Consider the following 57671-nt stretch of genomic DNA (forward strand, 5'->3'; position numbering starts at 1 on the left):
ATGGAGAATCAGCCTCTTTTTTTTTTAAAAGATTATAAACTCTTCTGGGGGCTACAAAAAGAAATATTTGATATAAAAATTCAATCTTTTAATAAAAAATATAATTTTATTATTTGTGCTGAACATAATCATGTTTATACTATTGGTAGAAATAGTAAATTTCCTAATTTCTTAATGTTTTATAACACATATAAAAAAATACCAATCTTAAAAGTAGATAGAGGCGGAGATGTTACTTATCATGGACCTGGACAACTCGTCGTTTATTTTATTTTAGATCTGTTTTTATTTAATTATGATATTAATTTTTTATTACGTTTTATTGAAAATGTTATTATTTATATTTTATTAAAATATAAAATCATTGGCTTTAGAATCATCAATCAAGCTGGCATTTGGGTTATTTGTCATAATGATTTAAAAAAAATAGGTTCTATTGGTCTTAAAATAAGACATTATATTACTATGCATGGATTTTCTTTAAATATTAAGAATAATTTAAATTATTATAATTATATTAGACCATGTGGTCTTAAGAAATATGGAATAACATCTCTTTATACAGAAAATAATTTTTATTTTTATATAAACATTAAATCTTTATTAAAGAATATACTTTCTTATTTTTTTAATTTATTAATTTGAATAGAAAAATGTTTCTAAGTTTAAGTTTATGACTTCAATAAAAATAGAAAAAGAATATAATTTTCTTAAAAATGATAAAATCATATACAATTACTGGGAAAAAAATAAATACTTTAATTCTCTTCCTGATAATCGTTTATCTTATGTAGTTATAATGCCACCACCTAATATTACGGGTGTACTTCATATGGGACATATATTAAACAATACAATACAAGACGTATTAACCAGAAAAGCCAGATTAGAAGGCTTTAATACCTGTTGGGTACCAGGATTAGATCATGCTTCAATAGCTACAGAACATAAACTAATAACTGAATTAGGAATATCTAAAGAAAAAATAGGTCTTAAAAGATTTTTAAAAATAGCAACTAAATGGAAAATAAAATATAGTAAAACTATTATTAAACAATTAAAACAAATTGGATGTTCTTGTGATTGGCACAGATTAAAATTTTCTCTAGATGAGAATTTCTCTCAATCAGTCCAGAAAATTTTTCTAACCTTATATAAGGATGGATACTTATATAAAAAGTATGGAATAGTTAATTGGGATACTAAAACTCAAACCGCTCTTTCAAATGAAGAAATTCAGTATAAAATGTGTCGAGTAAAATTGTATTATATAAAATATCAGCTCAAAAATGAGAATAATTATATTATAGTTGCTACAAAAAGACCTGAAACTATATTCGCTGATACTGCTTTATGTGTTAATCCAACTGATAAAAGATATCTAAAATATAGAAATAAAAAAGTAATAGTACCAATTTCTTATAAAGAAATTCCTATTATAGCAGATAATTATGTAGATACAAACTTTGGTTCTGGATGTGTAAAAATAACTCCTGCTCATGATTACAATGATAAATTAATTGCTGAAAGGCATAACTTAGAAATTATTAATTTGATTGATAAAAATGGAAAACTTAATAAGTCTGGATTAGATTTTGCTGGTCAAAGTGTAAAAACTGCTCGAATAAAAATTCGAGAGTGTTTAAAAACAAATAATTATTTGTTTAAATTTAAAGAATATAATTCACAAATTGGTTATTCAGAAAGATCTAAGACTGAAGTAGAACAATTATTATCTGCTCAATGGTTTTTAAAAATGAATTTATTAGTTAAAAAAGCTTTACACAATATTCATCCAAAAGATATAATCAAATTATATCCTAAAAAAATTAAAAATAAAATAAAAGATTGGTTTCTCAATCTTAAAGATTGGAATATTTCTAGACAATTATGGTGGGGACATAGAATTCCTGAATGTTGTCAAACAGAGAAAAAAGTTGAGGTATTAGACACTTGGTTTTCTGCTTGGATTTGGCCAATAGTAATTTTTAATGGCATAATGAATAATAAGAATAATAATTCTGAGTTACAATATTATTATCCTATTACAGAATTAGTTACTGGTGATGATATTTTATTTTTTTGGGTTATAAGAATGATCATTGCTGGTTTTTTTTTTCTTAAAAAAAAACCTTTTAAGAATATTTCTTTTAATGGAATAATCAAAGATAGTAATAGATTAAAAATGTCTAAATCTTTAGGTAATTCTCCTAATATCAATCAAATTTTTAAGAAATATGGAGCCGATTCGGTTAGATGTGGAATTTTGATTATGGCACCTATTGGGAAAGATATGGTATTTAATCCTGAGACTTTTTTTATAGGGAACAAGATTAAAAATAAAATTTGGAATGCTTTTAAGTTAATACTTACATTTAAGATAACTCCCCAAAAACAGAATATAGAAATTAATAATGCTATTTTTTCCTGGATAAAAAATAAATTCTATCTATTAGTAAAACTAATAAATAAATTATTTAAAAAATATAAACTTAGCAAAGTATTAATTATAATTTCTTCTTTTTTTAAGAAAGATTTTTGTTCACTGTTTTTAGAAAGTACCAAAAGAATTAATGCCTATAAATTAACATATTCTGTTTTAAAAAAAATATCTCAATTATTTAGAAATATACTAATTATCTTCCATCCTTTTCTTCCCTTTATAACAGAATATATTTGGAGTATATTAAAACTTAAAAATAATATTTTCCATAATAAAAACCCTTTATTAATTCAAAAATGGCCTACTGAAAAAAAGTTAAATAGAAATATACTTAATGAATTTAAAATAATTAATAAAATAATTTTACAAATAAGAAAATTTAGAGAGATATATAAAATATACAAAAAAATAACACTTTTAGTTTTTTGTAATAATAAAAACTACAAGCACATTAAAAAAAATATGTTAATTTTCTTAGGTAATCTAAAAAGTATTAAATGTTTAAATACACCTAAGAATTATAATAAATATTATACTTTCATATTAGCTGATGAAATATATTTTATTAAAATCCCTCAAAAAATATTTGATAGAAAAAAAATAAAACATGAATTATCATATTATAAAAATTACTTAGATAAGATTATTTTCAAGTTAAAAACTTCAAGCTTTTTGAAAAAAGCCCCCCAAAAGATCATAAATTTAGAAAAAGAAAAAAAAAGGTATTGTCTTAATCAGATAAATTTATTAAAATTTAAACTGACTAAGTATTAAGTATTAAGTATTAAGTTATCAAATAATTAAGTTATAACTAATAATGCATAATAAAAACTTTTTATTAAAATCTATATTGGAAATAATCGAAACAAATAATGGAGAAGAAATTACTTTATTAAATTTTTACAAAAAAAAAAACAGAATATATGATTATTTTATAATTTGTAATGGTAGATCGAATCAACATGTTTTTTCACTTTATGAAAAAATAAAAGAAAATACATCTCCCAATCATGCAGAAGGGATAAGAAAAAGTAAATGGATATTAATGGATTATATCAATATAATAGTACATATTTTTTTAAAAGAAATAAGAAATTATTATCAACTTGAAAAAATATATCAAGGTATTAAGATTTTATCTTATGAATAAAAAAATATTTGTATTATGCTGTGTACTATTTATAATTATATTATTTTTTGTATTAAAAATTAATAATAATAAGATTGATTAATCCATGAATTTTTCAATAAATTGTCATTCTTTATTTCAAACTTTAAAGTCAATTTATAGTGTTATTAATCCAAATCATCAGATCTCTATATTTACTTGTTTTATTTTAAAGGTTAAAAATAAGATGTTAAAAATTAAAGCATCCGATTCAGAAATTTCTATTAAAACTACGTTAAAAGTATTGAGTAAACAAAAAGGTAAAGCTGCAGTTCCGGCTAAATTATTAATGGATATATTAAAACATATACCTGAACAGCAATTAAAAATAAAAACCAGAAATTTTAATCAAATAAGAATTATTTCCTTTAAAGGAAATTACGATATATCTCTTTTAAATCACGAACTGTTTCCAAAATATAAGAAAATAAAAAGAACACAAGTTTGTGTTCTTAATAAAAAAACAATAAGAAATATTATTGACAACACTTTATTTGCTGTAGGTAATGATGATCTTAGACCAGTAATTAATGGGGTTTGTTTTGAAATAAAGAAAACAACCGGGAGTTTTGTTGCAACAAATAATAATATATTAGCAAAATATTCTATTAATAGTATTAATACTAAAGCAGAAATGAAGTTTATAATTCCTAAAAAAACTTTATTAGTCTTAAAACAAAGCTTTAATAAGACAACCAATATAATAAAAATTAAATATAATAAATATAATACCTTTTTTATATTTACTAATAAAGTAATTATTACTTCCTTAATTAAGGGGTCTTTTCCAAATTATAAGAAAATACTTCCACTATATAATAAAAATAACAAAATACGAATTGCTATTAAAGAATTGAAAACTTCAATTAAAAGAATTATTTTATTTTCTAACCAAATAGATAAGAAAATAAATTTTAGTTTATCTAAAAACAAATCTATAATATATGCAGAAAATAAAGATTCAAGTAATAAGGGGTATGAAGAATTAGTTTGTAAATATTTTGGAGAAAATTTAGAAATTAGTTTCAAATATAATGATTTAATAGAAGTATTATATAATTTAAAATGCGAAGAAATTGAAATTAAACTTCAAGAGAGATATAGTCCAGCCTTAATAAGGCCAATCTCTTCATTGGAAACAGAAAAGATTTTTCGCTTAATTGTTCCTTTAAGTTAAAAGATATAGTTGCTAATAAAAAATATAATTCATTCAATGAATTTTGAAAGAGGTGAAAGTATAATGAATAAAGAAGATTTAAACAATCAAATTAAATCAAAAGAAAAAATAAAAATTATAAAATTATATAGTTATACTATACCTAAATTAGAAAAATATGATCTTAAAAAAGGCAGAATTTTAAAAATAAAAGATAAGATAATACTAATTGATATCGGGTTTAAATATGATTGTATCTTATCAAAAAAGGAATTACAAATACTAAAAATTCAGCCTAGAATTAACGATTTAATCGATGTAATTGTAGAAAAATTAGATTATAAAGGGAAATGTTTTTTATCATATATAAAAGCCAATAAAATTAAATCATGGCATCGTCTAAATGAAGCATATAGAAGAAATGAACTAGTCTCCTTTTTAGTATTATCTAGAACAAAAGGAGGATTGATTGTATCATTATATAATATAGAATGTTTTTTACCTGGTTCCCAAATAGAATATAAAAAAGTTCCCAATTTTGATTATTATGTAGGTAAAATTTTGATAGGGAAAATAGTAAATATTAATAAAACCACTAAAAATATTGTAGTTTCTCATAAGATAATTATAGAAAAACAAAAGATAAAAATAAAAGCTTTAATTATTAGTAATTTAAATAAAGGAATAATAGTTGAAGGAGTAGTAAAAAATATAACCAATTATGGCTGTTTCGTTGATTTAGGCTGTAGTTTAGATGGATTATGTCATATATCAGATATAAGTTGGCAGCGTATTAAACATCCAGTAGAAAAAATAAATTTGGGAGAAAGAAGAAATTTTTTAATCTTATCAGTAGATAGACATAGAAACAGAGTACAATTAGGTATTAAACAAATGATAATTGATAATTGGAAAAGTGTGATAAAACAGATTTTGGTTTCTGGAAAAATAATAAAAGGAAAAATTAAAGTTTTAATAAAGTTTGGTATTTTAGTAGAAATATACCCATTTTTTGAAGGTTTATTACACAAAAAAGAGGAATTTAAATTCCATTATAAAATCTCCCAGAAACAAATGTTTAAAATTGGGAATGCAATAAATATCTTAATATTAGGTTCAAAATTAAAACATAAAAAAATTTATTTTAGTTTTAAGATTATTTAAATTAGACCTAGCCTTTGCAGTCTAGATAAATTCTAAGTTTTTATTTTTTTAGACATCAATTTTATAAAATCATCATTATTAGATGTCTGGAGAAGATTTTCTCTAATACTCTTAATAGCTTCAGCAGGAGACCGAGACGTTAAAAACAGGTTTCTTTTTATAATCCAAACTTCTTCTAAAGTCTTTAAATCAATTAACAAATTATCTTTCCTAGTACTAGATTTTAATAAATTAATCGCTGGAAATATTCTTTTATTAGCAATTTTTCTATCTAATTGTAATTCTAGATTACCTGTTCCCTTAAATTCTTCAAAAATTATTTCATCCATTTTTGAACCAGTTTCTATTATTGCAGTAGCTAAGATCGATAATGATCCACCACCTTCAATATTTCTAGCAGCTCCAAAAAATTTTTTGGGTTTATGTAGAGCTTTAGCTTCTACTCCTCCTGATAAGACCTTTCCAGAAGATGGTGTTAGGGTATTATATGCCCTAGCTAATCTTGTAATGGAATCTAATAATAAAACCACATCATGTCCACATTCAACTAATCTTTTAGATTTATTTAAAACTAAATTAGCAATTTTAACATGTTTTTGGTAAGGTTCATCGAAAGTGGAAGAAATAACTTCACAATTAACATTTCTTTTAATATCAGTTACTTCTTCTGGTCTTTCATCTATTAAAAGAATTATTAAATATACTTCAGGATGATTAAATGAGATAGTATTAGCTATCTCTTTTAATAAAGTAGTCTTACCTGTTTTAGGTGGAGCAACAATCATTCCTCTTTGTCCTTTCCCAATTGGGACAAACAGATCAATTATTCTAGTTGAATAAGTACTTAATCTCCCAGAAATTTTCAATTTTTCATTAGGGTACAAAGGGGTTAAAAATTTAAAAGATACTCTATTAATTAATAAGACAGGCTTCCTTCCATTTATTCTAAAAATTCTTTTAATAGAAAAATATCTTTCCCATTTTTTGGGAAATCTGATTAATCCTTTTATTGTATCGCCATTTTTTAAATAAAAAGACTTAATTTGTGTATAAGTTATGTATACATCTTCATTAGAAGATAAATAATTAAATTTAGCAGATCTCAAAAACCCAAAGTTTTGATTTACTATTTCTAATACTCCTTCACAAACTATCAAATTTCTTTTGAGTTTTATTTTATTTGGGTATTTTAACAAGTTCAATCTATTTATAGAAACTTTTGGAAGATTATATACATAATATAATTATTATTGTTTAAAAAATAAATCTCATAATATGAATATCAAAACTTTAAAAAAACTAAAAAAAATAAAACTCGAAATTAAAAAAAATAATGAATATTTTTTATTGAACAATAATTCTAAAAAAAAGAATAAATATCTCTTTCTTTTAAAAAGATATAAATTATATAATAATATAATTGATATATATAAACAATATAAAACTCAGAAAAAGGATATATTAGATTTAATAGAATTAGCTAGCGAATCTCAAGATGAACAATTATTAAAATCAATTAATTTAGAAATTAGTCTTTTAATTGAAAAAATAAAGAAGTCTTTAAAAAAAATAAAGAAGTCTTTAAAAGAAAAAGAAATAAATAAGAATAGTGCAATTATAGAGTTAAGAGCTGGAACAGGTGGAAATGAAGCCTGTATATTTGTTGAAGAAATTTTGAGGATGTATACTATGTATTTTAAAGAAGTTTCATGGAAATTTAAACTATTAAGTTATACCACTAATAGTTATAAAGGTTATAAAGAAGTTATAATTAAAATATATGGGAAAAATGTATATAATATTTTAAAATACGAATCTGGAGTACATCGTGTACAAAGAATACCGGAAACGGAAGCCCAAGGTAGACTACATACTTCTGCTATTACTGTTGCCGTTTTACCAGAAATAAATAAAAAACTTAAGATTTATCTTAATCCAGAAGAAATAAAAAGAGAGTCTTTTAGATCAAGAGGTGCTGGCGGACAAAATGTCAATAAAACTGAAACCGCAATTAGATTAACTCATTTACCAACTGGTCTAATTGCCGAATGTCAAGAAGAACGTTCACAACATAAAAATTTAGAAAAAGCTATGAAAGTGTTAAAAGATAGAATATTAAACTTAAAAATAAGTAAACAAATAAAACAAATTTCTACTAAAAGAAAACTTTTAATTTCTACTGGAGATAGATCGTTAAAAATTAGGACTTATAATTTTCATAAAGGGAGGGTAACAGATCACAGACTTAAAAAATCTTTTTATAATTTAGAAGAATTTCTGAATGGAAAAATAGAAAATTTAATAAATGAGTTTAAATACTTCAAACAAACAGATTAAAGTATGAAATATGCTAAAAACTTAGGACAGATTTTTTTGAGAGATAATAATATAGCCAAAAAAATAGTAAATGCTCTCTATTATAAAAAGACTAAAAACTCCATCAATGTGATTGAGATAGGACCAGGAAAAGGAATATTGACACAATATTTATTAGACTCAAATTTATTAATAATCGAAATAGATAGTCTATATGTTAATTTATTAAGGCATAAATTTCCAAATTTAAAAAACAGAATACTAAATGTAGATTTTATAAAATTTAATCCCTTGCATTTTAATTTTACAAATTTTATAATAATAGGAAATTTTCCATATAGTATATCTTCTCAAATATTATTTTATATACTTAAATATAAAGATTTTATATCAGAATGCATAGGAATGTTCCCTAAACGAGTAGGGGAGAGAATAGTCAATAAAAAAAATCTAAGTGGATTAACAATTTTAATAAACAGCTTTTTTAAAACGAAATATCTATTTACAGTAAATAACTCAGTTTTTAGTCCTAAACCAAAAATAAAATCAGCTGTTATTAAACTAATAAAAATAGAAAATAAAAAAAATATAAATTATTCTATTCTTCACAAAGTCGTAAAAACAGCCTTTAACCAAAGAAGAAAAAAATTAAAAAATTCTTTGAAATATCTCTTATTTAAAAAAAACTTTAGGAATAATCCCATTTTTAAGAAAAGAGTCGAACAATTGTCCGTAAAAGATTTTACTTATATTAGTAGAAAAGTAATTAGAAACTGATAGATTCTTTCAAGAGATAATATTAAGTTTTTGCGAGGTAGAGCAGATGGTAGCTCGTCGGGCTCATAACCCGAAGGTCATAGGTTCAAGTCCTGTCCCCGCAAGTCAAGTCCTGTCCCCGCAAGTCAAGTCCTGTCCCCCAACATTTAAGAATCAAAACTAAAAAATGAACTAATAATAATATATAAATCAAAATAAAAAATGGCCAAAATATTCAGAGAATACAATAAGTTAAAAATGTCTGAAATTTCAAACGAAATAAAAACATTTTGGGAAGAAAAAAAAATATTTAAAAAATGTTTCTCCAAAAATTATAAAAATAAGATTGTATTTTATGAGGGACCCCCATCAATAAATGGGAAACCAGGTTTACATCATTTATTTTCTAGAACTATTAAAGATATATTCTGTAGATATTTTACATTAAACAATAATAAAGTAAGTAGAATAGCAGGTTGGGATACTCATGGCTTACCAGTAGAATTAGTAGTAGAAAAGAAAATGGGGATATCAAAACACGATATTAAAAAAAAAATTGGAATAAAAACATTTAATAAAAACTGTAAAAGTCTGGTAAACAAAAATGTTAAAACCTGGAATGAAATTAGTAATAAAATTGGGTATTGGTTAGACTTTAAAAATGCATATTTTACTTATGATACCAAATATATAGAAACAGTATGGTGGTTATTAAAACAAATATATAATCAAAATAATCTTTATAAAGCTTTTAAAATTCAACCTTATTCCCCAATTGCAGGCACTGGTTTAAGTACACATGAATTAAATTATCCAGGCTGTTATAAAAACAGAACAGATACTGCAGTAATAGCTCAATTCAAAATTAAGAAAACCTTTGAGGATATTAAAGAGGAGATATATATCTTATCATGGACGACTACACCTTGGACACTACCCGCTAATACAGCCTTAGCAATAGGCAGAAATATAGAATATGTTTTAATAAATACTTATAATCCTTATACCTTAAAAAAAATAAATATAATTCTTTCTAAGAAAACGATATCTAAAACTTTAGATAGTCGCTTGTTTTTTAAAAGAAATAATAAAATTACTTTATTTAAAAACAAGCAGAATAAAATTCCATATAGAATTATTAAAACCTTTAAAGGGAAAGTACTTTTGGATACCAAGTATGAGCAACTTATTACTTGGAAAAAACCTTATGAAGGTTGTGAAAAAGCTTTTAAAATCATAGCTGGAGATTTCGTAAGGCAATCAGAAGGAACAGGGGTTGTGCATATCGCACCTAGTTTTGGAGAAACAGATTTTGAATTGGCTAAAAACAAAAAAATTCCTATGATGATGATAAGGGGTAAAAACAATAATTTAATACCTTTAGTAGATAATAAAGGTAAATTTATAAAAAATTTACATCCACTATTTAGTGGAAAATTTATTAAAACAGAATATGAAAATAAGAAAGAAAAATCATTCTCAAAATCAAAATCAACCGATTTTAAAATAGCTTTATATTTAAAAAAAAAAGAGAAAATTTTTCTAATTGGCAAGCATATCCATTCTTATCCACATTGTTGGAGAACTAAAGCCCCAATATTATATTATCCAATAAGTTCTTGGTTTATTAAAACCAGCAAATATAAAAACAAATTACTTAAATTAAATAAATTAATTAATTGGATACCAAGAAGTACAGGTATTAAACGATTCGAAAATTGGTTAAAAAATTTAAAAGATTGGAATATCTCTAGAAGTAGATATTGGGGAATTCCATTACCAATTTGGCGCTCAACTGCAAAGAAAGAAGAAAAAATAATAGGCTCAATTGAAGAATTAATTAAGGAAATAGATAAATCAATTGTTGCTGGATATATGAAAACAAATCCATTTGAAGATTTTATAATTGGGAATATGAAAAGAAAAAATTATTCCAAAATAGATCTTCATAAACAGACTTTAGATAAAGTTATCTTAGTCTCTAAAAACAAAATACCTCTTAAAAGAGAATCCGAAATTGTTGATGTTTGGTTTGATTCGGGGGCAATGCCTTATGCACAACTACATTACCCTTTTGAGAATAGAAAATTAATAGAAAATAAAATAAATTTTCCAGCTGACTTTATTTGTGAAGGTGTAGATCAGACTAGAGGTTGGTTTTTTACTTTGCATATTCTTTCTACTCTAATTTCAAATTCTATTGCGTTTAAAACGGCCATTTCCAATGGTTTAATTTTAGATAAATTAGGGAAAAAAATGTCGAAAACTCAGGGCAATACAATTAATCCAATAAAACTATTAAAAAAATATGGTGCTGATCCGATCAGATGGTATCTAATCTCTAATTCTAACTCATGGGAAAATATTAAATTTGATGAAAAAGGAATAAAACAGGTAACAAAAAAGTTTTTTGGTACTTTATTTAATTCATACTCTTTCTTTGCTTTATATGCAAATATAGATCAGTTTTTACCCAACGAAATGGAAATTAAAATAGAAAATCTAAATTTATTAGAAAAATGGATAATTTCTAAATTAAATACTTTAATAAAAGATATATCAAGCTATTATAAAAAATATAACATTTTTAAAGTAGCAAAAACAATAGAACAATTTGTAATTTTTGATTTAAGTAATTGGTATATTAGGCTTTCTAGAAGAAAATTCTGGAAAAATGATTATAATGAAGAGAAGATTAACGCTTATAAAACACTTTATACTTGTTTAATTACTATATTTAAAATATCTTCACCTATTGCACCATTTTTTATGGAAAAATTTTATAATAATCTCAATATAAAAAAAACAGAACCTTATGAAAGTGTACATCTAGTTAAATTTCCTCTTTCTAAAACCAAATTAGTAGATAAATCTCTAGAAAAGAGCATGAAATTAGCACAAAATATTACTTCCAAAATATTATTTCTTAGAAAAAAAAATAATATTAAAGTTCGACAAAAATTAACCAAAGCAATTATTCTACTTAAAAAAGAGTCTAATAAGATATTATTATATAAAGATATCTTAAATTTAATTAAAAATGAAGTTAATGTCAAACAAATAAAAATAAACCCAACTCTTAATAAGATAGCCACTCTGGATATAAAACCTAATTATAATTTCTTAGGACAAAGATATAAAAAAGATATTAATTTGCTTAAATCTTATATAAAAAAAAATAAGTTAGAAATAAAAGAAAACATAAATATAAATATAAAGAATAAAAAATTTAATATAACTATAAAAGACTTGATAATAGATTATCAACCCAAACACTTCTGGAAATTAAGTATTAATCAAGATTTCATTGTTGGAATAGACTCACAACTCACGAAGAAATTAATTTTAGAAGGCTTATTAAGAGATTTAATCAAAGTAATTCAAAATTTGAGAAAGAAAAAAGGCTTTACTGTTACTCAGAGAATAGTCGTGTATCTTAACAGTGATGAGGATATGTTTTTAATAACTATAAAAACATATTCTAAATATATAAGCACTGAGGCTTTAGTTAAAAAACTAATCTTAAATAAAAGAAAGATAAATTTCTATTGTTATGTAAATAACAAAACAGTTTCAATAGCAATTGAAAGGTAGGCTCCTCAAGCTGGATTTGAACCAACGACACCCTGATTAACAGTCAGGTGCTCTAACCAAACTGAGCTACTGAGGAAATCTTTAATTTAAAGATTAAATCTTAATTTTTTTTACTTTCCTTTTTTTAAAATAGAAATATAAGTAGATTTAGGTAAAGAAAGATTTCTCAGTTGACGTAGTGTATTCCTCTTCTATTTATCTCAATCTTTTTTCTCGATATAGTATTAGTATACTCTAATAATATATCCGTTAGTGTAGTTTTTCCATGATCAATATGAGCGAGAATACAAAAATTTAGAAGAAATCTCATAGTTTATTAAATAATATTTTCTTCATATTATTTATTAAATAATATTTTCTTCATATTAAAAGACAAATCTAAAAAATTAAATAAGAATAAATAATATCTGTCAATACCTTTAATTACATCACTTATTAAGTGATTTATTATCCTGACTTTTTTAGTATTTATGTATCTACAAAATTGTTTCCAATTAAAATTTTTATAATAAAAAAATGGATTGATGTAATTTTTATCATATTTATATCGATGTGCAATTCTAAAAATCTCTAAGGAAAACAAAAGAAAACTTTTTTTTTTGTCCCTATTCCAGGAATTAATTTGGGACCCCCATCTCAAGAAGGAATCTATTTTATGTTTTAAATTGAATAACATTCTCATCCAAAATATAAAATTAAGATTTAAATTATTGTTTTTATTCTTTAAAATTTTAAAGATAGTATTAAGATTACCTGCTGAAATAGCAACTATAGTTTGTGCTTGTTTTTTATATAAATGAAACTTTCTAATTAAATATTTTTCAATAATTTTATTAGAAATTAGTTTTAATTTTATTATAAGTAACCTAGATTTTAGAGTTGGTAAAATTAAGTTTTCATTTTCTCCAATAAATAAAAAAAACACTCGCTTTGGTGGAGAATCTAAAACATTTAATAATTTATTCCCTGCTTGAATAGTTAAGTGTTCTAACATCCAAAATATTACAACCTTATGAGAAAGTTCATAAGATTTTAAATTTATCATTTTTAAAGCAGCTTCAACTTGCTCTAAGGAAATTTTGCAATCTTTATTTTCATAATGTATTTTTTTTTTCCAATCTAATAAACTACCATAAGGTTGATTAACTAAAAAATTATGCCATTTATTATAAAAATAATTACTTTTCTGTTTAGGTAAATTCGGTAAAGGAAAAAGAAACTGTATATCTGGATGTGCTAACATATCAATTTTTAAAAGCTTTTTTAGAAATTTTATTCCTAATTTAAACTTTCCACAGCCTTCCGGGCCAAGAAGTAAAATACCCGTTGGCAATATATTAAATTTACAAAAATTATATAATTCAGCTTTTATTTTTTCGTGTTCAATCAAAGATTCAAGCTTCATATTATTTAATATTAATTCTTAAGCTTAAGATTAAACTCAAAGTAGGCTATAAGCTATAGAAAATTATAAAAATCTAATAGTTTTTTTGGAACGAAACTATTTGATTAAATATTAAATTTTTACTACTACTTTCTTTATCAAGACAAAAATAACCACTTCGTATAAATTGATATTTATTTTCAGGTTTAGCATTTTTTAAATAAGGTTCAGCATAAGCTTTTGCTTTTATTTTTGAATTTTCATTAACATAATTCCTAAAATTTTTTACTTTGTTAGGAAATTTAATGTTAAATAATTTTCCATAGAAATTTATGTTAATAGGGAAAGAATATATTTTAGATACCCAATGTAAAGTGGCCTGCTTCTTTTTTTTCTTTTTGTATAATTGACACAATATATATTTGATATTCCCATTATTATTTTTTATTATAGATTTAGCTGTTATTAGAAACGCAGATTTTAATCTTACTTTTTGACCAATCGATAAACGAAAAAAGTTATCTGTTTTAGTTTCTAAAAAGTCTTTGCTTTCTATATAGATTTCTCTAGAAAATGGAATTTTACGATATATATCAGAATTATGGTTGTTTTTTTCTATTAACCATTTAGTTTTCTTAAAATTTTCTATTATTAAAGTGAGAGGATTAAATACGACCATTACCCTCTCAGCAATTTTATTTAAATGTTTCTTTAGATGAAATTCTAATAAAGAAATATCAATATTATTTTCTCTTTTGGAAATTCCTATTTCTTTTATAAAGTTACAAATAGATTTAGGAGTAAAACCTCTTCTTCGAAGCCCAGAAATGGTTGGTAATCTTGGGTCATCCCAATTATCCACCAGTTTGTTTTTAATTAAACTTTGTATTTTTTTTTTACTCATTAAAGAGTAATTTAAATTTAATCTAGAATACTCATATTGTTTTGGCAAAATTACATTATTTTTATTTTTAATTTGAAGAATAAACCAGTTATATAATGGATTATTATGTTTAAATTCTAACGTACATAAAGAATGTGAGATTTTTTCTAAATAATCATTTTGCCCATGTGCCCAATCATAAGTGGGATATATTACCCACTTATTTTTAGTTTTGTAGTGCTTTTTTTTTAGTATTCTATACATAATAGGATCTCTAAGTTTTAGATTAGGGGAGTTCATATCTATTTTAGCTCGTAAGACACATTCACCTTCGTTAAAAAAACCAGATTTCATTTTTTTAAATAATTTTATATTTTCCTTTTTTGACCTATTTCTAAAAGGACTTTTTATCCCAACTTCATAAGAAGTTTTTCTTTGTTCTTTAATTTCCTGTTTGTTTTGGCTATCTACATAAGCTTTGCCTTTTAAGATTAATTTCTTAGCTAGTTTATAAAGCTTCAAAAAATAATCGGATGCATAAGTTTCTTTAACCCACTTAAACCCTAGCCATTTTATATCTTTTTTAATTGCTTGAATGAATTTTGATTCTTCCTTAAGAGGATTAGTATCATCAAAACGCAAGATAAAAGGACCTTTATATTTTTCAGCAAGGTAAAAATTTAGATATATTGATTTCACATGCCCTAAGTGTAAATACCCATTAGGTTCTGGAGGGAATCTAAATGATAAATTTTCCTTCGGGAACCCTTTTTTAATATCTTTCTCAATAATTTTTTCTAAAAAATTTTTTGGATGCATAGATCACGATCTTATATAGAATAATAAATTATTTAAATCTGAGTGAGAAATTCCACTAATTTTTAAAGCTTCACCAAGATTTTTAGGTTTAAAATTAAATAATTTTTCCCTTGCTTCTAGAGATAAAGATTTAATCTTATCGTAATTAAAATTTTTAGGAATTATTAAATTTTCTAATTTTAAAATTCTTTTAACATTTTCTTCTTCTTTTTTTAAATAGACTTTATATTTGAGCAGAATAGAAAGTTTCTTTAAAATCTTATTAGATATTTTATTCTCTTTTATAAAGTTTTTAATTAATGAAATTTTTATTATATCTTTAATTGTAAATTTTGTTGAAGATAAAAACTTAATAATTTTTATAGCCTTATTTTTAAAATAATTTGTTTTTATTTTTCTAGAATTAATTCGATTATTAAAAAATTGAATACAGAGATTAATTTTTTTGTTTTGATTTCTTAATTTATATATAATATTATTATAAATTAATCCTAATTTATAAGCTATAGGCATTAATCTTTGATCGGCGTTATCTTGTCTTAATAAAATTCTATATTCTGCTAGTGAGGTAAACATTCTGTATGGTTCCTGAGTACCTTTATTTATTAAATCATCTATTAAAACGCCAATATAGGCTTCATTTCTTTTTAAGATTAAAGGTTTTTTTTGAGTAATTTTTAAATGAGCATTTATGCCTGCAATTAAACCTTGTGCTGCGGCTTCTTCATATCCAGTAGTCCCATTAATTTGCCCTGCAAAAAAAAGGTTTTCAACTATTTTAGTTTCTAAATTTTGTTTTAATTGATTTGGATTGAAATAATCATACTCGATTGCATATCCTGGTTTTAAAATTATTGCTTTTTCGAAACCAGGTATTTTTAATAAGGCTTTCTTTTGTATTTCGATTGGTAAAGATGTTGAGAATCCATTTATATACATTTCTATAGAATGGTTACCATCAGGTTCGACAAATATTTGATGCCTAGTTTTATTTGGAAATCTATATATTTTTTCCTCAATAGAAGGACAATATCTTGGACCTTTGCTTTTCACATTTCCATTATACAATGGAGAAAGGTGAATATTATTTCTAATTAATTCATGAAGTTTCTCATCGGTATAAGTAATATAACATTTATTTTGTTTTTTTGTTTTCTTCAAAAAAGAAAAAGCTTCAATTGGAAGATCTCCATTCTGAATTATCATTTTATTATAATTTAATGATCTAGCATCTACTCTTGGGGAGGTACCAGTTTTAAGACGGCCAGAAACAAATCCAAGGTTTGTAAGCTTTTTAGTTAAGCCTAAAACTGCGGTTTCTGATAATCGCCCACCGTCTGTTTTTTTGTTTCCAATATGAATTCTACCATTTAGAAAGGTTCCAGCAGCTAAAATTACGGCCTTTCCAAATATATTTTTACCTACTAAAGATTTAACACCGAGTATTTTCTTATTACGAATTATCAAGTCAATTATAGTATCTTGAATAATAGATAAATTCCTAATTTTTTTTAAAGCAGATTTCCAATTTTTTAGAAATTTTCTTCTATCACATTGTGCTCTTGGACTCCACATTGCCGGACCTTTAGATTGGTTTAACATTCTAAATTGTATCATACTTCTGTCAGTTATAAGTCCTGATAGGCCACCTAACGCATTAATTTCCTTTATTATTTGCCCTTTTGCTATCCCACCAATAGCTGGATTGCAAGACATTTTAGCTATGTTATCTATCTCAGAAGTAATTAACAAGGTTTTAGAGCCTAATTTGGCCGATACAGCCGCAGCTTCGGATCCAGCATGTCCGGCTCCTACTACAATTACATCAAAGCTGTTTGAGGACATATTTTTCTTTTTCAGTAATTTGCTTATTATTATCTTCGTACCCAATTAAATGTAAGACTCCATGTATCATTACTCTTTTTAATTCATCATAAAATTTTTTTTTAAAGACAATAGAGTTAAATTTTATCATCTCAATATTTATATAAATTTCTCCTACTTGTTTGCGATCAGTCTGTTTTAATGTGATAACATCAGTCCATTTGGTGTTTTTAAAAACAAAAAAATTTAGAGTAGAAATATATTTATTATTGCAAAAAATATAAATAATTTTTTTAAAATTACTTTTTTCATATCGTAATATTTTTTCTATTTTTTTTTTAAATGAAAAATTATAGTAAAAATAAAAAGATATCATCTCTCCCGTTTAAATAAAAGGTACTGAGCGGAATCGAACCACTGTTAAAGATTTTGCAGACCTTTACCTAACCACTCGGCCACAGTACCAATAACAATAATATAATATTTCTTTTCTTGTTTCTAGATAGTAAATATTAGTAAATCTTGTAGTTAAATCTTGGAAATGAAAAGAATAATTTTAAAAGTAGAAAAAAGAGTAATTGGAAATAAAAAACATATAAAAAGTTTCAGAGAATCTGGTTACACACCTTGCATAGTGTATGGGAAGAATAAAAACATTAAATTTGTTTTGGATTCTTATTTAGTAGAAAAAATAATTAAAAATAACACATTAAGCAAATTTATAGTATCTATAAACAATGAAATCAATATTACTACTATATTAAAAGAAATCCAATATAACCCAATTACAGAAAAAATATTGCATTTAGATTTTTTTGAATTAAACCCTATAAAGTATATTACTTATGAAGTGCCTATTAAACCCATAGGAAAAGCAAAAGGAGTTTATAAAGGTGGGGAGTATATATCTAAAATACGAAACTTAAAAATTAAGGCTTTACCTAAGAATATGGTAGATCATATAGAGATTAATATTGAAAATTTAGATATAGGAGAAAATTATTATGTAAAAAATATACCTCAAAAAAAAATAGTAATATTACATGACTCTAATACAGTTATTTCTGCAATTAAACCGATTATTGAAACCTCTCAATAAATCAAGCCAAAATAATTGTACCTATATCTTCTTGTTTCAGAGTTTTAAAGTTAAAACAATTAAGTATTAATTTAATAAAAACATTAGCTTTAGTATTCTTTTCATCAGCTCCTTTTTTTTTAATATTTTAATTATAAAATAAATATCTAATCCAATTAATTTTCCAACCAAACTAATCCGTAAGATTTTAAATAAATAAGAGATCTTAATATTTTTGTTAAGAGCTAATTTATAAAAGAAAATTTTTAGTAATTTTAAATTATTTTTATCATTATTTTTTAACCATTCTATTATTAGAAATAAAATGTTTTTATTTATATTTTTATTTAATAAAACTTTACTTATGTAAGTTTTCTTTAAACTTGGGGTTTTAAAGAAATAAATTGACTTTTCTATGATTTGATAGACAAAAGTACATTGGGATCTAATTCGTAAAATAATTTGTTGTAGTTTTTGATCATTATTAAAAGAAATTTTTTTCTCTTTCAAACTTATTTTAACTAACCGAGTCAAATCAGAAACCGATTGGCATTGTAGGTGTCTATGATTAATCCATTTCATTTTTTCTTTATCAAATCTAGCCGAAGTAAAATTAATATCTTTTAATGAAAAGGTAGATATTAATTCTTTTAATGAAAAAATTTCTTTATTTCCACCTGGATTCCAACCAAAAAAGGCTAACATATTAAGCAAAGCCTCTGGTAAATATCCTAATTCACGATACCCAAGAATAGTCGTTAATTTGATAGGATCTTTCCACTTTAATGGAAAGATAGGAAAATTGAATTGGTTCGAATTTCTTTTACTTAATTTACCTTTTCCTAAGGGATTTAAGATCAAAGGAAGATGTAAAAAATTAGGCATTTTCCAATTAAAAAAATTATACAACAATTGTAGTATAGGAAAAGAAGAAATCCATTCTTCTCCTTTAATGACATGTGAAATTTTCATAAGATGATCATCAATTACATTGGCTAAATGATAGGTAACATTGCCATCAGATTTTACTAATACCTTATCATCTAGTGAATTGGAATTTATGGAAATATTTCCACGTAATATATCATTAACTTTAATCGTCGTTGATGCTGGGACTTTTAATCTTATTGTAGCCTGTTTTGTTTTTACATGCTTAAAAGCAAACTCATTCAATGAATTTTTTAGTTGACTTCTAGTTAAAGAATTATATAGAAATAATTTCCCTTTTTCTTTATACTCATTTCTTATTTGTTTTAAATCAGCTTTGGTTTCAAAAGCATAATAAGCATATTCATTTTTCAATAAATATTTTATATATTTTTTGTATATATGTTTTCTTTTAGATTGACGATAAGGCCCATATTTTCCGGTGTCTGGTCCCTCATCAGGAATAATCCCGCACCATTTAAGAGAATTTAAAATATGTTTTTCAGATTTTTTAAGAAATCTTTCTTTATCTGTATCCTCAAATCTTAGGATAAAAGATCCTTTATTCTTCTTTGCAAATAAATAATTAAATAATGCAGTTCTTAAATTCCCTATATGGAATGGGCCAGTTGGACTGGGAGCAAAACGAACTCTTATCATTTCTTTGGTTTAGTAATAATTATTATATTAATTGTCTTAAATATTTTTTTACTAAATTTAACTTCAAATTTATATTGACCTATTTTATTAATTAGAGTTGTGTTAACATGGATTTGATCAATATTAATATTAATTTTTTTTTCTAAAAAAATATTAAAAATATCTGTTTTAGATAAAGTCTTATCCAAAACACCCGATTTACTTGCTGTTTTATAAAACACCCAATTTAATTTTTTAATTTTAATAATTTCTTTATTAAATTTATTAATAAGTTTTTTTTCATTATTTATATTTTTATTTAAAATATTAAAATATTTTTTTTTAAGTGAATCAGTAAATAAAATTGCTAGTTTTTTAGGAAATAAAAAATTTTTAGCATACCCTGGTTTAACATCAACTATATCATATTTAATTCCTAATTCTTTAACCTCTTTAATTAAAAGAATTTTCATATATTTATTTAAAATTATCAGTAGTAAAAGGCAATAAACCAATATGTCGACATCTTTTTATAGCAATTTTAAGTCTTCTCTGTTTTTTAGTGGTAGTACCAGTTACTCTGCGAGGTAAAATCTCCCCTCTTTCATTTAAAAATTTTTTTAAAAGGTAAAAGTTTTTATAATCTATAAAATTAATTTGTTTATTTTGGAAATAACAGGTTTTATTCTTAGGTTTAGTTTCTATATTTAATGGCGTTAAATATTTAAGTGCCGCTTTTTTATTCATCTAATTTCTTATTTAAAGTTATATTAACTTTTGACTCGAAATAATTTAGAGCTTTCTTCTTAATTTTAAGAATTAAAAAACGAATTACATTTTCATCTTGATTTAATTTTTTTTCTAAGTTTTTTACTGAGCTTTTTAGGATTTTACAATAAAATATATGATATATGCCAAATCTCTTTTTATTTATAATATATGCTAATTTTTTTTTACCCCATTTAATTTGATAAATTATTCTTCCTTCTCTTCTTAAGAAGTTTTCATAGGAAGAAATAATTTGTTTTTTTTCTTCTTCTGAAACAGTCGGAGAAATCACTATTAACGTTTCATAAAAGGCTGATTTTAAATCCATCTTGGGACATCTTTATGGAGCTGACGGGAATCGAACCCGTGTCCAAACAAGCAATATAATAAGATTTATACATATTTAGTAAGTTCTAATGTTAGCAGCCCTAAAATTATAACCAATCAATTTTGTAATATTTTAGCTTAAAAAAAGCTTAAGCTGCAAGAGAGTAATTTTTGCCATTTAGTTTTTTGTAATGAATTTTTTACGTGATTTCATTACATTTCACGATATGCTATCTTATTATATTTACTTGATGTCAAAACCAAATCAGCCCCTTCAGTTATCTAACGATAAAACTGATATAAATTTTTTTATTCCTTTGTTTTTAAAACACACCTTTCCATAAATATAAGAATGTATAGAATAATCTTTACTCATGTAAACATTTTGTAGAGGTAAAAATTTCGAACCACGTTGTTTTACAATTATATTTCCTGGTTTAACTATGTGGCCACCATATGTTTTTACCCCTAAGCGTTTACTTCGAGAATCACGACCATTTCTAGAACTTCCAACTCCCTTTTTATGTGCCATGTCTTATTTTTTTTACTATTGATATAATTTTTATTTTAGTCATCTTTTGGCGATGACCTTTTTTCAGTTTATACCCTTTTCTTCTTTTTTTTTTAAAAACAATTATTTTTTTTTCTTTCCTATGACCAATTACTTCTGCTAAAATGTAAATATTCTTCAAATATGGTCTGCCTATTTTAACCTTGCCATTATTTAGAAATAAAATAATTTTTTGGAACAAAATTTGTTGGCCTATTTTTTCTAATTTTAAAAAAGGTATATATAAATCTTTCTCTTTTCTTGCCACAAACTGGTTACCTAAAGCTTCAAAACAAGCTTTCATAAAAATAAAATTATTTCGACATATTTTGTGGTCTCAGCTGGATTTGAACCAGCGACTTCTTGATTATGAGTCAAGTGCTCTAACCAAGCTGAGCTATGAGACCTAGCAAAATTTAACTAGTCTGAGTTATGTATAAATCTTTTTGGGAGATCTTGGAAATGGTATTACCTCTCTTATATTTTTCATATTTGTAATGAACTGAATTAGTCTATCAAAACCTAATCCGAACCCACTGTGTGGAACAGTTCCAAATTTTCGAGTATTAATATACCATTCTAGATCTTTTTGTTTTAATTTAAAATATTGAATTTGTGATAATAGTATTTTATATCTTTCTTCTCTTTGTGAACCCCCAATAATTTCACCTACATAAGGAAAAATAATATCCATTGCTGATACTGTTTTCTTGTCTTTATTTATTCTCATATAAAATGGTTTTAAATCAATTGGATAATCAAATATAATTATCGGGGAATTAAAATAATTTTCTACTAAAAATTTTTCATGTTCTGACTTTAAATCTTTTCCCCATGTAATTTGATACCCATTTTGACTTAGAATTTTAAGGGATTTTGAGTAAGTTATTCTTTTAAAGTCTTTATTTAATATTAAATTAATATTATTAAATATTTGATTGTTTTTATCCAAAAATAATAAATCCTCATAAGATAATTTAATAATTTTTTTCATTATATATTTAATAAAATGCTCAGCTAAATACATATTATTTTTTAAATTAAAAAAAGCTACTTCTGGTTCTACCATCCAAAATTCTGCTAAATGTCTAGGAGTATTGGAATTTTCGGCTCTAAAAGTAGGGCCAAAAGTATAAATTTTTCCTAATCCTAACGCCGCCGATTCTCCATGCAATTGTCCAGAAACTGTTAAAAAGGCATTTTCTCCAAAAAAATCTGATTTAGTAGTTACCTTAAACAGTTGACTATACCCTTCTGAATCATAATTAGTTATTATAGGGGTTTGAATATTATAAAACCCCCTTTTATTGAAATATTTATGAATTAGGTAAGAGACATTATGTCTAACCCTCATTATTGAACTAAATAAATTAGTACGAAATCTTAAATAAGCTTGTTGTCTTAATTTATTAAAACTATGTTTTTTCGGTTGCAATATGGTCTTTTGAAAATCTTTCTCTTTGAATAAGCCATATATTCTTATGTTTTTTGCTAACAGCTCAATAATTTGTTTATTTCCTTTGCTTAATACTATTTTGCCTTTTACTTTTAAAAAAGTACCTCTATTAAGTTTTCGGGTTTCATTTTTTACTATAAGTTGTAAATTTCTTATGGTTGAACCATCGTTTATTATCACAAACTTTTTTAATTTATTTGATCTTATATGTTTTACCCACCCATTTACAACTATTTTTTGGTTTATTAAATTCGTATTTTGTTTTAAAATAGATCTTATCGTATGGCACATCTAGATTTTAAGTATTTCTTTATTTTTATTTTCAAATATTTTTTCTATTTTATAAATATATTCTTTAGTTGCTTCAAGCACATCCTTTTTATATTTTTCAATTAAATCTGTTTCACTAAACTCTTTAATTATTTTATTATTATAATCTTTTCTTATATTTCTTAAACTAATTTTAGCGGTTTCTAATTTTAGCTTATTACTTTTAATTATTTCTTTCCTCCTTTCTTCTGTTAAACTTGGAATTACTAATTTGAGAAATTTCCCCTTGTTAATTGGAAGAATACCTAGGTTTGATTTAATTATACTTTTTTCGATTAGAGCCAAAGTTTTTTTTTCCCATGGCTTAATTAATATAGTTTTTGAATTTATTACTTCTAGGCTTGATAAATGATATAAAGGCACTTTATTTTTATAATATTCTACAGTAATATCGTCTAACATATCGGTATTGGCTTTTCCTATTCTAATTTTAGAAAGTTTATTTTTATAATAATATAAAATTTGATTCATTTTTTCTTTAATTTCTTTTTTCATTTCTCTTTTGGGATTTGTTATGTAGTTTATATAAACTAATATTATGTTTGTTTTTAACATATCCATTATCTTATCTTATTAATTAATGTAAGAAAACCAATGTCTAATTTTTTAACTGGTATTAAAAGTACTGGTCGTCCACATCTGGGGAATGTAATAGGAGTTATTTACCCTACTATATTTTTAACAAAGAATGAAAAGTTTAAAAAGAAATTTATTTTAATTGCTAACCTTCATTCTATTACGAATTTAAAATATATTAAAAATAATAAAAACAATGCATACAAAATTTTAGCTGTTTGGTTAGCTTGTGGAATAGATTATAAAAAATTTCTTTTTTATCGACAATCTGATTTACCAGAAGTTACTGAATTATTCTGGTTTTTTAGTATTATATATCCATATAATAGATTAAAATTAGTACATTCTTTTAAAGAAAATGTAAAAAAAAAAAACACAATAAATACAGGAATATTAACATATCCAATTTTAATGGCTGCTGATATATTAATAAGTAAAGCCGAACTAGTATTAGTAGGAAAAGATCAACTACAGCACTTAGAAATAGCTAGAAAAATAGCCAAAAAAATAAATAATATAAAAAAAATCTTCCCACTTCCTCAAGCCATAGTACTTGAAAATTTAATACCCGGTACAGATGGAACCAAAATGAGTAAAACTAAAAATAACATTATAGATCTTTTTGCCTCTAAAAAAGAAATTAAAAAACAAATTCTGAAAATTAAGACACAAAAACAATTTTCAAGTAATAAAAAAGAATTATTAAAAGATAATTTATATAATATATATATCAGCTTGGCAGGGAAAGAAAAAAAAGAAAAAATAAAAAATAATTTTAAAATGGGATACGAACATGCAAAAGAAGAATTATATAGGTTTATAATAAAGAAATTTAAAAGAGAACGTAATTTATATAAATACTACATAAAAAGAAAAAATAAGTTAGAAACAATTTTTAAAAAAGGGGCTCAAAAAATGAAACAAATAGTCAATTATACTATTTCTGAAGTTAGAAAAGCTTTCGAATGTAATTAGCAGTTCTCAATTTTTATGGGAAACAATTTACCTTAAATTGTGAGAGCAGAATTAAATACTGGACAATTTTCTCAAAGAAATAAATTTCTTATTAACGTAATTTAAATTAATAAAATTAAAGCTAGTCAATTTACAGTAGTTTAAATAGTAAAGAAAATTAAAGAATTAATTAATAACTAAAAAGTTTTTATTAAAATGCCAAATGGCAAAAAAAGAAAAAGAAAAAAAATAGCAACACATAAAAGAAAAAAACAAAGCAGAAAAAATAGACATAAAAAGAAATAATTTCTTGCGGATATGGTGGAATGGTATACACGCTAGACTTAGAATCTAGTATCTAAAAAGATATAAGGGTTCGAATCCCTTTATCCGCAATCTGCCTGTATGGTGGCATGGTATACACGCTGAACTCAAAATCCTGTGGTTTCAAATACCACAACGTATCTTATTAAAACTTAAATAAGATTTTCTTCATCTTATTATTTTCTTTATTAGCTAAATAAAAATCTATTAGGATTCTACCACTAATTTCTTCAATAATTATTTTTTTTCTTTCTAATAATTCATAATATTTTTGTTGAGTAATTAATATATATGTACCAAATGGTATCTTTTTATAAACTGGTACAACCGCTATTCCACTTATAGAAAGAATCTGTTTATATCTTTTTAAGAAATTTTTATTAATCTGTTTTTTTATTTTCTTTTCAATTTCTTTTAAAAAGATAAGCTGTTTCTTCAGTTTTTCTTTTATTTCTTTATAATTTATAATTTTCCTTTTAAATATGAAGTCTTTAATCAGCAGATATTGTTTTATCGTTTTAATTTTTATTGATTTAATAAGAATTTTATTCTTTTTATTTAAAGCTTTTCTTTTCTTTAAAAGAAAATAAATATAATGATATTCGAGATCAAGCTCCAACTTTTTTTGAAGTGATTTTAAAAGTTGGATAATTTTTTTTTTATATATATTTAATTTTGAATTACTTCTTAAAAGTTTTTTGTTATTTTTTAGTCTTTGTGTTAAAAAGAATAGATATCTTTTTTTTTGTTTTAAAAACAAAATAAATCTTATAATAAAGACTGTAAATATATTTATTATATAATTTAAATATTTTAAACGCAAATGAATTAATTGTAATCTATATATGTATTTTAATTGGGATTCAATCCTTGAATTAGTTTTCATTTTTTCTTATTCTGAGGTTTTTTTTATTTTCTTTTCAATTTCTTTTATTTATTATTTGGATTATGAATATTAATAAAAATAAACCAATTTGGTTAAAAGTTAGATTTCCGATTGGAGGAAAGTATGATAATATTAATAATTTCCTTTTAAAAGAAAGCTTAAATACAATTTGTAAAAGTAGTGATTGTCCTAATCTTGGAACTTGTTGGAAAAATGGAGTGTTAAGTTTTCTTTTATTAGGAAATATATGTACTAGATCTTGCAAATTTTGTGCGATAAAAACTGGAAAACCTAAAAAAATCAAGGTGTTAGAACCTTACAAAATTGCAAAGACAGTCAAAACAATGGAAATTAAACACGTTGTTTTGACTTCTGTTAATAGAGATGATTTAAAAGATATGGGAATAAAAATATGGCTTAAAACAATAAGAGAAATTAAAAAAATCTCTACTTCGACTATAGAAGCATTAATACCAGATTTTAAAGGGCATAAAAACAAAATTGCCCTAATAATTAAGGAACACCCAGAAATTATTTCTCATAACCTAGAAACTGTACCTAGATTAACCAAAACAGTACGCATTCAAGCTAAATATGATAGAAGCTTATCTATTTTAAAATATATCAAAACAAAAAGTGACATAAGAACTAAAACTGGTATTATGCTAGGATTAGGTGAAACCGAAGTAGAAGTAATAAATACTTTTAAAGATATTAGAAAAGCCAAGATTGAGATCTTAACAATAGGTCAATATATAGCCCCCACTTTAACACATTACCCAGTTCAAAGCTTTATTACGCCTCAGAAATTTAAATACTACAAAAATATAGCATTAGATATGGGCTTTTTATATGTTGAAAGCAATCCTTTAGTTAGAAGTTCTTATAATGCCTATAAACATATTCTTTAAGCAAGCTTTCCCAACTGCTTTTTCTTTGTTAATATCTAACAGTTTAAACTATGAAAAAAAGAATTTCTATAGTAGGCCATCCTAATGTAGGCAAATCTACCCTTTTTAATTATTTAGCAGGCTACCAGAAAGCAATTACTCATTATTCGAGTGGAGTTACCAGAGATAGGATATATTGTGAGTGTAAATGGAAAGGGAATAAGTTTACTCTGATAGATTCTGGAGGATATGTAATTGGAAAGAAAGCTTTACAAATTAAAATATGTGAGCAATTTTTATTTGCTATTGAAGAATCAACCGATGTAATCTTTGTAATAGATATTTTATCTGGAATATTGCCTATAGATTATAATATATCTAATATCTTACAAAGATCAAAACAAAAAGTTTTTATAGCTATTAATAAAATTGATCAATATAAATCATATCTTTATGAAACACAAAATATTTTAAAATTAGGATTTAAGGATTATTTTTTTTTATCTTGTTATACTGGACAAGGGATTAACGAATTATTAAATTCTATTTTTTCTAATAAAACAGAAATATTAATTAAATTAAAAACTTCCAATCTGCCTAGAATTACTTTAGTAGGCAGGAAAAATGTAGGCAAGTCATCTTTAATTAATACCTTATTAAATAAAAATCAAAGCATAGTCTGTGATCTTCCAGGGACTACTAGGGATTGTATAGAAGTAATTTCTAATAAATTTAATTTTAAATGTATTTTGATTGATACTGCTGGGATAATAAAACAGAAAAGAAAAAAGGCAGATCTCGAATACTTTTCATTTCTTAGAACGACTCAAGCAATTTCCAATTCTGACTTATGTTTTTTAATAATAGATCCTAAAATAGGGTTTCAAAAACAAGATATAAAGATCTTTCAAATTATTAAAAAGAACTTTAAAGGTATTATTATATTAATTAATAAATGTGATCTTATTAAGAAGAAGAGTATTTTACAAAATTTGAAACAAAATATTATTAAAAAAATTTATCCATTTACAGATCTGCCAATATATTTCACCTCTAATTTTTCAAAACAAAATATTATTAAAGCTTTTAAGCAAGCAATAAGTATAATAAAAAAGCAAAAACAAAAAATAAATACAAGTTATTTTAATAAAATTATGCTTCCGATATTAAAAAAAAAAACAATAAATTTAAGTAATGGTAGAAATCTTTCTATAAAATATTGCGTCCCAATTTTAAAAAAAGGTATTAAGAAATTCATTTTTTTTAGCAATAATCCTAAACTTATTCCTAGGTCTTATAAAAGATTTCTAGAAAAAAAAATAAGGTCTAATTTTGATCTAATTGGAATCCCGATTAAAATTAAATTTAAAACAAAATAATTCTGTCTGAGCTCTAGGAATAAAATAATTTATTCAAACTATAAACACCCAGTGAGGCCTTAAAGATCTTATCTTCTTATAAAGAGGGATAAAAAAGAGATGCTTTTACTAAAAGTATACAGAATTAATAAGATCGTACCTAATTAAATTGATTTTAAAATAATAATTTAACTATTAACTAAATATAAAATAAAGTTTATATTAATAAGTATATATACAAAAATAATGAAAACAGAAAAGAAAAAAGCTTTATCCTATCATAGGAAATATCCAGCTGGAAAAATTAAAATAATTCCAAGTAAAAAATTTTACTCCCCTAAATATTTATCTTATGCTTATTCACCAGGAGTAGCCGAACCATGTAAAGAAATAATTAAGAATAAAAACAAAGTATATAAATACACAAATAAAAACAACTTAGTGGGAGTTATTACTAATGGGACGGCTGTCTTAAGTTTAGGTGATATTGGACCAAAAGCATCTAAACCAGTAATGGAAGGAAAAGCATTATTATTTAAAATTTTTGCTGATATAGATGTTTTTGATTTAGAAATTAAGGAAAAAGACCCCAAAAAGTTTATTGAAATTGTAAAATCAATTTCCTCTACCTTTGGAGGTATAAATTTAGAAGATATTAAATCTCCTGAAGCTTTCCAAATAGAAAAAGAATTAAAAAAAATAAAGATTCCAGTAATGCATGATGATCAACATGGAACTGCAATAATTTCCGGTGCGGCATTAATTAATGCTTTAGAATTAGTAAATAAAAAAATAGAAAATATTAAAATGGTTATTAATGGGGCGGGTGCGGCTGCCATTTCTTGTGGCAGAATTTATAAGAAACTTGGGGTTAAACACATTTTTATGTGTGATAGTCACGGAGTACTAAATAATAGTAGAACAAATTTGACAAAAGAAAAATTAGAATTTTGTGTTAAAACTTCTTATACAAAATTAGAAGAAATAATTATCAATTCTGATGTATTTATTGGTTTATCTGTTGGGAATATATTAACAAAAAAAATGTTAAGGAGTATGTCGAGGAACCCTATAATATTTGCTTTAGCAAATCCAAATCCAGAAATTAAATACCACAAAGCTCTAAAAACACGTTCAGATATTATTATAGCAACTGGTAGAAGTGATTATCCAAATCAAGTAAATAATGCTTTATGTTTTCCTTATATCTTTAGAGGAGCTTTAGATGTTAAGGCAACCTCAATAAATGAAGACATGAAATTAGCAGCTCTCTATGCACTAGCTAAGATAGCTAAAGAACCTGTACCTAAAAAAATAAGTCTTCTATATAATGAAAACAAGCTTAAATTTGGGAAAAATTATATAATTCCTAAACCATTTGATCCTCGGCTTATGGTAAACGTGTCTATTGCTGTTGCCAAGGCTGCCATTAAATCAGGTGTAGCTAAAAAGAAAATAAATAATTGGAAAAAATATTTTGCTGAATTAAAAAGTAGAATCATTATTTAATTAATTAATTCTGGAGAGTTGCCGGAGTGGTTAACGGAGCAGTTTGCTAAACTGTAGGTTTTTACCTCGTGAGTTCAAATCTCACACTCTCCGTAAGTTACGGGATGTGGCGTAGAAAGGTTATCGCACCTGGTTTGGGACCAGGAGGTCATAGGTTCGAATCCTATCATCCCGATAGGGTCACATAGCTCAATGGATAGAGCAAGTGCCTTCTAAGCAGTAGGTTGCTGGTTCAAATCCAGCTGTGATCATATAAGTAACTTAAAAAGTTGATTCATACTGGTTTCTTTTTTAATTTCCCTCTTTAAATCTTTAATTAATACCCTTTTTTGCAACATTTTATCTCTAAATCTCAGAGTTACACATTTATCTTTTAAAGTTTTGAAATCTATTGTTACACAAATTGGAGTCCCTATAGCATCTTGTCTTCTATATCTCTTACCAATAGAATCATTTTCTTCATAGCTTAAAAGAAAATATAATTTCAAGTTTTTATAAATCTCTTTGGCATAAAAAATTAACCTTTTGTCTCGTATTAAAGGAAATATAGCCGCTTTAATTGGTGCTAAAGCAGGATTAATTTTTAATATAATTCTTTCTTTTTTTGTGTCTTTAATTGTTTCCTTTTTTAAAGCAGCAGAAAAAACTGCTAAAAACATCCTATCTAGTCCAATAGAAGTTTCTATTATATATGGAATATAAAATTTGTTTTTTTCTTTATCAAAAACTCGAAATCTTTTTTTGCTATATTTTTCATGATTTTTAAGATCGAAATTTGTTCTTGAATGAATCCCTTCTAATTCTTTAAAACCAAAAGGAAATTTAAATTGAATATCATATGCCTTTTTAGCATAATGTGCTAATTGTTCATGTTCATAAAATATATATTTTTTTTCACCTAAACCTAGGGATAAATGCCATTTTAAACGTTTTTTTTTCCAGTATTCCAACCATTTCTCTTCCTGTTTAGGAGGAATAAAAAATTGCATTTCCATTTGTTCAAATTCTCGCATTCTAAAAAGAAATTGTCTAGCTATTATTTCCTTTCTAAACACTTTTCCTATTTGAGCTATACCAAATGGTATTTTAATTTTACTAGTATTTAGGACATTTAAAAAATTGGTAATAATTCCTTGTGCTGTTTCTGGACGTAAATAAAAATTTTTATGTTCTTTTAATGGTATTTTGAACATTAAATTATACTCATATATTTTAGTCCATTTATTTAAAATTTTATTTATTTTAATTTTATTTATTAATATTAATATTTTATAGTTTTCATTTAGTTGAAATTTTTTATATATATATTTTCTAAGTTTATTTTTAAGCTGTTTTTCTTTATTTCTAAGCTGTTTTTCTTTAAAATAAATGTCGATTAAGAAATCAAGTCGGTAACTAGATTTAGTATCTTCATTATATAAAAAGATTTCTTTGAATTTAGAAACATGACCTGAAGCTTTCCAGATATTAGGATGCATTAATATACTAGTATCCAATCCAATTATATTTTCATTAATTTGTATCATTGATTTCCACCAGTATTCTTTAATATTATTTTTTAAATAGATTCCATATTGACCATAATCATAAATCGCATTTATGCCATCATAGATTTCACTACTAGGAAAAACAAAGCCATATTGTTTTGCATGTGATACAATTTCTTTAAAAGAAATTTTCTTATTTTTATTTTTCATGATTTTTATTTTTATACTTTTTTATACAATTAACTGGACAGACTGCCACACATTGAGGCTTTTCAGATTTCCCAATACATTCAGTACATTTCTCTGGTACTATAAAATACCTATTCTCTTTACTTTCATAAATTGCATTATTTGGACATTCTAATTCACAAGCTCCACAATTTATACATTCATTAGTAATTTTATACATTCCATTACATTCATTAGTAATTTTATATGCTTTTTATTTTAGCTTGTTTTCCTCTTAAGTTTCTAAAATAATAAATTTTTGATCTTCTAACTTTTCCAGACAGAATAATTTTAATTTTTTTAATAATAGGAGAATTTATGGGAAATATTCTTTCTACACCAATTGTGCCACTAAATTTTCTAATTGTAAATGTACTATTTCCTTGCTTTTTAATTATTATACCTTTAAAAGATTGTATTCTATTTTTATCACCTTCTTTAATTTCGTAATCTACATTTACTGTATCCCCTGCTTTAAATGCAGCTTTTGTTTTATATTTTCCTGATAAATATTCATTAATATTTTTCATTATTTGCTTCTTAGTATTAGTCTTAGTATTAGTCTTAGTATTACCTTTTTTAACTTTCCAAATGGAAAAATTAAGATTCTCTTTCATTACTTACGGATGTAAACTAAATTATTCTGAATACTCTACAATAAAGAGAAATTTATTAAATTTAGGATATCAATACGTATCTTGGTATACGTTTGCAAATATTTATATAATCAATTCGTGTAGTATTACTGAAAATGCAGAAAAAGATTTATTTGTTTTTATTAGAAAGATAAAAAAAATCAATAAAAAGGCATACATAATACTATTGGGATGTTTTACGCATAAATTATATAAGACAGAAAACATTTTAAAAAATGTTAATTTGATACTTGGAACTAAAGATAAATTTGATTTACCTTATTATTTAAAGTTAAAAAATAAAAATAAGAATTATATTTCTATTTCTAAGAATTATTATAAGTCTTCAGTTTCATTGGATGAAACACGTACGAGATCTTTTCTAAAAATCCAAGATGGATGTGATTATAAATGTAGTTATTGTCCTATTCCTAATTTTAGGGGTAGATCTAGATCAGAAAATATTTCTAATATTATAAAGACTATAAAAAAACTAGCTTTACTAAATATTAAAGAAATTGTTCTAACTGGTATAAATCTTGGAAATTTTGGAAATTTTGGATTTAATAAAACAAAATACGATTTGTTTTATTTGTTCAATCAAATGGAACAAAACCTCACTGCAAATATTCGTATAAGAATTTCTTCTATTGAACCTAATTTATTAAATAATAGAATAATAAGTTTAATTTCAAAAAGTAAGCTATTTGTTCCTCATTTTCATTTCCCGCTGCAATCAGGTAGTAATTATATCTTAAATAAGATGAAAAGAAGGTATAATGTAAAAAGATATATTAAAAACGTTAAAAAAATATTAAATATTATACCTGATGCTTGTGTAGGAACTGATATAATCGTAGGCTTTCCGGGCGAAAAAGAAGCTAACTTTTTAGAAACTTATAAATTATTAAAAAGTTTAGAATTAGCTTATATTCAAGTTTTTCCATATTCAGAAAGAGAAAATACAGACGCATATTTTATGAAAGAAACTATCCCAAAAATTATGCGTTCCAAACGCAGTAAAATTATTAGATTACTTTCGAAAAAAAAAAAGAAAAATTATTGTTTAAAACATCTTTTTAAACATTATAGAGTATTGTTTGAAAAAACAAAGAAAAATGGCTATATTTTTGGTTTTACAGATACCTACATTAGTTCAAAAATTAAATGGAAACCTAATCTTATCAAGAAATTTAAAGCAGTAAAACTTATTAAAATCGATAATTATAATAATATGGAATGTCAAATCTTATAGCAAGTACATATATTTTCTAATATTCTCTTTATTAAACTATTTTTGTTCTTTCCTTTTAAAAGATTATGACAAAGTAATATAAATTCTAGTGAGTCTCTTATTAGAGTGGTTTTAATTTCCTGTTTGTTTTCTCTCAATATTCTTTTTATAATTTTATTATTGGTATTTACAACTAAATTATAATTATAATAGTTTTTTTCTTTGAAGTTTCTCATTAAATTAATTTCATTTATCCGACGGATAAATTCTGGTATATTTATTATAAAAGGTAGATAGTTTTCATTTAGGTTTTCGAATTTAATTTTAAATTTTTTGTTGTCGATGGTTTTACCTATTTCCTTTTTTAAGGTATTTTTTTCTTGCTGAGTAAGATTAGTCCCTTTTTTCTCCATAAAAATATTCTCTATATTTTGTGAATCCACTCTTACAAAAGAAAGATTATTAATATCCGTTTCTAGTTTTTGGATCAAATGAACTGTTAAATGAGTATCTAGTAATAAGACTTTATAACCTTTTTGTAAAACATTTTCTATATAGAGATTTTGCTCATCTAAATTAGTAGCATAAAAGCAAATTATTTTATTGGCTTTTGATTTTTGCTTTTTCTTTATCTTTTCTAAGAATTCAGAAAATAAAAAATATTTTCCATTGATATCACTATATAAAGCAAAAGCTTTAGCTTTTTCATAAAATATTGGTTCACTTATCATACCATATTCTATAATTAGTTTTATATTTTTCCAGTTTTTTTCAAAAGACTTTCTATCCTTTAAGAACATTTTCGTGAGTCGGTCTGCAATTTTCCGAGTAATATAATTAGAAATTTTTTTTAAAGTTATATTTGATTTTATATGTGATCTTGAAACATTAAGTGGAATGTCTGGAGAATCTATTACACCTTTTAAAAAACTTAAAAAATCTGGCACTATACCTTCCAAATGTTCAGTAACAAAAACTTGATTTTGATATAAATGAATCTTATCTTTTTTAAGATCCATTGGATTAGTTAGTTTAGAAAAATACAAAATGCCTGTCAGCTTAAAAGGATGTTCAATATTTAAATGAATCCATAATAATGGATCCTCTAAAATTTCTGGAAATAATTCTTTATAAAAATCTCTATATTCTTTATCATTAATTTCAAGAGATTTTTTTTTCCAGAGAGGGTGTGTATTATTTATTATTTTATTCTTAAATTTTATAGGAATTGGGAGAAACCTACAATATTTTTTTAACAATTCAAGTATCTTATAATCTTCTAAAAATTCTTTGTATTTTTCATTTAGGTGTAATAAAATTACAGTACCTATTTTTTCTTTTTTTGCATCTCGTAATATAAAATTAGGGGTGCCATCACAAATCCAATGTACTGAGTGAATTCCTTGCTGGTATGATTTGGTCAGTATTTCTACTTTATCTGAAACAAGAAAAGAAGAATAAAAACCTAAACCAAAATTACCTATAATTGCATCCTCAGTCTTATATTTTTTAAGAAATTCTTCGGCACTTGAGAAAGCTATTTGGTTAATATATTTCTTTACTTCGGCTATTGTCATGCCTATACCATTATCTGCTATTATTAAGATTTTATTAGCTTTATCTACTTTTACTTCTATTTCTAGTTTATTAACTTTAATATTTAATTTTCCTAAATTAGCTAAAGTTTTTATTTTAACACATGCATCAACTGCATTACTTATTAGTTCTCTTAAAAAGATGTCATTATATGAATATAAAAATTTTTTAATTATAGGGAATATATTTTCTGCTGTAACTTTTATTTTTCCTTTTTCCATATTGTTATGCTATTAAGCTTAATCTTATTATACAATCTATATAATTAAACTGTTTAAAATAATACGGAGAGAGAGGGATTTGAACCCCCGGAGTATTATTACTCAACGATTTTCAAGACCGCCGCATTAAACCACTCTGCCATCTCTCCAACACCTATTATATACTTCTACTTATACTTTTTACTCTTAATTAGTTGTCTAATTTTAATGTTATTAATCTTAATTAAAGTTAGCAATAATTTTAAAGAAATAATAAATAATATATGGGCTTAAGGGATAAAAATTGGTATAAAGATATAATTTTAACAGCTAATATAGCGGAAGCTTCACCTATAAGAGGCTGTATTATCTTTAAACCTTATGGTTTAGAGATATGGGAAAACATAAAAAAAAATTTAGATTATATTTTAAAAAAAACTGGACATAAGAATTTTTATTTTCCATTATTAATTTTGAAGTCTGATTTAAAAAAAGAATATAATCATATTAAAGGTTTTGCAAAAGAATGTGCGATTGTAACCCATAGTCGTTTAAAATTTAAAAACAAGAAATTGATTCTTGAAGAAGAATCAAAACTAAAAAATGAACTAATTATTAGGCCTACTTCCGAAGCCATAATCTGGGATTCTTTTAAAAGATGGATAATATCTTATAGAGATTTACCTATGTTATTAAACCAATGGTCTAATACAATTCGTTGGGAAATGAGACCTAGATTCTTTTTAAGAAACTCAGAGTTCTTTTTACAAGAAGGACATACAGCTCATTCAACTAAAAAAGAAGCTATAAGGCATTGTAAACAAATTTTGAATTTGTATAAATATTTTATTGAAGATATTTTATCAATTCCCGTAATAAAAGGTAGAAAAACAAAGCTTGAAAAATTTGCTGGAGCCAAAACTACATACTGTTTAGAAGCTATTCTGCCAGATGGTAAAGCCTTGCAAATCGCAACTTCACATTTTTTAGGGAAAAATTTTTCAAGATCTTTTAACGTTAAATATATTAATAAAAAAGGAATATATAAACAGGTTTGGGGGACTTCATGGGGTCTTTCTACTCGATTAATTGGAGCTGTAATTTTAACTCATTCCGATAAATATGGATTGATTATTCCACCTAAAATTGCTCCAATTCAGGTAGTTATTATACCTATCTACAAGAAAACTGAGTCGTTTAAAATTTTAGAAATAATAGTTTCTAAATTAATTATTTTCTTAAAAAAAAAACAAATAACATTTAGATATGATAACCGTAAAAATTACAGACCTGGATGGAAATTTAATGAATATGATATTCAAGGGATCCCTATTAGGTTAACTATTGGAAAGAAAGAAATAGAAAAGGGAAATATTGAAGTTTTCAGAAGAGACACTAGAAAAAGAAAAAAATATAAGATAAGAAATCTCAAAAAGAAAATAATTATTTTATTAAAACAAATCCAAAAAAACCTTTTAAAAAAAGCTGTAAAAATACAAAAAGATTTTATTATAAAGGTTGATAATTATCAAGATTTTAAAAAAATAATTAAGACTAAAGGTGGAGTAGTATCTTCACATTGGGATGGTTCTACCACAATTGAAAAAAAAATCAAAAAAGAAACGTCAGCCTCTATAATATGTATTCCAAGTAAATCTTATATTAAGAATAAAAAAACTGGAAGCTGCATATATAGTAACAATTATTCTAAACAAAGAGTATTTTTTGCTAAATCTTATTAAAAAAAACTTAAGAAGAGTTTTAAAAAGTTTTTAATTTCTTTTTTTTTATTAAAAATTCCAAAAGAAATTCTTAAAAAGGTAAGATCTTGTATATATATCTTTGTATTTTTATACAAAGATTTAAAAACATGTGAATATTCACTAGATATGCATGCACTAGATTGAGATATTATAACTCCTTTTAAATCTAAATTAAGACTTAGCAGATATTTTTTAGGAAAAGCTATACTAAGTATAGTATAGATACTTTTGTTTATATTTTTAGATAAACCATTAAAAATTAAGTTAGGAATATTATGCTGTAATTTTTTTATGCAATATTTTTTTATATTTTTAATATAATTTTTCTCAGAATTTAAATTATTATAAGCTAATTGAAGAGCTTCTGTCATTCCAATTATTCCATATATGTTTTCAGTACCAGCTCTTCTATTTTTTTCTTGAAGTCCTCCAGTAAGAAAAGATTTAATCGAAATCTTTTTTTTTATATAAGCAAAACCAATTCCGTAAGGACCATAAAATTTATGAGCACTTGCACTTGCAAAATGTAGATTTAATTTATTAAGATTTAAATTTAAATGACCTATTGCTTGAATAGTATCGGAATGTAAATATGTATTAAACTCCCGACAAATTTCACTGACTTTTTTAAGATTTAAAATATTTCCTATTTCGTTATTAACATACATTAAACTGACTAATGTAATTTTAGTATTTTCTTTTAGTAATTTTCTTAAATGATTAAGATCTATTTCTCCCTTACTATTAAATGTTACAAATTTAACAATAATGTCATATTGTAAATATAAATCATAAACTGTTTCTAACACAGATTTATGTTCTAATAATGAAGTTATTATACATTGAACTTTTAAGTGTTTAACACAATTTCTTAAAATAAAGTTATTAGCTTCAGTTCCACTAGAAGTAAATATTATTTCTTCTGCTGAAATATTTAAAAGTTTTGCAATTTTAATTCTAGAATATTCAATATTATATTTATTATATACACCTAAACTATGATTAGAAGAAGGATTACCAAATCTTTTGAGAGTCTTTAAAAGACTAATATAAACTTCCTTTCTCAAAGGAGTCGTTGAGGCATTATCAAGAAAAATTTTTCTGTTCATATTTTTTATTTCGATATAAAATTAAATGTTTCTTTTTTTTTTTAATAGAAAAATATGATTTTTTGGAATTTATTTTCTTACCAGATTTAGAAATTATTATTTTAATCAAAGTTCTAATATTATTAAAATAATAATATTTTAATATTTTATATAAATAACTTTTAATGGGATTAAGATTCAATAAGTTTTTTACACTTAAAATTTTTTCTGTTCTATTTTTTTTTAAAAAAATATATTTTTTAATAAGATTTAGATGATTATTAATCATTAAATATTCATCTTTTAAAATCTGAACCGATGTTTTGATTCCCAAATAAGCTTCATTATTTAATAGTTTATTAAGTATTTTTCTTATTTTATTTCTTAGAAACTTTTCATTTATATTACTACTGTCTTCTATCCAACTTATTTTATTGTTTTTTGCATAAGATAAAATATCTGTTTTAGTAAAATCTAATAAAGGTCTTATTAAATATTTTTTCTTAAAACCTATTCCTTTTATCCCTTTTATCCCTGTACCTCTTATAAGATTAAGAAATATTGTCTCTATTGAATCATTAAGATGATGACCTAAAGCAATATAATTAAAATAATTTGTTTTTAACATTTTTTTAAACCATAAATATCTTAATTTTCTAGCAAAAATTTGCTGAGATGACTTTTTTCTTAGATTAAAACTTTTAGTATGTAAAATTATTTTGTGTTTTTTACAAATTGTTTTTATTAAATTTTCTGCTTCTTCAGACTCAGCTCCTCTAAGTTTAAAATTACAATGTAGTACTTCTATTTTAAGATCTTTTATTCTAAAAAAAAGATCTAATAAAACTAAACTATCGACTCCACCACTTACTGCTATAAATAGTTTTTTTTTTTTTAAATCAATTTTGTCCTTAAGGTTTTTAAGGAAAATTTTAAAATTTAGCATTGCTATGTCTTAATATGAAGATTATACCTAATTTAGGATTTAGTATTTCTTAAATATTTTTTATATTATCTTTTAATAAAGGCTTGATAGCTTAATTGGTAGAGCATTACACTTTTAATGTAAGGGTCCTGGGTTCAAATCCCAGTCAAGTCATTTAACGGTCTGAACGGGATTCGAACCCGTGACCTCATGCGTGACAAGCACGTATTCTAACCTTCTGAACTACCAGACCTAATATTTAGGTATTTTTTTTAATAATAATTAATAATATTATTATATAGTATTTATATTATCAATTAAGATTTAAGCTTTGGATAGCTATTATTTTATAGAAAGATTTTTGTAAATAATTCTTTTTAATGATTAAATCTATAATCAAAACATTGTTTAATTTAATCTGTTTGTTATAAACAGAATAATTTCTTCCAATTAACAAAAAGTTTACAACATCTGATTGATCCTCAATTGTAAATAATAAATATTTTCTATTATTTAGAGATTTCTTTATTTCTATATGAGAAACCATTCCACAAATAGTAAATTTAGTTTCACTTGTTTTTTGTTTTAGTTTTTTTATATTTAAATCGGTAATTTTTTTTATCTGTTTTTTATATTTCTCTATGGGATGAGAAAATAGATAAAAACCTAAAACCTCTTTTTCATTATTTAGTTTTTCTAAATGATTCCATTTTATACAGTTTTTAAAATTAGGTTCTAATATATCTATATCACATATATTATTAAATAATGTACTTTTTATATGTTTCTTTAAGTTTTGGTATTTTATACCAAATTTTATTATTTTTTCAATCATATTACTATGATTGTTTTTATCTTTTACAAAATACTGTGCTCTATGAATTTCTTTGAAGACATCAAAGGCTCCAGAAAGAACTAAATTTTCTAAGACTTTTTTGTTAACTAATCTTAAATTAACATATTTTACAATCTGGAAAATTGAAGTAAATTTTTTTATCTTTTTTCTATATTTTAAAATATTTTTTATAGAAGTCTTTCCTATTCCTTTAATCGCACATAATCCATATCTTATGGATTTGTTTTTACTTACTCCAAATTTATAATTGCTTAAATTTATATTCGGTCTTAAAATTTTTAAGCCCATACTTTGACACTCTTTTATTAAGAAAGAAATTTCTTTTATATTTTGCATGTTATGACTTAAAACAGATGACATATATTCAACCGGGAAATGACTCTTCAAATAACCTGTTTGAAATGATAAAAAAGTATAACTGGCTGAATGAGATTTATTAAAGGCATAAGAGGCGAAATTTTCCCAAGCATCCCAAATATTATATAATATCTGTTTAAAATGACCTTTTTTAATTCCTCCTTCTATAAATCTATCTTTCATTGAATCTAATAGATCTTTATTTTTTTTAGAAATGGCTTGTCTTAAGATATCAGCTTCAGCTTTATTAAAATTGGAAACTTTTTGTGTTATAAGCATTACTTGCTCTTGATAAATAATTATACCTTTAGTTTCCTTTAAATATTCTTCTAATTCTGCTAATTCATATTTAACTGGTTGGATGCCGTTTTTTCTATCTATATAATTAGATAAGTTTTTAAATGGACCAGGACGATACAAAGCAGTCATTATTATTAAATCATCAAAATGCCTTGGCTTTAATTTCTTTAAATTTTTTTGTATTCCTGATGATTCATATTGAAACACTGCTGTGGTTTTTCCACTTTGAAATAATGAGAAAGTTTTTTCATCTGTAAGAGAAATATCATTTAGATCGTATATATTATATTTCTCTTTATTAATTATCTTTAAAGCATCTTTTATTATACTTAAAGTTTTTAACCCTAATAAATCTATTTTTAAGAGGCCTATTTTTTCGATTATTTTATTATCATACTGAGTTACTAAACAATTAGAAGATTTAGAAAAAATAATTGGTAAATATTCACGAATATCATATTGAGTAATTAAAATACCACAAGCATGTATTCCGAATGTTCTTATATTTCCTTCTATTTTAAGAGCTAGATCGACTATTTTTTTTAAACATTTATTTTTTTTAATTTCTTTTTTTATTAATAAAAGATTATTATACTCTCTATTATTTAATAGACTTATCAAGTCTTTATTTTGTTTTCGAAATAAAATTTTCAAACTCAAATTCGGAATTAATTTTGACAGGGTATTTATTTCTTTAAAAGGATAATTTAATACTCTTGCAGCATCTCTAAAAGCTGATTTTGCTCCTAAAGTTCCATATGTTATTATTTGAGACACTTTAATTCCGCTATATTTATTAATTAACCATTTAATTATTTTATCTCTTCCTTTATCATCAAAATCTATATCAATATCAGGTAAAATTAAGCGACTTTTATTTAAAAATCTTTCAAAAAGTAAATTGTATTTAACTGGATGTACTCTAGTTATATCTAAGCAATAAGCCACTAAAGACCCAACTACTGAACCTCTTCCTGGACCAACAAATATTCCTATTTTTCTAGCTTTTTTTATAATATCTCTTACAATTAAAAAATATCCAGGATAATTTATTATTTCTATAAGTCTCAATTCGAAATCTAAACGATTATTTATTTTGTGAGTAAGAACTTTAAATTTTTCTTGAGCCTTTTTAAGGACGAGTTCTTTTAAATATTTATTTTCATAATATTCTATATTTTCTTTTAAGGTATTATTAGAATGAGATTTAAGATTATGAAAATAATATTTTGGAAAATTTCTACTTTCTGCAATTTGAAACACTTCAATCTTTGTAAAAAGTTCCTTCAAGTTTTTGAAGCCTTCTGGAAAATCAGAAAATAAATCATACATTAATGATTTGGATTTTACATAATGTTCTTGACTCGTTAATCCCTGTTTTTCCCCAGATTTAAGACATAGTAAAATATCTTGAACTTCAGCTTCTTTTTTATTTAGATAAAAATTATTATTTTGTATAATATAACGTATATTATATATATTAGAAAACTTTAATAAAATTTTATTAATTTCATTTTCGACTTCTAACCCATGTCTAAAAAGTTCTATATAAAAATCCTTTCCAAATTCTTTTAACCACCATTTAATTTTATTCTCGGCTGCTTCAAGATCCTTATTTTTAATAAAAAAAGAAATTTCAGACTGGCTATCACTACTTAAAGCTAGTAAATTAGATTTATATTGTTTAATTAAATTAATATTTATTATAGGTCGACCGGTATAATATCCTTCTATATAACTTAAAGAACATAATTTAACTAGATTGTAATAACCTTTTAAATTTTTAGCTATTAAAACTTGATTATGATATTTCTCTTTAGAGTTATAATTATTAGCAGTAAAGAGAAAAAATTCACAGCCAATTATAGGTTTAATGTTTAAATTAAATATTTGATTATAATTTTCTATAGTTTTTATAAATTGTACTACCCCCATCAGATTTCCATAATCAGTTAAACCAATAGCTTGCATCTTATATTTAACTATTTTTCTGACTAAAGAATCTATATCTAGAGTAGAATTTAATATCGAATACGAGGAATGATTATGTATATGATAATAAGATTTTTTAATCTTATTCCTTTTATCTTTTTTTTTAGAGAATATAAATTCTGTTTTAGTTGATGTGGGTGGTTGTGCTGACCAGTTTAATTGTATTTTTTGAATATATCTTGTCTGATTAAGAATTAATTTAAAAAAACATTTAGCAGTTATTAGTACTCCATTTTTTAGTGAGGCTTTAAATAGGAAATTATAAATTTCAGATAATTTAGGCCATCTAATCTTATTATTAGAAATACTAAAAAGCGTGATGGAAAGACTTTGTAGATCAATAATATATTGATGATTTAATCTAGTATATATTAATATATTATCAGGAATAAACAATTCCTTATTTCTGAATTGAAGTATGAATTTTAATAAGAAATAAATATTATACCCAATAATTACTTTACTTAGTTTTATGTGATCAAGAAATTTAAGAATATACTTATTACTTTTCCCTAGTAATTTAGTGTTAAATTCTAAGATCTTAAAATCTATACTATAGATTATCCAGGACAATCTGTTAATTAGATTATCTTTATATTCTATATTGAATATTAAAAACATAATAAAAACATTATTTGGGTGATACTGGAGTCGAACCAGTGACCCTCTGTTTGTAAAGCAGATGCTCTGAACCAACTGAGCTAATCACCCTTATTTTATTTTCCTATACAAAACCTATCAAAAATATGAAATAATATTTCTTCATTAGTTATAGTCCCAATTATTTTCTCTAAACTATAATTAGCTTCTTTTAAGAGAAGAGATAAAATTTCAGGCTCAATACCTATTTTAAGCTTGGATTTAATTTTCTTTAATTTAAAGAAAGCTTTTTTTAATTCTTCGTAATGTCTTATATTTGTAATTATTGTTTTCTTATTATTTTTTATAAAGCTTTCACTAATACTTTTGAGTTGATTTAATAAATAATTTATTCCAATTCCATACTTGGCTGATATTAGGATTGGACTAGATTGTAGTTTTATTTTTTGTTTTAACAAATCACATTTGTTAATAATAAATATTATTTCTTTTTTAAAGAAAGATTTATAATATTTTTGTATATGTTGATGTTTAGGATTTATCTTATTAGTTAGATACATTATAATTTCGGATTTTTTTATGTTTTCAATTGTTTTTTTTATTCCTTTTAATTCTAATTTATTTAGAGTATTTTTTTTAATGCCAGCATTATCAATTAATCTATATTTGATACCATCTATATAGATATTTTCTTCAATATAGTTTATGGTAGTCCCAGATTTATTAGATACTATTGATCTCTCAGCTTTTAATAAAAAATTAAATAATGTAGATTTGCCAACATTAGGTTTACCAATTATTGCTATAGCAATCCCTTTTTTAAAAAACAGACCTAATTTAAATGAATTAATTAAATCTTTAATATGGTTTATTATATTTAATAATAAGTTATTAAAAGCTAGGATATTGTTTTTATTAATATCTTCCTCTGAAAAATCTATCCAAAATTCAAGCATAGTATTTAGAGTTAAAATTTTTGTTCTTAGATTTTTTATAATTAGAGATACATCTCCTCTTAAATTATTTAAGGCTAAATTATGGTCTAATTTATTCTCTGAATAAAATAATTCTAATAATGATTCTACCTGATAAAGGTCTAATTTTCCGTTTTTAAATGCTCGAAACGTAAATTCCCCCCTAGTAGCTAATCTAGCTCCATGAGTTATTATTAAATCTAATATTTTATTTTGAATATATATAGATCCATGACAAGATATTTCTATTATATCTTCTCCAGTATATGAATTTGGGGATTTGAATATATTTATTAATACTTTATCAATTAAAGTATTTTTTGAATATATATAACCCAAATATATTCTTCTGCTTTTTAGATTTTTTAGTTTTGGTTTAAAGATGATATCAATTATCTTAAAACTTAATTGTCCTGAAATTCTGATAACAGCTATAGCTCCTATTCCAGGTGGAGTGGCTATAGCTGTTATAGTATCGTTATTATCTATATTAAACATTTTTTTTTCTTTAGTATTAGAAAGACCATTTTTAATGATTATATTAATCTAATAATTAAGTTAATTATTTTTTCTATTTCTGATTTTAAAATCATTTCTATTGGTGTTTTGAAATATTTTATCTTTATATTTATATTTATATATATCTTTTTTCTGTTTTGAAATATTTTAATCTTTATATGATTTTTTTTACAAAAATATATTAATTCACTACCTAGAGGTTTTTTTATAAAAAAATCGAGAATTTTTAATTTGTTATTTATTAAAACACTTAAATTTACTAAGTAATTCATGAAGTATAATTTCGTCTGCTTGGCTTTTATAAGAATAAAATTTAGTTTTTGTTTTAAACTTAAATTAAGCAATTCCCAAAGAATAAATAAACCAATTTTATTTGTAATTTCATTACTTAATAAATATTTATTATTAAATATTGAAAACTCTTCTTGTAATACTACTTTATCTCCTAAATTAATACCTAAAGAATAGACTTCTTTTAAAGCTTTAGTTCCAATATCTATTTTAAGTTTGTTTTTTTGAGTAGGAATTAATACCCCTGGTATTAGATTACCTTTCTTATTATATATAAAGATTTTTTTATAGAATAAATACTTTCGATTTATATCAAGACCTTTATTAAGAAAGATAAAACCAGAATTAGATATATATTTAATATTCCAATAATTTTTTCTTATATAAGTTATATATATAGGGGTTAATTTAAGATTTTTTCCTAAGATATTACCATTAGGTTTTATACTAAAATAATCGCTAGCTTGTTTTATATAATCTATAAAGATATTATTTAAGAAGGAATCATAAGTTAAAATTTTAAAAAATAAATATTCTGAGTTGGTTGTAAATTTATACATTATCTATCTCTACAAATTTAATTTTATCCTGAGAAAATTTCATTCTTATATTATCGATTTTTCCATTTCTATTTTTTGCTATTATTATTTCAGCTTCTCCTTGACATTCTTCTCTATTACCAGTATCCCAATTAGTAAATCCATAATATTCTGGTCGATAAATAAAAGCTACAATATCTGCATCTTGTTCTAATGCTCCTGATTCTCGTAAATCTGAAAGAATTGGTCTTTTTCTACCTCCTCTAATTTCAACTGCTCTAGATAATTGAGATAAAGCTATGATAGGAATATTAAACTCTTTAGAAATAGCTTTCAAATTTCTAGAGATATATGATACTTCTTGTTCTCTTTGAATATTTTTATTTTCTAGTTTCCCATAATTCATTAATTGTAAATAATCTATAATGACTAATTTTATTTTATTTCTTAAAATTTCTCTTCTACATTTTGTACGTAATTCAAATATAGATAAATGATGAGTATCATCTAGAAATAATGGAGATTCTCCTAATACTTTGATTTTACTTTTTACAAGCTCCCATTCTGATTTAGATAAATCAGACCTTTTTAATCTTTCTGATGGAATCCCTGTTTCTGAAGAAATTAATCTAGTTACTAGTTGAGCCGAAGACATTTCTAATGATAAAATTAAAGTTGGTATTTTAAAATTAATAACTATATTCCGAGCCATAGATAAAGCAAAAGATGTCTTTCCCATACCAGGTCGAGCTGCAATAATTGTTAATTCTGAGTTTTGCCATCCGCAAGTAACTTTATCAAGACCTTTAAAACCAGAAGGAATTCCACTTAATTTACCTTTCTTATCTTTAAGATTTTTTATTGTATTATTTAATAAATCGCTTATAGCTTTTGTGTTATCTTTGATATTAGTTTTATTATTAATTTCGAATAATCTTCTTTCAGCATAATCTAATAATTTAAAAACATCACTTTTTTCTTCAGAAGATAATTTAATAATATCATAAGAAGTTTCTATTAATTTTCTTAAAATAAATTTATCTTTTATAATTTGACTATGACATTCTATATGAGCTGGAGATGCTATTCTTTGTGTTAATTGGGTTAAATAAAACTCCCCTCCAACTAGTTCTAATTTACTAGTTTTTTTTAATTCGTTAGAAACTGTATATATATCTATAGGCTCATATGAATTATATAATTTAATTATTACTTTAATAATTTCTTTATGTTTTTTTTTATAAAAAATATCTGGAGAGATGATATCAATTATCTCGTCTAAACAGTTTTGATCTATTAAGATCCCCCCGATTACAGCTTCTTCTAAATTTAAGGCTTGTGGTGGCATAATTTCTTTCTTCTTTTTTAAAAAATTACTCATTCCTCATATTTGTTAAAAAAACGTATAAGTATAAGTATAAAGTAAAGTAGTTAATTAATTCTAATAATAAGAAACAAAATGAATAACAATAATAAGAAAATTAAAAATAACAATAAAAAAAAATCCCTGTTATTAAAACTAATTAGATATATTGAACATAGGCATATTAAACACAAAGAAAATATAATAAAATTAATGTTAAACTTTAATAAGTATAAAAAAAATAAAATTAATAAATTAATAGGCCTTATGGCTGAGTTTGAAAATTATAAAAAACGTATAGAAAAGAACAAAAAGCTAATAATAGAAACTGCTAATAAAAACTTATTATTAGAATTGCTAAGTTTAGCAGAGGATTTTAAGAGATGCTTTAATAGCAAGAAAGATAAGGAAGGAATAAAAATAATAAATAGAAAATTATGGAACCTTTTAAAAAAAGAAGGGATAAAAAAAATCAAATCGAAAAAAGGAGATGTTTTTAATACAGATATTCATGAAGCAGTATCAATACAAACTATAAAAAAAAATGAAATGAAAGGAAAAATATTACACATAATAGAATCAGGATATAGTTTTAAAAAAAAAATAATTAAATATACTAAAGTAATTGTAGGAAAATAAATGAAGAAAAAAGATTATTATGAAATCCTTGGAGTAAATAGAGATGCAACTCTTGATCAAATAAAAAGAGCATACAGAAAATTAGCCTTAAAATATCATCCCGATAAAAATAGAGAAAAAGAGGCTGAAGAAAAATTCAAAGAAGCTGCAGAAGCTTATAATGTATTAAGTGATAAAAATAAGAGAAATACATACGATCAATATGGACATCAAAATTATCAAGAAAGTAATAATCTAAATATAGAAGATATATTATCTAATTTTGGAGATCTATTTAATGATACCTTAGGTGGTTTCACAGAATTTGTAGACAGATCTGAAGATACTTCAGATAGGAATAGAGGAGAAGACTTAAGAATTAAAATTAAATTAGATTTAGTGGAAATTTATAAAGGTGTTAAAAAACAAGTAAAAGTTAAACGACTTAAATGTTCCAAAAATTTAAACTTTCAAAGTTGTGATTATTGTGATGGAACAGGCAATATTAATAAATATACTAGTACTTTTTTAGGGAGAATACAAACTAGTATAACTTGTAATCACTGTTTAGGGTTAGGTAAAATAATAAAAAATATTCCACTAGGAGTAAATAATCAAGGTCTAAAGAAAGTTGAAGAATTAATAAATATTAAAATTCCAGCTGGAGCTAGGCAGAAAATGCAACTGAGAATATTAGGTAAAGGGAATGATCCAGTTTTTGGGATTGGTGTACCAGGTGATTTAATTGTTATAGTAGAAGAACTACCACATAAAAACTTAAAAAGAGATGGGGATAATTTATCATATGATTTGTATTTATCAATCCCCAAAGCCATATTAGGAACATTTGAATATATACCTACTATAACAGGTAAAGCCAGAGTTAAAATAGAACCAGGAATTCAACCAGGAAAAATTTTAAGATTAAAAGGAAAAGGACTCCCAAAAATCAAAGGCTTTGGAAGAGGAGACTTATTTGTCAATATAAAGATTTGGATTCCTAAAAAAATAAATAGGGAACAACGACTTGTTTTTAACAAAATTAAAAATGATCCTAATTTTATACCAAAACCTAAAAATAATAAAGAAAGAGTAAAATAAATCTAAGACTAAGACTAAGAAGAATGAATAGAGTAATTGTCGGTTTATCAGGAGGAGTAGATTCAAGTGTTGCCGCCTTAATATTAAAGAAGAAGGGATACGAAGTAATAGGAATATATCTTAAAAATAATTCTCAAAATTCTTTCTGTGATTGGGAAGAAGAAAGTATATCAGCTCTTATGGTATCCCAACAACTTGGGATACCCTTTTATATATTTGATATAACTAATTATTATAAAAAAATAATTTTTGATTATACAATTAATGAATATATTGGTGGGAAAACCCCTAACCCAGATGTACTATGTAATAATAAAATAAAATTCAAGATTTTTATAAAAAAATCAGTAATTTTAAAAGCAGATTATATTGCTACGGGTCATTACGTCAGAAAAAAAAAAACCTATCTAGCAGGAAAAACCATTTATAAACTATTTCCTGCTTTAGATAATAAAAAAGATCAATCTTATTTTTTATGTAATTTAAATCAAACTCAAATAAAAAAATCCTTATTTCCACTTGGAAAACTTAATAAAGAAAAGGTTAGAAAAATAGCCGAAGCTGCTAAATTAATTAATGCTAAAAGAAAAGATTCTCAAGGAATTTGTTTTTTAGGAAAAATTAATTTGTCTACAGTTATTAAGAAAAAAATAAAGAATAAATTAGGAAAAATTATAATTATAAATAAAAACTGTAAAGTTTATAAAAACAAGATATTATATGGCAGATCTACTCTAGAAAAATTAGATATTTTATCACAAAAAATAAACTATAGACCTAAATATGGGAAAATAATAGGCTATCATAAAGGGGTGTCTTATTTTACAAAAGGACAAAGAAAAGGTCTCAAAATAGGAGGCTTAAGTAAACCAATATTTGTTATAGAGAAAGATTTAAAACAAAATATATTATATGTCGGACTAGGGAATCACCATCCTGGCTTATTTAATTCAGTAATTTTTATAAAAACAGAAAATATTAATTGGATTTATAAAAAATATAAAAATTTAATTGATAAAAAAAATCCTTTTAAAGTAAAAGCTAAGATACGCTCAAGACAAAGGTTTCAACTGGCCAGTTTATATAATATTAAACAAGGGATATATATTTATTTTAATTCTCCTCAACGAGCTCTGTCAGCTGGACAATATATAGTATTGTATTTTAGAAATGAATTAATTGGTTCTTGCTTGTATAATTAGTGGAGATTTTAAATCTCCAATTAAAAGGATCATTGGATAAATTATGCTGTATATCTAATATATATTTTTTAAAATAATAAGAAATTCTGTTTTTATTATTTAAAGCAGGTAATATATAATTACTGTTTTGTATACTAATTAATTTTAAAGGATTAATTATTACAGCAGTACCACTACCAAAGATTTCATTAACTAAGTTTTTTTTAAAATAGTATTTTAATTCTTCAACAGTTAAGTATCTTTCCTCTACTTTAATTTTATTTCTTTTTGCTATATCTATAATACTTTTACGAGTTACTCCATTAAGAATTTTCTCATCTGCTGGAGCCGTAATCAGACAATTTTTAATATAAAAAAACACATTCATAGTACCAGCTTCTTCAATAATGGAATGTGTAGCTGAATCAGTCCATAAAATTTGATCATAACCTTCTGCTTTAGCTTTTTGGGTTGGAAAAAATGAAGCCGCATAGTTTCCTGCTGCTTTAATAAAGCCAATTCCACCATTAGTAGATCTACTATATTTTTGTTCTATTTTAACTTTTAATGGTCTGGAATAATAATTATTTACAGGGGTACAAATAACTAAAAAAATATAATTTGAACTTGGTTTGGCTGATAAGGGACCAGCTGAGGCTATCATAAAGGGTCTGATATATAATGAATATCCATATTTCATTGGAATCCAATTCTTATCCAAGTTTAATAAATTAATTAATCCCTCAAAAAATATATTATATGGAATAGTTGGCATTGCTAAACGTTTAGCGGAAATATTCAAACGATGAAAATTTTCTAAAGGTCTAAATAAAAAAACATTTTTTTCTTTATCTTTGAATGCTTTCATACCTTCAAAAATTGCTTGACCATAATGAAAAACTAAAGTAATTGGAGAAAAACTAAAATTACTAAATGGTTTTATTATAGGTTCATTCCAAGTTTCATTTTTATATTCACAATATAATATATGATCAGAAAAATATTTTCCAAAAGGAATATCTATCTCCCAATTAATTTTATCTATACTAGATATTTGGCATTTTTCAATACGCATATATTAACATTCTTATTATGAGTCTTCTGCTTAGATTAAGCTTAATATTAAGAAGCAATAAAAATCTTAATGATTTTACAAATTATTAAATATGGAGATAAAATTTTACATAAAAAATGTAAAAAGATAAAACAGAATATTTTCTTCGAAGGTCTCTTTGAAAATATGTTTAATACATTACTTGAAAATATGTTTAATACATTACTTAAGTATGGAGGAGTAGGTTTAGCTGCTCCTCAAATTGGGATTTCTTTGCGATTATTTATAATCAATTCTTTTGATTCAAGAAAAAACATTTTTTTAAATACTAAAATTTTAAAACAATTTGGAGTTTATAAAGAGTATTGCGAAGGTTGTTTAAGTCTACCGAAAAGTTTTTATAGAATTAAAAGGAAAGAAATCATTTTAATTGAATATTTTGATGAAAAGTGGAGACGACATAATATACATATTAAAGGTTTTTTAGCTCGCGTTATTTTACATGAATCTGATCATATAAATGGAAAACTTATAATTCTTTAATCAGTTTCTTAAAGAGATTATATTTATTAATAATAATATTTGATATCGTTTTACGAGTTAATTTTAAATTCTTATTTTTTAATATATTAATAAAATTAGAATAATTGAAACCAAATTTTCGAACAGCAGTATTAATTCTAATAATCCATAGCTTTCTAAAATTACGTTTTTTTTGTTTTCTACCTATATATGAGTAACACCTAGATTTTTCTACTGCATTTTTGGCAACAGTGTATAATTTACTTCTAGCACCATAAAAACCTTTTGCTAGTTTTAAAATCTTTTTCCTTTTTTTTTTAGCTGCAACTGAATTAACTGATCTTGGCATATATTATAATAATAATAATTTTTTTATTTTAGTTTTTAGATAATTATTGATTATATCTAAATTAGATAATCTTCTTTTCCTTTTCTTAGATTTTTTAGTTAATATATGATTTTTAAAAGCTTTTTTTCTTTTGAGTAAACCCTTACTGGTTATTTTAATTCTTTTTTTTAAACTTGATTTCCTTCTTAATTTCTTTTTTTTTATTTTCATTTATTTAGTCATTTAGTTTAGTTTATGTGAAACTTTAGGTATTAATACTATAAACATTTTTTTTTCTTCCATTCTTGGTGGAATTTCTACTTTGGTAATATTACTAAGTAATTCAATACATTTTAATAACATTTTTTCTCCTAAATATTTGTAAAATATACTTCTACCTTTAAAAAAGATAGAAAATTTAACTTTATTATTAGATTTTAATATTTTTTTAGCATTTTCGATTTTAAACGATAAATCATGTATATTAGTCTGAGAAGTTAGTCTTATTTCTTTAGTCAAAATTACATTTTTTTTATATTTTTTTTTACTTTTTTTTAAGTTATATAAAAATTTACTAAAATTCATGGCTTTACAAATTGTCGGAGTAACTTTTGGATTAATTTCTACTAAATCTAGAGAAAGATCTTTGGCTATTTTTAAAGCTTGTTTTAATGGGTAAACTTTTGGTTTAATGTTTTTTCCAACTAATCTGACTACTTTTGATCTTATTTCAGAATTTATTTTATATTTTATTTGTTTTATCAAATTTTGGAGTTTTTCTTGATAAGATTAGTAGGGTTATTTAACCTCTTCATAATCTACATCTTGTACTTGGGAATCACTAGAGTTTTTCTTATCGTTTTCGTTTTTATTAAAAATTTCTTGTGAAATAGCCCAAAATTTATTAATCTTATTAACATATTTCTCAATATCTAGAAAGTTTTTATTACTTGTAGCTTGTTTTAATTTTAATAAATAAGTTTCTATATTTTTTAGTTTTTCAGGAGTTAATTTGTTTCCATATTCTTTAATATATTTCTCAGATTGAAAAATTAATGTATCAGCATAATTAATTTGATCGATTTCTTTTTTCAATTTTTCGTCTCTTTCATAATTTTTTTCGGCCTCTTTTTTCATTTTTTCTATATCTTCTTTGCTTAAACCAGAAGAAGCTTGAATTCTAATTCTTTGTTCTCTTCCAGTTCCTTTTTCTTTAGCAGAAACATTTAAAATGCCATTAGCATCTATATCAAAACATACTTCTATTTGAGGTATTCCTCTTGGAGCTGGCGGAATGTCAACTAAATCAAATTGCCCAATTTCTTTATTATCTTTAAATAATGGTCTTTCTCCTTGTCCCACTTTAACTGTTACCGCTGATTGGTTATCAATTGCTGTAGAAAATATCTCGGATTTTCTAGTTGGTATTGTCGTGTTAGCTTCTATTAACTTAGTAAAAACACCTCCTAAGGTTTCTATTCCTAAAGACAATGGAGTTACATCTAATAATAAAACATCTTTTACATCACCTGCTAATACTCCACCTTGAATAGCGGCACCAATAGCTACGACTTCATCTGGATTAACTCCTTTTGAAGGAACTCTTTGAAAAAATTTCTCTACTTCTTCTTGAATTTTTGGGATTCTAGTTGATCCCCCTACTAAAATAACTTCATTTATATCTTTTACTTTTAAAGCGGCAGCTTTTAAAGCCTCTTTACAAGGAGAAATAGATCTTTTAACTAATTGATCAGATAACTCTTCAAATTTGGCTCTTGTTAAGGTTTTAACTAAATGTTTTGGTCCAGTTGAGGTTGCTGTTATATAAGGTAAATTAATTTCTGTTTTAGTACTAGAAGAAAGTTCAATTTTGGATTTTTCTGCTGATTCTTTTAGTCTTTGATGTGCAATAGGATCATTCCCAAGATTTATTCCTTGTTCTGCTTTAAATTCTGTTATTAACCAATTGATTATAATTTTATCAAAATCATCTCCTCCGAGATGAGTATCACCGTTTGTTGATAAGACTTCAAACACTCCATCTCCCAATTCAAGAATTGAAATATCAAAAGTGCCACCACCTAAATCATAAACTACTATTTTTTTATTTTGATTATTTTTATCTAAGCCATAAGCCAAAGCAGCTGCTGTTGGCTCATTGATTATTCGGGCTACTTCTAGTCCAGCAATTTCACCCGCCTCTTTAGTAGCTTGACGTTGTGAATCATTAAAATATGCTGGGACTGTAATTACCGCTTTAGTAACTTTATATCCTAAGTAATCTGCAGCAGTTTGTTTCATTTTTTGAAGTATCATTGCAGATATTTCTTGTGGAGAATATAATTTTTTCTCTATTTTTACTCTTGGAGTATCGTTTTCACCTTTAATAATTTCATATGGTACATATTTTAATTCTTCCATTACTTCAGAATATTTTCTCCCCATAAAACGTTTAATAGAGAATATAGTATTTTTAGGATTAGTTACTGCTTGGCGTTTAGCTGGGTCACCTATTTTCATTTCTCCTCCTTCGGTAAAGGCTATTATTGAAGGGGTGGTACGTTTTCCTTCAGAATTTGGTATAACCGTTGGACCATTTACTTCAATAACTGAAACACAAGAATTAGTAGTACCTAAATCTATACCTATTATTTTATTCATGTTAAATTCAAATTAAACCTTAATATAATATAATATAATATAATATAATATAATATAATATAATATAATATAATATAATATAATATTATAACTCAAAACAGTGAAAACAAAAATTAATTGGTATATTTTTAATGCCTTTAATCAACGTCTCGGACGTTTAGCATCTGTTATTGCTTGTATAATTATTGGAAAACATCAAATTAATTTTTCTCCACATAGTTATGGAGATAAAGTTATTATTATTAACGCTAAACATATAATTTTAGGAGGGAGTAAAAAAAAGAAGAAAACATATATTAGTTATAGTGGATATCCAGGAGGTAAAAAAGTAAAGAAAGTATCTGAATTAATAAAAACCAGACCAGAATTTATAATTAGAAAAGCTGTATTAGGTATGTTACCTAAAAATTATTTTAAAAAAAAAATAAAAAATTTATATATATTTCCTAATAATAGACATAATATTAAAAATGTTAATAATGTTAAATATTTTTATTAATGAAAAAATATATTTCTAATTCTGTAGGACGTAGAAAAACTTCAGTAGCAAGATTATATCTTAAACCAGGGACTGGTAAAATTATTATTAATAATAAAACTTTTTTAAAACACTATGGTTTGAAGAATAAAATATTTCAACCATTAGAACTAACTAATAATAATGGGAAATTTGATATTTATATTAATATATATGGTGGCGGAGTCACTAGTCAAGCTGAAGCTATTATTTTAGCTCTATCTAGAAGTTTATGTAAAATACAGAAATCTGCTAGAAAAATCTTAAAACTAAAGAAATTACTTACTCGTGACTCGAGAATGGTAGAACGAAAAAAATATGGGAGAAAGAAATCTCGTAAGAAGTTTCAATTTTCAAAAAGGTAATGTATAAAGTCTCTAATTTATTAAAAGCTGGAGTTCATTTTGGACATGCTATATCTAAATTGAATCCAAAAATGAAACCTTATATTTTAAGGAAAAATAAGGGGATACATATAATCGATCTTTATAAGACTATCAAAAAATTATGCTTATCTTGTAATTATTTAAAGAAAATAGCTACTTCAGGGAAGGTAGTTTTATTTGTCGGAACCAAAAGACAAGCTAAAAATATAATTGCTTATTATGCTAAAAAGATTAATATGCCTTATATTAATGAACGTTGGCTGGGTGGATTATTAACTAATTTTTCTACAATACAAAAATCAATTTCTAAAATGAAAGTAATAGAAAAAAATAAGTCTTTAGGACTATATAACTTAATATCCAAAAAAGAAAGATTACTAATCTCACGAGTTCATAGTAAATTAAAAAAAAACTTAGGTACTGTTAGTCAACTCCAGGTTTTACCAGATTGTATCATTATTGTGGATATAAACAAAGAGAAACCAGCAGTTAATGAGGCCTTAAAATTAGGAATTCCTATAGTTGGAATAGCTGATACTAATTCTAACCCTGATAAAATTAATTTTCCTATTCCTGGAAATGACGATAATTCTAAGTCAATTAACCTAATTTTATATTATATATCTAATGCTCTCGAAATAGGAATAGATTTATACTTGAAAAATAAAAAGAAATATTATGCAAAATCTTAAACAGATTAAGAAGTTAAGATCTCTTACTAGGGCCTCTCTTATGGCCTGTAAAAATGCAATTATTAAATCCAAAGGCAGACTAAATTTAGCGATTAATTTTTTGATTAATAATTCAAAGAATCTAAAAAAAAATTCTTTAAAAGAAAGTTTTCTAATATGCCGAAGAAATAAAAAGAAAAATAAAGCTGTAGCTATTCTAATAGCTACAGAAACTGAGTTTGTAACTCAAAACGATATTTTTAAAAAATTAGCTAATATTATCTTGGAGGTTGCGTTATTTGGTAAGAATAAAAACAAGATACTAAAATCTCAAATTCTGAATAAATTCCCACTATTTAAAATAGTAAATTATTTCTCAAATCATATTTTTAATGAATCTATTGAGTTAAAAACAATTGTTTTTCTTGAAGCACCTTTTCTTAATTTTTATATACATCATAGTTGGAAGAAAGCAGCTTTAGTTGGGTTCTCAGATTATATTCCAAATTTGGAACAAATATCAAAAAATATAGCTATACAATTAGTATGTAATACTAATTATAATCCGAGTTATTTTACAAAATTATTATTATATAAAAATATCAAACTGGTTACTTGTCTTAATACCTAGAGCGGGACTTGAACCCGCACAGCTGCTTGCTACAGGATTTTAAGTCCTGCGTGTATACCATTTCACCATCCAGGCTATTAAGCGAGAAACGGGATTTGAACCCGCGACCCTTACCTTGGCAAGGTAATACTCTACCAATTAAGCTATTCTCGCACTTTGAAAAAAGAATTTTATTTTTTTTAAAATTGTTATTGAAGAAGCTAGCGTAAGCTGCTTAAGTTTTAAGTTACAAAAGAAATGTTTTATTATTTTATAATTTCTATAAAGCTTAATTGTTTCAAAACTTTTAAGCTTTTCAAATAAACTCAATATTTTTTTAGCTCTTTTTATTAGTATATTAGGAATACCGGCAAGTTGAGCCACATTAATTCCGTAGCTATTTTGGCAACCATATGGTAATAATTTTCTTGTATATATAAGAGTATTATTTATTTTTTTAACTGAAAGACTAAGATTTCTTATTCTCTTGTAATAAGAAATCATATTATTTAATTCATGATAATGAGTAGCAAATAATACCAATGGTTTTTTAGGGTGATTATGCAAAAATTCTATTATTGCCCAAGCAATAGAAATCCCATCATAAGTACTAGTTCCTCTACCTATTTCATCGAGTAAGATGAGACTTCTTTCTGAGATATTATTTAGTATGCTAGCAGTTTCATTCATTTCTCGCATAAAGGTTGATTCTCCAATTGAAATATTATCTGATGCTCCTACTCTTATAAAAATTTGTTCTATTATTCCAATTTCAGCATATTTGGCAGGTATATAACTCCCTAATTGAGCCATTAATATTATTATAGCTGTTTGACGTAAAATTGCGGATTTTCCAGCCATATTTGGACCAGTTATTATAAATATTTGTTTCTTTTCTCTTGTTAGAAAAATGTCATTTGAAACATAAGTCAATTCATTAGAGTTTGAGTTGATTTTAAACTCAATTACAGGGTGTCTACCTCCTTTAATATAAAG

At 24.3% G+C, this 57671-nt stretch carries 52 protein-coding genes, 14 tRNA genes, 1 other RNA gene and 2 pseudogenes (1 of these 69 running past the window's edge); 29 read left to right on the forward strand and 40 right to left on the reverse strand.

Going from position 1 to position 57671, the window contains the following annotated elements:
* From lipB to JSR03_RS00025, 5 genes are all read left to right on the forward strand, one after another.
* A complete protein-coding gene (gene lipB / locus JSR03_RS00005; RefSeq protein ID WP_204097730.1) occupies positions 1–645 on the forward strand; it encodes a lipoyl(octanoyl) transferase LipB in 645 nt (214 codons plus the stop codon).
* Positions 646–673: 28 nt separating this feature from the next.
* On the forward strand, positions 674–3217 hold the full coding sequence (locus tag JSR03_RS00010) for a valine--tRNA ligase (protein WP_239079309.1): 2544 nt from the start codon (positions 674–676) through the stop codon (positions 3215–3217).
* A 43-nt stretch (positions 3218–3260) separates the two neighbouring features.
* Positions 3261–3593 carry a ribosome silencing factor gene (gene rsfS, locus JSR03_RS00015; RefSeq protein WP_204097731.1) on the forward strand — a complete coding sequence of 111 codons (333 nt, stop codon included), beginning with the start codon at positions 3261–3263 and terminating at the stop codon, positions 3591–3593.
* Positions 3594–3678: 85 nt separating this feature from the next.
* A complete protein-coding gene (gene dnaN, locus JSR03_RS00020; protein ID WP_204097732.1) occupies positions 3679–4788 on the forward strand; it encodes a DNA polymerase III subunit beta in 1110 nt (369 codons plus the stop codon).
* 36 nt (positions 4789–4824) lie between these two features.
* Positions 4825–5931: a S1 RNA-binding domain-containing protein gene (locus JSR03_RS00025; protein WP_204097733.1), complete on the forward strand. Its 1107-nt coding sequence runs from the start codon at positions 4825–4827 to the stop codon at positions 5929–5931.
* A 32-nt stretch (positions 5932–5963) separates the two neighbouring features.
* Here JSR03_RS00025 and rho read toward each other — a convergent pair.
* Positions 5964–7151, reverse strand: a pseudogene (rho, locus tag JSR03_RS00030) (transcription termination factor Rho); the annotation flags it as partial.
* A gap of 55 nt (positions 7152–7206) precedes the next feature.
* On the opposite strand from rho, the gene JSR03_RS00035 reads away from it, so the two are divergent.
* The 4 genes from JSR03_RS00035 to ileS all read left to right on the forward strand — a co-directional run bounded on the left by JSR03_RS00035 (position 7207) and on the right by ileS (position 12597).
* A complete protein-coding gene (locus JSR03_RS00035) occupies positions 7207–8268 on the forward strand; it encodes a PCRF domain-containing protein (protein WP_204097735.1) in 1062 nt (353 codons plus the stop codon).
* Positions 8269–8271: 3 nt separating this feature from the next.
* Entirely contained in the window at positions 8272–9024 is a 753-nt protein-coding gene (gene rsmA / locus JSR03_RS00040; RefSeq protein WP_204097736.1) for a 16S rRNA (adenine(1518)-N(6)/adenine(1519)-N(6))-dimethyltransferase RsmA, read from the forward strand.
* 31 nt (positions 9025–9055) lie between these two features.
* Positions 9056–9128: transfer RNA gene (locus JSR03_RS00045), tRNA-Met, on the forward strand.
* A 97-nt stretch (positions 9129–9225) separates the two neighbouring features.
* Positions 9226–12597 (forward strand): isoleucine--tRNA ligase, encoded by a 3372-nt coding sequence (gene ileS / locus JSR03_RS00050; protein ID WP_204097737.1) that lies wholly within the window; start codon positions 9226–9228, stop codon positions 12595–12597.
* 1 nt (position 12598) lies between these two features.
* Here ileS and JSR03_RS00055 read toward each other — a convergent pair.
* The 7 genes and pseudogenes from JSR03_RS00055 to JSR03_RS00085 all read right to left on the reverse strand — a co-directional run bounded on the left by JSR03_RS00055 (position 12599) and on the right by JSR03_RS00085 (position 17972).
* Positions 12599–12673 (reverse strand) — tRNA-Asn (locus JSR03_RS00055).
* 123 nt (positions 12674–12796) lie between these two features.
* Positions 12797–12907 (reverse strand): annotated as a pseudogene (locus JSR03_RS00880) (GTP-binding protein); the annotation flags it as partial.
* 27 nt (positions 12908–12934) lie between these two features.
* The gene (locus JSR03_RS00065) at positions 12935–14002 is read right to left on the reverse strand and encodes a DNA polymerase III delta subunit-related protein (RefSeq protein ID WP_204097739.1); all 1068 of its coding nucleotides are present in this window, start codon (positions 14000–14002) and stop codon (positions 12935–12937) included.
* Positions 14003–14075: 73 nt separating this feature from the next.
* The gene (gene glnS, locus JSR03_RS00070; protein ID WP_204097740.1) at positions 14076–15683 is read right to left on the reverse strand and encodes a glutamine--tRNA ligase; all 1608 of its coding nucleotides are present in this window, start codon (positions 15681–15683) and stop codon (positions 14076–14078) included.
* Between the two features lie 3 nt (positions 15684–15686).
* Positions 15687–17528 carry a tRNA uridine-5-carboxymethylaminomethyl(34) synthesis enzyme MnmG gene (mnmG, locus tag JSR03_RS00075; protein ID WP_204097741.1) on the reverse strand — a complete coding sequence of 614 codons (1842 nt, stop codon included), beginning with the start codon at positions 17526–17528 and terminating at the stop codon, positions 15687–15689.
* Positions 17509–17883: an rRNA maturation RNase YbeY gene (gene ybeY, locus JSR03_RS00080; RefSeq protein ID WP_204097742.1), complete on the reverse strand. Its 375-nt coding sequence runs from the start codon at positions 17881–17883 to the stop codon at positions 17509–17511. Before ybeY ends, mnmG begins: the two co-directional genes overlap by 20 nt.
* An 18-nt stretch (positions 17884–17901) precedes the next feature.
* Positions 17902–17972, reverse strand: a tRNA-Cys gene (locus JSR03_RS00085).
* Between the two features lie 76 nt (positions 17973–18048).
* Here JSR03_RS00085 and JSR03_RS00090 point away from each other — a divergent pair.
* Positions 18049–18606 carry a 50S ribosomal protein L25 gene (locus JSR03_RS00090; RefSeq protein WP_204097743.1) on the forward strand — a complete coding sequence of 186 codons (558 nt, stop codon included), beginning with the start codon at positions 18049–18051 and terminating at the stop codon, positions 18604–18606.
* A 66-nt stretch (positions 18607–18672) separates the two neighbouring features.
* On the opposite strand, the gene gltX is transcribed toward JSR03_RS00090, so the two are convergent.
* The 10 genes from gltX to frr form a co-directional block, all read right to left on the reverse strand.
* Positions 18673–20172, reverse strand: coding sequence for a glutamate--tRNA ligase (gene gltX, locus JSR03_RS00095; protein ID WP_204097744.1), 1500 nt, complete (start codon positions 20170–20172; stop codon positions 18673–18675).
* Positions 20169–20624 carry a 50S ribosomal protein L9 gene (gene rplI / locus JSR03_RS00100; protein ID WP_204097745.1) on the reverse strand — a complete coding sequence of 152 codons (456 nt, stop codon included), beginning with the start codon at positions 20622–20624 and terminating at the stop codon, positions 20169–20171. Before rplI ends, gltX begins: the two co-directional genes overlap by 4 nt.
* Before the next feature lie 4 nt (positions 20625–20628).
* Positions 20629–20898, reverse strand: coding sequence for a 30S ribosomal protein S18 (gene rpsR, locus JSR03_RS00105; RefSeq protein WP_204097746.1), 270 nt, complete (start codon positions 20896–20898; stop codon positions 20629–20631).
* Positions 20891–21247 carry a 30S ribosomal protein S6 gene (gene rpsF / locus JSR03_RS00110; protein WP_204097747.1) on the reverse strand — a complete coding sequence of 119 codons (357 nt, stop codon included), beginning with the start codon at positions 21245–21247 and terminating at the stop codon, positions 20891–20893. The genes rpsR and rpsF overlap by 8 nt, the downstream gene beginning before the upstream one ends.
* A 12-nt stretch (positions 21248–21259) precedes the next feature.
* Positions 21260–21519: a transfer-messenger RNA gene (ssrA, locus tag JSR03_RS00115) on the reverse strand.
* 1 nt (position 21520) lies between these two features.
* Positions 21521–21778, reverse strand: a complete 258-nt coding sequence (gene rpmA / locus JSR03_RS00120) for a 50S ribosomal protein L27 (protein WP_204097748.1) — start codon at positions 21776–21778, stop codon at positions 21521–21523.
* Complete coding sequence (gene rplU, locus JSR03_RS00125) at positions 21768–22100, reverse strand: 50S ribosomal protein L21 (protein ID WP_204097749.1); 333 nt, start codon at positions 22098–22100, stop codon at positions 21768–21770. Before rplU ends, rpmA begins: the two co-directional genes overlap by 11 nt.
* A 28-nt stretch (positions 22101–22128) precedes the next feature.
* Positions 22129–22203: transfer RNA gene (locus JSR03_RS00130), tRNA-Ile, on the reverse strand.
* Between the two features lie 23 nt (positions 22204–22226).
* Positions 22227–23543: an asparagine--tRNA ligase gene (gene asnS, locus JSR03_RS00135; protein WP_204097750.1), complete on the reverse strand. Its 1317-nt coding sequence runs from the start codon at positions 23541–23543 to the stop codon at positions 22227–22229.
* Positions 23544–24143, reverse strand: a complete 600-nt coding sequence (gene frr, locus JSR03_RS00140; RefSeq protein WP_204097751.1) for a ribosome recycling factor — start codon at positions 24141–24143, stop codon at positions 23544–23546.
* 33 nt (positions 24144–24176) lie between these two features.
* Between frr and trpS the strand changes: the two genes are divergently transcribed.
* Positions 24177–25133, forward strand: coding sequence for a tryptophan--tRNA ligase (gene trpS, locus JSR03_RS00145; protein WP_204097752.1), 957 nt, complete (start codon positions 24177–24179; stop codon positions 25131–25133).
* Between the two features lie 291 nt (positions 25134–25424).
* A tRNA-Leu gene (locus JSR03_RS00150) sits at positions 25425–25507 on the forward strand.
* 74 nt (positions 25508–25581) lie between these two features.
* Here JSR03_RS00150 and JSR03_RS00155 read toward each other — a convergent pair.
* A complete protein-coding gene (locus tag JSR03_RS00155; RefSeq protein ID WP_204097753.1) occupies positions 25582–26322 on the reverse strand; it encodes a hypothetical protein in 741 nt (246 codons plus the stop codon).
* Between the two features lie 62 nt (positions 26323–26384).
* On the opposite strand from JSR03_RS00155, the gene lipA reads away from it, so the two are divergent.
* From lipA to JSR03_RS00185, 6 genes are all read left to right on the forward strand, one after another.
* On the forward strand, positions 26385–27233 hold the full coding sequence (lipA, locus tag JSR03_RS00160) for a lipoyl synthase (RefSeq protein ID WP_204097754.1): 849 nt from the start codon (positions 26385–26387) through the stop codon (positions 27231–27233).
* 50 nt (positions 27234–27283) lie between these two features.
* A complete protein-coding gene (gene der, locus JSR03_RS00165) occupies positions 27284–28591 on the forward strand; it encodes a ribosome biogenesis GTPase Der (RefSeq protein WP_204097755.1) in 1308 nt (435 codons plus the stop codon).
* A 225-nt stretch (positions 28592–28816) separates the two neighbouring features.
* On the forward strand, positions 28817–30079 hold the full coding sequence (locus JSR03_RS00170; RefSeq protein ID WP_204097756.1) for a malic enzyme-like NAD(P)-binding protein: 1263 nt from the start codon (positions 28817–28819) through the stop codon (positions 30077–30079).
* A gap of 12 nt (positions 30080–30091) precedes the next feature.
* Positions 30092–30172, forward strand: a tRNA-Ser gene (locus tag JSR03_RS00175).
* A gap of 7 nt (positions 30173–30179) precedes the next feature.
* Positions 30180–30254, forward strand: a tRNA-Pro gene (locus JSR03_RS00180).
* A gap of 3 nt (positions 30255–30257) precedes the next feature.
* Positions 30258–30330: transfer RNA gene (locus tag JSR03_RS00185), tRNA-Arg, on the forward strand.
* Here the strand turns inward: JSR03_RS00185 and JSR03_RS00190 are convergent.
* From JSR03_RS00190 to rplS, 3 genes are read right to left on the reverse strand one after another with little or no spacing between them, the layout of a single operon-like run.
* Positions 30328–31776 (reverse strand): glycine--tRNA ligase, encoded by a 1449-nt coding sequence (locus JSR03_RS00190; RefSeq protein WP_204097757.1) that lies wholly within the window; start codon positions 31774–31776, stop codon positions 30328–30330. The genes JSR03_RS00185 and JSR03_RS00190 overlap by 3 nt on opposite strands.
* Positions 31766–31975, reverse strand: a complete 210-nt coding sequence (locus JSR03_RS00195; RefSeq protein ID WP_204097758.1) for a 4Fe-4S binding protein — start codon at positions 31973–31975, stop codon at positions 31766–31768. The genes JSR03_RS00190 and JSR03_RS00195 overlap by 11 nt, the downstream gene beginning before the upstream one ends.
* 22 nt (positions 31976–31997) lie before the next feature.
* On the reverse strand, positions 31998–32411 hold the full coding sequence (rplS, locus tag JSR03_RS00200; protein WP_317193094.1) for a 50S ribosomal protein L19: 414 nt from the start codon (positions 32409–32411) through the stop codon (positions 31998–32000).
* Here rplS and JSR03_RS00205 point away from each other — a divergent pair.
* Complete coding sequence (locus JSR03_RS00205; RefSeq protein WP_204097759.1) at positions 32386–33684, forward strand: MiaB/RimO family radical SAM methylthiotransferase; 1299 nt, start codon at positions 32386–32388, stop codon at positions 33682–33684. The two genes, rplS and JSR03_RS00205, sit on opposite strands and share 26 nt — an antisense overlap.
* Here JSR03_RS00205 and htpG read toward each other — a convergent pair.
* Positions 33672–35480 carry a molecular chaperone HtpG gene (gene htpG / locus JSR03_RS00210; protein ID WP_204097760.1) on the reverse strand — a complete coding sequence of 603 codons (1809 nt, stop codon included), beginning with the start codon at positions 35478–35480 and terminating at the stop codon, positions 33672–33674. The two genes, JSR03_RS00205 and htpG, sit on opposite strands and share 13 nt — an antisense overlap.
* A 64-nt stretch (positions 35481–35544) precedes the next feature.
* Positions 35545–35629, reverse strand: a tRNA-Ser gene (locus JSR03_RS00215).
* Positions 35630–35743: 114 nt separating this feature from the next.
* On the opposite strand from JSR03_RS00215, the gene proS reads away from it, so the two are divergent.
* Positions 35744–37201 (forward strand): proline--tRNA ligase, encoded by a 1458-nt coding sequence (gene proS, locus JSR03_RS00220; RefSeq protein WP_204097761.1) that lies wholly within the window; start codon positions 35744–35746, stop codon positions 37199–37201.
* On the opposite strand, the gene JSR03_RS00225 is transcribed toward proS, so the two are convergent.
* The gene (locus JSR03_RS00225) at positions 37198–38331 is read right to left on the reverse strand and encodes a cysteine desulfurase family protein (RefSeq protein WP_204097762.1); all 1134 of its coding nucleotides are present in this window, start codon (positions 38329–38331) and stop codon (positions 37198–37200) included. The two genes, proS and JSR03_RS00225, sit on opposite strands and share 4 nt — an antisense overlap.
* The gene (gene tilS / locus JSR03_RS00230; RefSeq protein ID WP_204097763.1) at positions 38309–39256 is read right to left on the reverse strand and encodes a tRNA lysidine(34) synthetase TilS; all 948 of its coding nucleotides are present in this window, start codon (positions 39254–39256) and stop codon (positions 38309–38311) included. The genes JSR03_RS00225 and tilS overlap by 23 nt, the downstream gene beginning before the upstream one ends.
* A gap of 80 nt (positions 39257–39336) precedes the next feature.
* On the opposite strand from tilS, the gene JSR03_RS00235 reads away from it, so the two are divergent.
* Positions 39337–39409, forward strand: a tRNA-Lys gene (locus JSR03_RS00235).
* A gap of 5 nt (positions 39410–39414) precedes the next feature.
* Here the strand turns inward: JSR03_RS00235 and JSR03_RS00240 are convergent.
* The 6 genes from JSR03_RS00240 to dnaB form a co-directional block, all read right to left on the reverse strand.
* A tRNA-Asp gene (locus JSR03_RS00240) sits at positions 39415–39488 on the reverse strand.
* A 60-nt stretch (positions 39489–39548) separates the two neighbouring features.
* Positions 39549–43361, reverse strand: a complete 3813-nt coding sequence (gene dnaE / locus JSR03_RS00245; protein WP_204097764.1) for a DNA polymerase III subunit alpha — start codon at positions 43359–43361, stop codon at positions 39549–39551.
* A 15-nt stretch (positions 43362–43376) separates the two neighbouring features.
* Positions 43377–43451: transfer RNA gene (locus JSR03_RS00250), tRNA-Val, on the reverse strand.
* Positions 43452–43456: 5 nt separating this feature from the next.
* On the reverse strand, positions 43457–44812 hold the full coding sequence (gene mnmE / locus JSR03_RS00255; RefSeq protein WP_204097765.1) for a tRNA uridine-5-carboxymethylaminomethyl(34) synthesis GTPase MnmE: 1356 nt from the start codon (positions 44810–44812) through the stop codon (positions 43457–43459).
* A gap of 38 nt (positions 44813–44850) precedes the next feature.
* Positions 44851–45684: a zinc-binding metallopeptidase family protein gene (locus JSR03_RS00260; protein WP_204097766.1), complete on the reverse strand. Its 834-nt coding sequence runs from the start codon at positions 45682–45684 to the stop codon at positions 44851–44853.
* Positions 45677–47044 carry a replicative DNA helicase gene (gene dnaB, locus JSR03_RS00265; protein WP_204097767.1) on the reverse strand — a complete coding sequence of 456 codons (1368 nt, stop codon included), beginning with the start codon at positions 47042–47044 and terminating at the stop codon, positions 45677–45679. The genes JSR03_RS00260 and dnaB overlap by 8 nt, the downstream gene beginning before the upstream one ends.
* Positions 47045–47122: 78 nt before the next feature.
* Between dnaB and JSR03_RS00270 the strand changes: the two genes are divergently transcribed.
* The 3 genes from JSR03_RS00270 to mnmA are packed head-to-tail and all read left to right on the forward strand — an operon-like array spanning position 47123 to position 49947.
* Entirely contained in the window at positions 47123–47665 is a 543-nt protein-coding gene (locus tag JSR03_RS00270) for a nucleotide exchange factor GrpE (protein ID WP_204097768.1), read from the forward strand.
* Positions 47666–48745: a DnaJ C-terminal domain-containing protein gene (locus JSR03_RS00275; protein ID WP_204097769.1), complete on the forward strand. Its 1080-nt coding sequence runs from the start codon at positions 47666–47668 to the stop codon at positions 48743–48745.
* A 23-nt stretch (positions 48746–48768) separates the two neighbouring features.
* Positions 48769–49947: a tRNA 2-thiouridine(34) synthase MnmA gene (mnmA, locus tag JSR03_RS00280; protein WP_204097770.1), complete on the forward strand. Its 1179-nt coding sequence runs from the start codon at positions 48769–48771 to the stop codon at positions 49945–49947.
* Here the strand turns inward: mnmA and JSR03_RS00285 are convergent.
* Positions 49910–51001 carry a branched-chain amino acid aminotransferase gene (locus tag JSR03_RS00285; protein WP_204097771.1) on the reverse strand — a complete coding sequence of 364 codons (1092 nt, stop codon included), beginning with the start codon at positions 50999–51001 and terminating at the stop codon, positions 49910–49912. The two genes, mnmA and JSR03_RS00285, sit on opposite strands and share 38 nt — an antisense overlap.
* 69 nt (positions 51002–51070) lie before the next feature.
* On the opposite strand from JSR03_RS00285, the gene def reads away from it, so the two are divergent.
* Positions 51071–51523 (forward strand): peptide deformylase, encoded by a 453-nt coding sequence (gene def, locus JSR03_RS00290; RefSeq protein ID WP_204097772.1) that lies wholly within the window; start codon positions 51071–51073, stop codon positions 51521–51523.
* Here def and rplT read toward each other — a convergent pair.
* From rplT to dnaK, 4 genes are read right to left on the reverse strand one after another with little or no spacing between them, the layout of a single operon-like run.
* Positions 51510–51851 carry a 50S ribosomal protein L20 gene (rplT, locus tag JSR03_RS00295; protein ID WP_204097773.1) on the reverse strand — a complete coding sequence of 114 codons (342 nt, stop codon included), beginning with the start codon at positions 51849–51851 and terminating at the stop codon, positions 51510–51512. The genes def and rplT overlap by 14 nt on opposite strands.
* A 3-nt stretch (positions 51852–51854) precedes the next feature.
* Positions 51855–52061 carry a 50S ribosomal protein L35 gene (gene rpmI, locus JSR03_RS00300; RefSeq protein ID WP_204097774.1) on the reverse strand — a complete coding sequence of 69 codons (207 nt, stop codon included), beginning with the start codon at positions 52059–52061 and terminating at the stop codon, positions 51855–51857.
* A gap of 12 nt (positions 52062–52073) precedes the next feature.
* On the reverse strand, positions 52074–52595 hold the full coding sequence (gene infC, locus JSR03_RS00305) for a translation initiation factor IF-3 (RefSeq protein WP_204097775.1): 522 nt from the start codon (positions 52593–52595) through the stop codon (positions 52074–52076).
* 33 nt (positions 52596–52628) lie between these two features.
* Positions 52629–54491 carry a molecular chaperone DnaK gene (gene dnaK / locus JSR03_RS00310; RefSeq protein ID WP_204097776.1) on the reverse strand — a complete coding sequence of 621 codons (1863 nt, stop codon included), beginning with the start codon at positions 54489–54491 and terminating at the stop codon, positions 52629–52631.
* A gap of 100 nt (positions 54492–54591) precedes the next feature.
* Between dnaK and rplM the strand changes: the two genes are divergently transcribed.
* Genes rplM through JSR03_RS00330 form a run of 4 tightly spaced genes read left to right on the forward strand, consistent with a single transcriptional unit; the run spans position 54592 to position 56696 of the window.
* Entirely contained in the window at positions 54592–54990 is a 399-nt protein-coding gene (rplM, locus tag JSR03_RS00315; protein WP_204097777.1) for a 50S ribosomal protein L13, read from the forward strand.
* A complete protein-coding gene (gene rpsI, locus JSR03_RS00320) occupies positions 54990–55373 on the forward strand; it encodes a 30S ribosomal protein S9 (RefSeq protein WP_204097778.1) in 384 nt (127 codons plus the stop codon). The genes rplM and rpsI overlap by 1 nt, the downstream gene beginning before the upstream one ends.
* Positions 55373–56086: a 30S ribosomal protein S2 gene (gene rpsB / locus JSR03_RS00325; protein WP_204097779.1), complete on the forward strand. Its 714-nt coding sequence runs from the start codon at positions 55373–55375 to the stop codon at positions 56084–56086. Before rpsI ends, rpsB begins: the two co-directional genes overlap by 1 nt.
* Positions 56087–56126: 40 nt before the next feature.
* Positions 56127–56696 (forward strand): translation elongation factor Ts, encoded by a 570-nt coding sequence (locus JSR03_RS00330; RefSeq protein WP_204097780.1) that lies wholly within the window; start codon positions 56127–56129, stop codon positions 56694–56696.
* On the opposite strand, the gene JSR03_RS00335 is transcribed toward JSR03_RS00330, so the two are convergent.
* From JSR03_RS00335 to mutS, 3 genes are all read right to left on the reverse strand, one after another.
* Positions 56690–56771: transfer RNA gene (locus JSR03_RS00335), tRNA-Leu, on the reverse strand. The genes JSR03_RS00330 and JSR03_RS00335 overlap by 7 nt on opposite strands.
* 5 nt (positions 56772–56776) lie before the next feature.
* Positions 56777–56849: transfer RNA gene (locus JSR03_RS00340), tRNA-Gly, on the reverse strand.
* Positions 56835–57671: the 3' end of a DNA mismatch repair protein MutS gene (gene mutS, locus JSR03_RS00345; RefSeq protein ID WP_239079311.1), read on the reverse strand. It continues 1725 nt past the right edge of the window; only the last 837 of its 2562 coding nucleotides appear in the window; its start codon lies beyond the right edge, outside the window; the stop codon is at positions 56835–56837. Before mutS ends, JSR03_RS00340 begins: the two co-directional genes overlap by 15 nt.

This window comes from Candidatus Karelsulcia muelleri (genome assembly GCF_016888765.1).
GTDB classification, from domain to species: Bacteria; Bacteroidota; Bacteroidia; order Flavobacteriales; family Blattabacteriaceae; genus Karelsulcia; species Karelsulcia muelleri_F.

Excerpts from the sequence above, each read along its gene's own strand:
- lipB (WP_204097730.1), top strand. The coding sequence starts at position 1 with ATGGAGAATCAGCCTCTTTTTTTTTTAAAAGATTATAAACTCTTCTGG.
- JSR03_RS00010 (WP_239079309.1), top strand. The coding sequence starts at position 674 with ATGACTTCAATAAAAATAGAAAAAGAATATAATTTTCTTAAAAATGAT.
- rsfS (WP_204097731.1), top strand. The coding sequence starts at position 3,261 with ATGCATAATAAAAACTTTTTATTAAAATCTATATTGGAAATAATCGAA.
- dnaN (WP_204097732.1), top strand. The coding sequence starts at position 3,679 with ATGAATTTTTCAATAAATTGTCATTCTTTATTTCAAACTTTAAAGTCA.
- JSR03_RS00025 (WP_204097733.1), top strand. The coding sequence starts at position 4,825 with ATGAATTTTGAAAGAGGTGAAAGTATAATGAATAAAGAAGATTTAAAC.
- JSR03_RS00035 (WP_204097735.1), top strand. The coding sequence starts at position 7,207 with ATGAATATCAAAACTTTAAAAAAACTAAAAAAAATAAAACTCGAAATT.
- rsmA (WP_204097736.1), top strand. The coding sequence starts at position 8,272 with ATGAAATATGCTAAAAACTTAGGACAGATTTTTTTGAGAGATAATAAT.
- ileS (WP_204097737.1), top strand. The coding sequence starts at position 9,226 with ATGGCCAAAATATTCAGAGAATACAATAAGTTAAAAATGTCTGAAATT.
- JSR03_RS00065 (WP_204097739.1), bottom strand. The coding sequence starts at position 14,002 with ATGAAGCTTGAATCTTTGATTGAACACGAAAAAATAAAAGCTGAATTA.
- glnS (WP_204097740.1), bottom strand. The coding sequence starts at position 15,683 with ATGCATCCAAAAAATTTTTTAGAAAAAATTATTGAGAAAGATATTAAA.
- mnmG (WP_204097741.1), bottom strand. The coding sequence starts at position 17,528 with ATGTCCTCAAACAGCTTTGATGTAATTGTAGTAGGAGCCGGACATGCT.
- ybeY (WP_204097742.1), bottom strand. The coding sequence starts at position 17,883 with ATGATATCTTTTTATTTTTACTATAATTTTTCATTTAAAAAAAAAATA.
- JSR03_RS00090 (WP_204097743.1), top strand. The coding sequence starts at position 18,049 with ATGAAAAGAATAATTTTAAAAGTAGAAAAAAGAGTAATTGGAAATAAA.
- gltX (WP_204097744.1), bottom strand. The coding sequence starts at position 20,172 with ATGATAAGAGTTCGTTTTGCTCCCAGTCCAACTGGCCCATTCCATATA.
- rplI (WP_204097745.1), bottom strand. The coding sequence starts at position 20,624 with ATGAAAATTCTTTTAATTAAAGAGGTTAAAGAATTAGGAATTAAATAT.
- rpsR (WP_204097746.1), bottom strand. The coding sequence starts at position 20,898 with ATGAATAAAAAAGCGGCACTTAAATATTTAACGCCATTAAATATAGAA.
- rpsF (WP_204097747.1), bottom strand. The coding sequence starts at position 21,247 with ATGGATTTAAAATCAGCCTTTTATGAAACGTTAATAGTGATTTCTCCG.
- rpmA (WP_204097748.1), bottom strand. The coding sequence starts at position 21,778 with ATGGCACATAAAAAGGGAGTTGGAAGTTCTAGAAATGGTCGTGATTCT.
- rplU (WP_204097749.1), bottom strand. The coding sequence starts at position 22,100 with ATGAAAGCTTGTTTTGAAGCTTTAGGTAACCAGTTTGTGGCAAGAAAA.
- asnS (WP_204097750.1), bottom strand. The coding sequence starts at position 23,543 with ATGTGCCATACGATAAGATCTATTTTAAAACAAAATACGAATTTAATA.
- frr (WP_204097751.1), bottom strand. The coding sequence starts at position 24,143 with ATGGATATGTTAAAAACAAACATAATATTAGTTTATATAAACTACATA.
- trpS (WP_204097752.1), top strand. The coding sequence starts at position 24,177 with ATGTCTAATTTTTTAACTGGTATTAAAAGTACTGGTCGTCCACATCTG.
- JSR03_RS00155 (WP_204097753.1), bottom strand. The coding sequence starts at position 26,322 with ATGAAAACTAATTCAAGGATTGAATCCCAATTAAAATACATATATAGA.
- lipA (WP_204097754.1), top strand. The coding sequence starts at position 26,385 with ATGAATATTAATAAAAATAAACCAATTTGGTTAAAAGTTAGATTTCCG.
- der (WP_204097755.1), top strand. The coding sequence starts at position 27,284 with ATGAAAAAAAGAATTTCTATAGTAGGCCATCCTAATGTAGGCAAATCT.
- JSR03_RS00170 (WP_204097756.1), top strand. The coding sequence starts at position 28,817 with ATGAAAACAGAAAAGAAAAAAGCTTTATCCTATCATAGGAAATATCCA.
- JSR03_RS00190 (WP_204097757.1), bottom strand. The coding sequence starts at position 31,776 with ATGAAAAATAAAAATAAGAAAATTTCTTTTAAAGAAATTGTATCACAT.
- JSR03_RS00195 (WP_204097758.1), bottom strand. The coding sequence starts at position 31,975 with ATGTATAAAATTACTAATGAATGTATAAATTGTGGAGCTTGTGAATTA.
- JSR03_RS00205 (WP_204097759.1), top strand. The coding sequence starts at position 32,386 with ATGGAAAAATTAAGATTCTCTTTCATTACTTACGGATGTAAACTAAAT.
- rplS (WP_317193094.1), bottom strand. The coding sequence starts at position 32,411 with ATGAAAGAGAATCTTAATTTTTCCATTTGGAAAGTTAAAAAAGGTAAT.
- htpG (WP_204097760.1), bottom strand. The coding sequence starts at position 35,480 with ATGGAAAAAGGAAAAATAAAAGTTACAGCAGAAAATATATTCCCTATA.
- proS (WP_204097761.1), top strand. The coding sequence starts at position 35,744 with ATGGGCTTAAGGGATAAAAATTGGTATAAAGATATAATTTTAACAGCT.
- JSR03_RS00225 (WP_204097762.1), bottom strand. The coding sequence starts at position 38,331 with ATGAACAGAAAAATTTTTCTTGATAATGCCTCAACGACTCCTTTGAGA.
- tilS (WP_204097763.1), bottom strand. The coding sequence starts at position 39,256 with ATGCTAAATTTTAAAATTTTCCTTAAAAACCTTAAGGACAAAATTGAT.
- dnaE (WP_204097764.1), bottom strand. The coding sequence starts at position 43,361 with ATGTTTTTAATATTCAATATAGAATATAAAGATAATCTAATTAACAGA.
- mnmE (WP_204097765.1), bottom strand. The coding sequence starts at position 44,812 with ATGTTTAATATAGATAATAACGATACTATAACAGCTATAGCCACTCCA.
- JSR03_RS00260 (WP_204097766.1), bottom strand. The coding sequence starts at position 45,684 with ATGTATAAATTTACAACCAACTCAGAATATTTATTTTTTAAAATTTTA.
- dnaB (WP_204097767.1), bottom strand. The coding sequence starts at position 47,044 with ATGAGTAATTTTTTAAAAAAGAAGAAAGAAATTATGCCACCACAAGCC.
- JSR03_RS00270 (WP_204097768.1), top strand. The coding sequence starts at position 47,123 with ATGAATAACAATAATAAGAAAATTAAAAATAACAATAAAAAAAAATCC.
- JSR03_RS00275 (WP_204097769.1), top strand. The coding sequence starts at position 47,666 with ATGAAGAAAAAAGATTATTATGAAATCCTTGGAGTAAATAGAGATGCA.
- mnmA (WP_204097770.1), top strand. The coding sequence starts at position 48,769 with ATGAATAGAGTAATTGTCGGTTTATCAGGAGGAGTAGATTCAAGTGTT.
- JSR03_RS00285 (WP_204097771.1), bottom strand. The coding sequence starts at position 51,001 with ATGCGTATTGAAAAATGCCAAATATCTAGTATAGATAAAATTAATTGG.
- def (WP_204097772.1), top strand. The coding sequence starts at position 51,071 with ATGATTTTACAAATTATTAAATATGGAGATAAAATTTTACATAAAAAA.
- rplT (WP_204097773.1), bottom strand. The coding sequence starts at position 51,851 with ATGCCAAGATCAGTTAATTCAGTTGCAGCTAAAAAAAAAAGGAAAAAG.
- rpmI (WP_204097774.1), bottom strand. The coding sequence starts at position 52,061 with ATGAAAATAAAAAAAAAGAAATTAAGAAGGAAATCAAGTTTAAAAAAA.
- dnaK (WP_204097776.1), bottom strand. The coding sequence starts at position 54,491 with ATGAATAAAATAATAGGTATAGATTTAGGTACTACTAATTCTTGTGTT.
- rpsI (WP_204097778.1), top strand. The coding sequence starts at position 54,990 with ATGAAAAAATATATTTCTAATTCTGTAGGACGTAGAAAAACTTCAGTA.
- rpsB (WP_204097779.1), top strand. The coding sequence starts at position 55,373 with ATGTATAAAGTCTCTAATTTATTAAAAGCTGGAGTTCATTTTGGACAT.
- JSR03_RS00330 (WP_204097780.1), top strand. The coding sequence starts at position 56,127 with ATGGCCTGTAAAAATGCAATTATTAAATCCAAAGGCAGACTAAATTTA.